The 56604-nt window shown below is 68.9% G+C and carries 57 protein-coding genes (1 of these 57 only partly in view); 34 read left to right on the top strand and 23 right to left on the bottom strand.

Going from position 1 to position 56604, the window contains the following annotated elements:
* Positions 1 to 347, bottom strand: partial view of a TetR/AcrR family transcriptional regulator gene (locus ACWEO7_RS03735; RefSeq protein WP_452420490.1) — the start only. It extends 499 nt beyond the left edge of the window; 347 of the gene's 846 nt are visible here — the first part of the coding sequence; the start codon lies at positions 345 to 347; its stop codon lies off the left edge, out of view.
* A 74-nt stretch (positions 348 to 421) separates the two neighbouring features.
* Here ACWEO7_RS03735 and ACWEO7_RS03730 point away from each other — a divergent pair, with 74 nt between their 5' ends.
* On the top strand, positions 422 to 1645 hold the full coding sequence (locus ACWEO7_RS03730) for an MFS transporter (RefSeq protein ID WP_452420489.1): 1224 nt from the start codon (positions 422 to 424) through the stop codon (positions 1643 to 1645).
* A 53-nt stretch (positions 1646 to 1698) separates the two neighbouring features.
* On the opposite strand, the gene ACWEO7_RS03725 is transcribed toward ACWEO7_RS03730, so the two are convergent.
* Both ACWEO7_RS03725 and ramB read right to left on the bottom strand, forming a co-directional pair.
* Entirely contained in the window at positions 1699 to 1983 is a 285-nt protein-coding gene (locus ACWEO7_RS03725; protein ID WP_452420487.1) for a hypothetical protein, read from the bottom strand.
* A gap of 26 nt (positions 1984 to 2009) precedes the next feature.
* The gene (gene ramB / locus ACWEO7_RS03720) at positions 2010 to 3416 is read right to left on the bottom strand and encodes an acetate metabolism transcriptional regulator RamB (protein WP_450024258.1); all 1407 of its coding nucleotides are present in this window, start codon (positions 3414 to 3416) and stop codon (positions 2010 to 2012) included.
* A 93-nt stretch (positions 3417 to 3509) separates the two neighbouring features.
* On the opposite strand from ramB, the gene ACWEO7_RS03715 reads away from it, so the two are divergent.
* The 6 genes from ACWEO7_RS03715 (at position 3510) to ACWEO7_RS03690 (ending at position 8721) form a co-directional block, all read left to right on the top strand.
* A complete protein-coding gene (locus ACWEO7_RS03715; protein WP_452420485.1) occupies positions 3510 to 5018 on the top strand; it encodes an ATP-dependent DNA ligase in 1509 nt (502 codons plus the stop codon).
* A 156-nt stretch (positions 5019 to 5174) separates the two neighbouring features.
* Positions 5175 to 6431, top strand: coding sequence for a lipase family protein (locus tag ACWEO7_RS03710; RefSeq protein WP_452420483.1), 1257 nt, complete (start codon positions 5175 to 5177; stop codon positions 6429 to 6431).
* A 90-nt stretch (positions 6432 to 6521) separates the two neighbouring features.
* Complete coding sequence (locus tag ACWEO7_RS03705) at positions 6522 to 7784, top strand: anion permease (RefSeq protein ID WP_452420482.1); 1263 nt, start codon at positions 6522 to 6524, stop codon at positions 7782 to 7784.
* An 11-nt stretch (positions 7785 to 7795) separates the two neighbouring features.
* Positions 7796 to 8074 carry a hypothetical protein gene (locus tag ACWEO7_RS03700; RefSeq protein ID WP_355071765.1) on the top strand — a complete coding sequence of 93 codons (279 nt, stop codon included), beginning with the start codon at positions 7796 to 7798 and terminating at the stop codon, positions 8072 to 8074.
* Positions 8075 to 8085: 11 nt separating this feature from the next.
* Positions 8086 to 8421, top strand: a complete 336-nt coding sequence (locus ACWEO7_RS03695) for a DUF3349 domain-containing protein (protein WP_397078811.1) — start codon at positions 8086 to 8088, stop codon at positions 8419 to 8421.
* A 15-nt stretch (positions 8422 to 8436) separates the two neighbouring features.
* Positions 8437 to 8721 (top strand): DUF3349 domain-containing protein, encoded by a 285-nt coding sequence (locus ACWEO7_RS03690; protein WP_452420479.1) that lies wholly within the window; start codon positions 8437 to 8439, stop codon positions 8719 to 8721.
* Here ACWEO7_RS03690 and ACWEO7_RS03685 read toward each other — a convergent pair whose 3' ends face one another.
* A complete protein-coding gene (locus tag ACWEO7_RS03685; protein WP_452420478.1) occupies positions 8722 to 9162 on the bottom strand; it encodes a DUF4254 domain-containing protein in 441 nt (146 codons plus the stop codon).
* 49 nt (positions 9163 to 9211) lie between these two features.
* Positions 9212 to 9514 (bottom strand): hypothetical protein, encoded by a 303-nt coding sequence (locus tag ACWEO7_RS03680; protein WP_450024245.1) that lies wholly within the window; start codon positions 9512 to 9514, stop codon positions 9212 to 9214.
* A 184-nt stretch (positions 9515 to 9698) separates the two neighbouring features.
* Between ACWEO7_RS03680 and ACWEO7_RS03675 the strand changes: the two genes are divergently transcribed.
* The gene (locus tag ACWEO7_RS03675; protein ID WP_452420476.1) at positions 9699 to 10559 is read left to right on the top strand and encodes a helix-turn-helix domain-containing protein; all 861 of its coding nucleotides are present in this window, start codon (positions 9699 to 9701) and stop codon (positions 10557 to 10559) included.
* Between the two features lie 10 nt (positions 10560 to 10569).
* On the top strand, positions 10570 to 10770 hold the full coding sequence (locus tag ACWEO7_RS03670) for a DUF397 domain-containing protein (protein WP_452420475.1): 201 nt from the start codon (positions 10570 to 10572) through the stop codon (positions 10768 to 10770).
* Between the two features lie 243 nt (positions 10771 to 11013).
* On the opposite strand, the gene ACWEO7_RS03665 is transcribed toward ACWEO7_RS03670, so the two are convergent.
* The 5 genes from ACWEO7_RS03665 to ACWEO7_RS03645 form a co-directional block, all read right to left on the bottom strand.
* Positions 11014 to 11841, bottom strand: coding sequence for a class II fructose-bisphosphate aldolase (locus ACWEO7_RS03665; RefSeq protein WP_452420473.1), 828 nt, complete (start codon positions 11839 to 11841; stop codon positions 11014 to 11016).
* 245 nt (positions 11842 to 12086) lie between these two features.
* Positions 12087 to 13049, bottom strand: a complete 963-nt coding sequence (locus tag ACWEO7_RS03660) for a hexose kinase (protein WP_452420471.1) — start codon at positions 13047 to 13049, stop codon at positions 12087 to 12089.
* Positions 13037 to 14194: an N-acetylglucosamine-6-phosphate deacetylase gene (locus ACWEO7_RS03655; RefSeq protein ID WP_452420469.1), complete on the bottom strand. Its 1158-nt coding sequence runs from the start codon at positions 14192 to 14194 to the stop codon at positions 13037 to 13039. The genes ACWEO7_RS03660 and ACWEO7_RS03655 overlap by 13 nt, the downstream gene beginning before the upstream one ends.
* A 103-nt stretch (positions 14195 to 14297) precedes the next feature.
* Positions 14298 to 15368, bottom strand: a complete 1071-nt coding sequence (locus ACWEO7_RS03650; protein ID WP_452420468.1) for an ROK family protein — start codon at positions 15366 to 15368, stop codon at positions 14298 to 14300.
* A gap of 160 nt (positions 15369 to 15528) precedes the next feature.
* On the bottom strand, positions 15529 to 16440 hold the full coding sequence (locus tag ACWEO7_RS03645) for an SIS domain-containing protein (RefSeq protein ID WP_452420466.1): 912 nt from the start codon (positions 16438 to 16440) through the stop codon (positions 15529 to 15531).
* A gap of 160 nt (positions 16441 to 16600) precedes the next feature.
* Here ACWEO7_RS03645 and ACWEO7_RS03640 point away from each other — a divergent pair, with 160 nt between their 5' ends.
* From ACWEO7_RS03640 to ACWEO7_RS03620, 5 genes are all read left to right on the top strand, one after another.
* A complete protein-coding gene (locus ACWEO7_RS03640; protein ID WP_452420464.1) occupies positions 16601 to 17851 on the top strand; it encodes an extracellular solute-binding protein in 1251 nt (416 codons plus the stop codon).
* Between the two features lies 1 nt (position 17852).
* Positions 17853 to 18734 carry a carbohydrate ABC transporter permease gene (locus ACWEO7_RS03635; RefSeq protein WP_452420462.1) on the top strand — a complete coding sequence of 294 codons (882 nt, stop codon included), beginning with the start codon at positions 17853 to 17855 and terminating at the stop codon, positions 18732 to 18734.
* Positions 18731 to 19624: a carbohydrate ABC transporter permease gene (locus ACWEO7_RS03630; protein ID WP_452420460.1), complete on the top strand. Its 894-nt coding sequence runs from the start codon at positions 18731 to 18733 to the stop codon at positions 19622 to 19624. Before ACWEO7_RS03635 ends, ACWEO7_RS03630 begins: the two co-directional genes overlap by 4 nt.
* Before the next feature lie 92 nt (positions 19625 to 19716).
* Positions 19717 to 20451, top strand: a complete 735-nt coding sequence (locus ACWEO7_RS03625; protein ID WP_452420459.1) for a TetR/AcrR family transcriptional regulator — start codon at positions 19717 to 19719, stop codon at positions 20449 to 20451.
* A gap of 111 nt (positions 20452 to 20562) precedes the next feature.
* Positions 20563 to 21354, top strand: a complete 792-nt coding sequence (locus ACWEO7_RS03620; protein ID WP_450024219.1) for a DeoR/GlpR family DNA-binding transcription regulator — start codon at positions 20563 to 20565, stop codon at positions 21352 to 21354.
* A 4-nt stretch (positions 21355 to 21358) separates the two neighbouring features.
* On the opposite strand, the gene ACWEO7_RS03615 is transcribed toward ACWEO7_RS03620, so the two are convergent.
* From ACWEO7_RS03615 to pnuC, 3 genes are all read right to left on the bottom strand, one after another.
* On the bottom strand, positions 21359 to 22045 hold the full coding sequence (locus ACWEO7_RS03615) for a hypothetical protein (protein ID WP_452420457.1): 687 nt from the start codon (positions 22043 to 22045) through the stop codon (positions 21359 to 21361).
* A 128-nt stretch (positions 22046 to 22173) separates the two neighbouring features.
* On the bottom strand, positions 22174 to 22650 hold the full coding sequence (locus tag ACWEO7_RS03610; protein WP_452420455.1) for a hypothetical protein: 477 nt from the start codon (positions 22648 to 22650) through the stop codon (positions 22174 to 22176).
* Between the two features lie 258 nt (positions 22651 to 22908).
* Positions 22909 to 23604 carry a nicotinamide riboside transporter PnuC gene (gene pnuC, locus ACWEO7_RS03605; protein WP_356962661.1) on the bottom strand — a complete coding sequence of 232 codons (696 nt, stop codon included), beginning with the start codon at positions 23602 to 23604 and terminating at the stop codon, positions 22909 to 22911.
* Between the two features lie 143 nt (positions 23605 to 23747).
* On the opposite strand from pnuC, the gene ACWEO7_RS03600 reads away from it, so the two are divergent.
* The 4 genes from ACWEO7_RS03600 (at position 23748) to ACWEO7_RS03585 (ending at position 27414) form a co-directional block, all read left to right on the top strand.
* Entirely contained in the window at positions 23748 to 24551 is an 804-nt protein-coding gene (locus ACWEO7_RS03600) for an ABC transporter ATP-binding protein (protein ID WP_452420453.1), read from the top strand.
* 88 nt (positions 24552 to 24639) lie between these two features.
* Positions 24640 to 25413, top strand: a complete 774-nt coding sequence (locus ACWEO7_RS03595) for an ABC transporter permease (protein WP_452420452.1) — start codon at positions 24640 to 24642, stop codon at positions 25411 to 25413.
* Between the two features lie 46 nt (positions 25414 to 25459).
* Positions 25460 to 26257 (top strand): ABC transporter permease, encoded by a 798-nt coding sequence (locus ACWEO7_RS03590; RefSeq protein WP_452420450.1) that lies wholly within the window; start codon positions 25460 to 25462, stop codon positions 26255 to 26257.
* A gap of 68 nt (positions 26258 to 26325) precedes the next feature.
* Positions 26326 to 27414, top strand: a complete 1089-nt coding sequence (locus ACWEO7_RS03585) for an ABC transporter substrate-binding protein (RefSeq protein WP_355071807.1) — start codon at positions 26326 to 26328, stop codon at positions 27412 to 27414.
* Here ACWEO7_RS03585 and ACWEO7_RS03580 read toward each other — a convergent pair whose 3' ends face one another.
* Complete coding sequence (locus tag ACWEO7_RS03580; RefSeq protein ID WP_452420448.1) at positions 27415 to 28434, bottom strand: XdhC family protein; 1020 nt, start codon at positions 28432 to 28434, stop codon at positions 27415 to 27417.
* Positions 28435 to 28447: 13 nt separating this feature from the next.
* On the bottom strand, positions 28448 to 29044 hold the full coding sequence (locus tag ACWEO7_RS03575) for a nucleotidyltransferase family protein (RefSeq protein WP_452420446.1): 597 nt from the start codon (positions 29042 to 29044) through the stop codon (positions 28448 to 28450).
* A 136-nt stretch (positions 29045 to 29180) separates the two neighbouring features.
* Between ACWEO7_RS03575 and uraD the strand changes: the two genes are divergently transcribed.
* The 9 genes from uraD to puuE all read left to right on the top strand — a co-directional run bounded on the left by uraD (position 29181) and on the right by puuE (position 39799).
* Positions 29181 to 29684 (top strand): 2-oxo-4-hydroxy-4-carboxy-5-ureidoimidazoline decarboxylase, encoded by a 504-nt coding sequence (gene uraD, locus ACWEO7_RS03570; RefSeq protein WP_452420444.1) that lies wholly within the window; start codon positions 29181 to 29183, stop codon positions 29682 to 29684.
* Positions 29681 to 29998 carry a hydroxyisourate hydrolase gene (uraH, locus tag ACWEO7_RS03565; RefSeq protein WP_452420442.1) on the top strand — a complete coding sequence of 106 codons (318 nt, stop codon included), beginning with the start codon at positions 29681 to 29683 and terminating at the stop codon, positions 29996 to 29998. The genes uraD and uraH overlap by 4 nt, the downstream gene beginning before the upstream one ends.
* Before the next feature lie 2 nt (positions 29999 to 30000).
* Positions 30001 to 30906, top strand: a complete 906-nt coding sequence (gene pucL / locus ACWEO7_RS03560; RefSeq protein WP_452420440.1) for a factor-independent urate hydroxylase — start codon at positions 30001 to 30003, stop codon at positions 30904 to 30906.
* Complete coding sequence (locus tag ACWEO7_RS03555; protein ID WP_452420438.1) at positions 30894 to 32255, top strand: 8-oxoguanine deaminase; 1362 nt, start codon at positions 30894 to 30896, stop codon at positions 32253 to 32255. Before pucL ends, ACWEO7_RS03555 begins: the two co-directional genes overlap by 13 nt.
* 643 nt (positions 32256 to 32898) lie before the next feature.
* The gene (locus ACWEO7_RS03550; RefSeq protein ID WP_452420436.1) at positions 32899 to 33741 is read left to right on the top strand and encodes an FAD binding domain-containing protein; all 843 of its coding nucleotides are present in this window, start codon (positions 32899 to 32901) and stop codon (positions 33739 to 33741) included.
* Positions 33741 to 36503 carry a molybdopterin-dependent oxidoreductase gene (locus ACWEO7_RS03545; RefSeq protein WP_452420434.1) on the top strand — a complete coding sequence of 921 codons (2763 nt, stop codon included), beginning with the start codon at positions 33741 to 33743 and terminating at the stop codon, positions 36501 to 36503. Before ACWEO7_RS03550 ends, ACWEO7_RS03545 begins: the two co-directional genes overlap by 1 nt.
* The gene (locus ACWEO7_RS03540) at positions 36500 to 37714 is read left to right on the top strand and encodes a DUF6986 family protein (protein ID WP_452420432.1); all 1215 of its coding nucleotides are present in this window, start codon (positions 36500 to 36502) and stop codon (positions 37712 to 37714) included. Before ACWEO7_RS03545 ends, ACWEO7_RS03540 begins: the two co-directional genes overlap by 4 nt.
* Positions 37715 to 37758: 44 nt before the next feature.
* Entirely contained in the window at positions 37759 to 38736 is a 978-nt protein-coding gene (gene alc, locus ACWEO7_RS03535) for an allantoicase (protein ID WP_452420431.1), read from the top strand.
* A 160-nt stretch (positions 38737 to 38896) separates the two neighbouring features.
* On the top strand, positions 38897 to 39799 hold the full coding sequence (gene puuE / locus ACWEO7_RS03530) for an allantoinase PuuE (protein ID WP_452420429.1): 903 nt from the start codon (positions 38897 to 38899) through the stop codon (positions 39797 to 39799).
* 142 nt (positions 39800 to 39941) lie between these two features.
* On the opposite strand, the gene ACWEO7_RS03525 is transcribed toward puuE, so the two are convergent.
* On the bottom strand, positions 39942 to 40382 hold the full coding sequence (locus ACWEO7_RS03525; protein ID WP_452420427.1) for a MarR family winged helix-turn-helix transcriptional regulator: 441 nt from the start codon (positions 40380 to 40382) through the stop codon (positions 39942 to 39944).
* Positions 40383 to 40454: 72 nt separating this feature from the next.
* Here ACWEO7_RS03525 and ACWEO7_RS03520 point away from each other — a divergent pair, with 72 nt between their 5' ends.
* Positions 40455 to 41303, top strand: a complete 849-nt coding sequence (locus ACWEO7_RS03520) for an alpha/beta hydrolase (protein ID WP_452420425.1) — start codon at positions 40455 to 40457, stop codon at positions 41301 to 41303.
* An 84-nt stretch (positions 41304 to 41387) separates the two neighbouring features.
* Here ACWEO7_RS03520 and ACWEO7_RS03515 read toward each other — a convergent pair whose 3' ends face one another.
* Complete coding sequence (locus tag ACWEO7_RS03515; RefSeq protein WP_452420424.1) at positions 41388 to 41636, bottom strand: hypothetical protein; 249 nt, start codon at positions 41634 to 41636, stop codon at positions 41388 to 41390.
* A 309-nt stretch (positions 41637 to 41945) separates the two neighbouring features.
* Between ACWEO7_RS03515 and ACWEO7_RS03510 the strand changes: the two genes are divergently transcribed.
* The 4 genes from ACWEO7_RS03510 (at position 41946) to metE (ending at position 47912) form a co-directional block, all read left to right on the top strand.
* Positions 41946 to 42245, top strand: coding sequence for a hypothetical protein (locus ACWEO7_RS03510; RefSeq protein ID WP_452420423.1), 300 nt, complete (start codon positions 41946 to 41948; stop codon positions 42243 to 42245).
* A gap of 516 nt (positions 42246 to 42761) precedes the next feature.
* The gene (aceA, locus tag ACWEO7_RS03505) at positions 42762 to 44051 is read left to right on the top strand and encodes an isocitrate lyase (protein WP_450025812.1); all 1290 of its coding nucleotides are present in this window, start codon (positions 42762 to 42764) and stop codon (positions 44049 to 44051) included.
* 296 nt (positions 44052 to 44347) lie between these two features.
* A complete protein-coding gene (locus ACWEO7_RS03500) occupies positions 44348 to 45217 on the top strand; it encodes a 3-hydroxybutyryl-CoA dehydrogenase (protein WP_450025810.1) in 870 nt (289 codons plus the stop codon).
* A gap of 388 nt (positions 45218 to 45605) precedes the next feature.
* Positions 45606 to 47912, top strand: a complete 2307-nt coding sequence (gene metE, locus ACWEO7_RS03495; protein WP_452420422.1) for a 5-methyltetrahydropteroyltriglutamate--homocysteine S-methyltransferase — start codon at positions 45606 to 45608, stop codon at positions 47910 to 47912.
* Between the two features lie 168 nt (positions 47913 to 48080).
* On the opposite strand, the gene ACWEO7_RS03490 is transcribed toward metE, so the two are convergent.
* Both ACWEO7_RS03490 and ACWEO7_RS03485 read right to left on the bottom strand, forming a co-directional pair.
* Positions 48081 to 49406, bottom strand: a complete 1326-nt coding sequence (locus ACWEO7_RS03490; RefSeq protein WP_452420420.1) for a tetratricopeptide repeat protein — start codon at positions 49404 to 49406, stop codon at positions 48081 to 48083.
* Positions 49407 to 49517: 111 nt separating this feature from the next.
* On the bottom strand, positions 49518 to 50084 hold the full coding sequence (locus ACWEO7_RS03485; protein ID WP_452420418.1) for a TetR/AcrR family transcriptional regulator: 567 nt from the start codon (positions 50082 to 50084) through the stop codon (positions 49518 to 49520).
* 115 nt (positions 50085 to 50199) lie between these two features.
* Here ACWEO7_RS03485 and ACWEO7_RS03480 point away from each other — a divergent pair, with 115 nt between their 5' ends.
* Complete coding sequence (locus tag ACWEO7_RS03480; protein WP_452420416.1) at positions 50200 to 51495, top strand: phthiocerol/phthiodiolone dimycocerosyl transferase family protein; 1296 nt, start codon at positions 50200 to 50202, stop codon at positions 51493 to 51495.
* Positions 51496 to 51513: 18 nt separating this feature from the next.
* Here the strand turns inward: ACWEO7_RS03480 and ACWEO7_RS03475 are convergent, their stop codons facing one another.
* Positions 51514 to 52710 (bottom strand): AI-2E family transporter, encoded by a 1197-nt coding sequence (locus ACWEO7_RS03475; protein ID WP_452420415.1) that lies wholly within the window; start codon positions 52708 to 52710, stop codon positions 51514 to 51516.
* Positions 52711 to 52780: 70 nt separating this feature from the next.
* A complete protein-coding gene (locus tag ACWEO7_RS03470) occupies positions 52781 to 53833 on the bottom strand; it encodes an NAD(P)-dependent alcohol dehydrogenase (protein ID WP_450017545.1) in 1053 nt (350 codons plus the stop codon).
* 158 nt (positions 53834 to 53991) lie between these two features.
* On the opposite strand from ACWEO7_RS03470, the gene ACWEO7_RS03465 reads away from it, so the two are divergent.
* On the top strand, positions 53992 to 55116 hold the full coding sequence (locus tag ACWEO7_RS03465) for a S1C family serine protease (protein ID WP_452420413.1): 1125 nt from the start codon (positions 53992 to 53994) through the stop codon (positions 55114 to 55116).
* A 6-nt stretch (positions 55117 to 55122) separates the two neighbouring features.
* Here the strand turns inward: ACWEO7_RS03465 and ACWEO7_RS03460 are convergent, their stop codons facing one another.
* Positions 55123 to 55689, bottom strand: a complete 567-nt coding sequence (locus tag ACWEO7_RS03460) for a vitamin K epoxide reductase family protein (RefSeq protein WP_452420411.1) — start codon at positions 55687 to 55689, stop codon at positions 55123 to 55125.
* Entirely contained in the window at positions 55686 to 56465 is a 780-nt protein-coding gene (locus ACWEO7_RS03455; RefSeq protein WP_452420409.1) for a DsbA family protein, read from the bottom strand. Before ACWEO7_RS03455 ends, ACWEO7_RS03460 begins: the two co-directional genes overlap by 4 nt.
* Between the last annotated feature and the right edge of the window lie 139 nt (positions 56466 to 56604).

Genomic DNA, 56604 nt, shown 5'->3' with positions numbered 1-56604 from the left:
ATGTCGTGCGCGTCGGCGCCGCGATGCAGTGCCTCCCAGAGCATCAGGCGCAGTAGCTGGGGGTTGTCCCGGTGGTAGTCGTACAGCTTGCCGACGTACGCGCCTGGTTCGGTGTCGGCCAGCGGCTTCACCACGTCGATGAACTCGCGCAGGGTGTCGATCAGGATGACGTCGAACAGCTTGTCCTTGCTGCCGAACAGTCCGTAGATGCGTTCCTTGTTGACGCCCGCCGCGTCCGCGATCCGGTCGACCCGCGCGCCGGCCAGCCCGTGCTGCGCGAACTCGTCGCGGGCGGCGCGCAACAGGGCCTGCCTGGTCGCGTCACTGCGTTTCATCGTGGCGGTCATGACGGACACTTTACCATTCCATTAAACCAACTATTTGGTTGACAACGTGGCTCGCCCGGGCCTACCTTCTACCCATGGCAATGCCCACTCTTCAGTCCGTGGCTCCGGTCCGGACGCGCACCCGAGTCATCTCGTCGCGTGCCCACACCGGGCGCACCCTGCCCTTCTTCGTCTTGTCCGCACTGCTGGCGACCGGCCAGATGTACATTCCGATCCCGCTTTTCACCGCCATGCGGGCCGACTGGAGCGTCGGTCCGGCCGTGATGACCTGGATCATCAGCGCGTTCGCGTTCGGTTACGCCGGCGGCTTCGTCCTGTTCGGGCCGCTGTCGGATCGCTATGGTCACCGCCGGGTGCTCGTCACCGGGATGCTGGTGGCCGCAGCGGTCACGCTGTTGACCGGCTTGGCTTTCAGCGCTCCACTGGCCGTCGGCCTGCGGGTGGCGCAGGGGCTGGTGGTCGGCTCGATCCCACCCGCGATCATGGCCTACGTGGCGACCCGCATCGCTCCCGCCCACCGTGCCGTGGCCACCATGTCCGTGGCCACGTCGTTCCTCGCGGCGACGGTGGTCGCGCAGATCGTGTCGCAGTGGATGGTCGCCGCGTTCCCGTGGCGCACGGTGTTCGTCGCCTCCGCGATCGCATTCGCCGTGCTCGCGCTGGTGTTGCGGTCCACGCTGCTGGCCGACGCGCCCACCGGCCGGGACAAGCCGCTGCGGCACAGCTACGCCGCCATTCCGGCGGTGCTGCGCATCCGGGCGCTGGTGCCGATGCTGATCGCGGGCGCGATGAGCATGGCGGTGATGGTCGGGGTGTATACCGGCCTCGAACTGACCGGAGTGGTTCGAGGCGCGGGCGAACTGCTCGCGCTGCGCGCGGGCGCGCTGCCGGTGATGGTCGCGCTTCCCTTGCTCGCGGTGCCGCTGGCCCGGCTGTCCAAGCACGGTCAGATCGCGCTGGGTGTGCTGATCGCCGCCGCGGCGATGGTAGTGGCGACCTTCGAGGGAACCCACCCGGCCGTGCTGGCCGTGCTGCTCGCCGTTCTGGTCGGCGGACTGGGCATCATCGCTCCGGCCGTGCTGCAGAGCGCGGGGGAACTGGGCGGCGAATCCCGCGCCGCCGCAATGTCGGTCGCGATGTTCTCGTTCTACGTGGGCGCGACCATCGGCCCGCTGGTCGCCGCCGCCGCGGCGCCCCACGGCTTCGCGACCCTCGCCTGGACGCTGGCCCTGTTGCTCGTCGCCGCGCTGGGTATGACGGCGATCGGTCTCCGCATGCAGAGGTCGACGGCCGCCTGAACGAACAGAATGTCCGGCCGGTATCGGTGCTCCGATACCGGCCGGACATTCGTTCAGGGACGGTGCCGCAACGAAATCACCTGAGCTGTCAGCATTTCTTCGGGCTCCGGACCATTCCAGACCACTTCGATTTCGGTGTCGTGATATTCCCGGGCCACGTCGCGCAGCATCGCGACCGCCGCGGCGCGCGCCTGCTCCGGTGAGGCATCAGCGGCGATCCGCGCCAGCCGACCGCAGAGCATCCCGCCCCGCGTGTCCAGGACGCTGTGCCGCCAACCTTCCGGCGTCGCGATCAGCACGATCGACGCGGACATGGGGTACCGCGAATCACCGGCCATAGCGACAACCTACGGAACCGGCGGGACTACTTCAGCACGTACGGCGATACGGAGCTGCGGTGTTCGCTGATGTCGAGCACTTTGCCCAGGGGCGGGAAGGCGCGCTGCGGGCAGTTGGCGCGTTCGCAGACTCGGCAGCCCGCACCGATCGGCGTCGGCTGCACTTCGTCGAGATCGATGCCGTCGGCGTAGATCACGCGGGCCGCGTGCCGCAATTCGCAGCCGAGACCGATGGCGAAGGTTTTGCTCGGCTGGCCGAAGCGGGTGGCGCGGCGTTCCACCGTGCGCGCCACCCAGAGGTATTTGCGGCCGTCGGGCATCTGCGCGATCTGGGTCATGATCTTGCCCGGGTAGGCGAAGGTCTCGTAGACGTTCCACAGCGGGCACGTGCCGCCGCTGGCGGAGAAGTGGAAACCGGTGGCGGACTGGCGCTTGGACATGTTGCCCGCCCGGTCCACCCGCACGAACGAGAACGGCACGCCGCGCAGCGACGGCCGTTGCAGCGTGGAAAGCCGGTGGCAGATGGTCTCGTAGCTCTGCGTGAAGAACGCCGACAGCCGCTCGATGTCGTAGCGGAAGTCCTCGGCGACCTCGTGGAAATGCGTGTACGGCAGAACCGTCGCCGCGGCGAAGTAGTTGGCCAGCCCGAGCATGGCCAGCTTGCGGGCGTCCTCGGAGGCGAAATTGCCTTCCTCGACCAGCTTCTCCAGCAGCTCGCCGCATTCGAAGTAGGCCAGCTCGGCGGCCAGTTTGAAGGTTCGCTGCCCGCCGGACAGGTGCGGCGCGATCTCCAGGGTGCGGGTCTGCGGGTCGTAGCGGTGCAGCACGCCTTCGCCGAGGTCGATGCGCTCGACGATCCGTACGTCGTGGGCGCGCAGGATCCTGGCGATCTCGCTGTTCACGTCGCCGCCGTGGAAACGGATGCGCGCGGTGAGATCCTCGGCGGCGGTGTCCAGCTCGTGGATGTAGTTCTGGCGTTGGTAGAAGTAGTCGCGCACTTCCTCGTGCGGCTTGCTGATCGCGCCGCTGCCCGCGCCGTCGGCGAACCGGTCCTCGGTGGCGGCGGCCAGCTGGGCGGAAGTGTTGCGGTAGCGGTTGTGCATGTTGACCAGCGCGCGGGCCATGCTCGGGTGCGCCGAGACGATGTCCGCGATCTCCTGGGCGTCGGCCTCGATGCCCAGCTCCTCGTCCATCACGACCTCTTGCAGTTCCGCGATGAGCCGGGTGTCGTCCTGAGCGGAGAAGAAGGTCGTGTCGACGCCGAACACGTCACTGATCTTCAGCAGCACCGGCACGGTGAGCGGGCGCACGTCGTGCTCGATCTGGTTCAGGTAACTCGCCGAGATCTCCAGCTGCTGGGCCAGCGAGACCTGGCTCAGTCCGCGTTCGGTCCGCAGTTGACGCAGCCGAGCGCCGACATAAGTCTTGGCCATGCGTCCAGTTTATGGCTGCTTTCGCATCCGTGCCAATTTTCGATTAACACTCCTCGCAGACAGGTGTCGTACCCGGCGGCTACCGTCGGCAGGGTGTTGTTCTCGGATGTCGTGCTGGCCTCGGAGACCGTACGGGCGACCAGGTCACGCAAGACGAAGATCGCGACGCTCGCCGCGCTGCTGACCGCGGCCGCGCCGGAGGAGCTCGTGCCCGTGGTCGCCTGGGCGTCCGGCGAACTGGCACAGGGGCGGATCGGTACGGGGTGGCGCACGCTCACCACGCTCGACCACGCGCCCGCGCCGGTGCCCACGCTGACCGTGTCGGCGGTGCACGCGGCGCTCAGCGAGCTGGCCGTTGTCTCCGGCGCCGGTTCCGCGGCCAGGCGCAAGGAGCTGCTCGCGGCGCTGTGGTCCGCGGCGACGGCGAACGAGCAGGGCTTCCTGGTGCGCCTGCTCACCGGGGAACTGCGCCAGGGAGCGCTCACCGCCCTGGTCGCCGAAGCCGTGGCGGTCGCCGCGGACGTGCCGCCCGATGCGGTGCGCCGGGCATACATGTTGTCGGGCCGCCTGCCGGTCACCGCCGTCGCGGCGCTCACCGGCGGCGCCGCGGCGCTCGCGGAGTTCCGGCTCGAAGTCGGCCGTCCGATCCAGCCCATGCTCGCCTCGCCCGGTGCGACGCTGGACGAGGCGCTGCTCGAGTTCCAGGGCGAGGTGAGCGTCGAGCACAAACTGGACGGCGCGCGCATTCAGGTGCACCGGGACGGCGACCGGGTCCGGATCTTCACCAGGACGCTGCGCGAGATCACCGCGGGCGTTCCGGAACTCGTCGAGCTGGTCGCGGGCCTGGACTGCACGAGCGTCGTGCTGGACGGGGAGACACTGGCGCTCACCGACGCCGGACGGCCCCGTCCGTTCCAGGAGACCATGAGCCGGTTCGCCGAGGTGAGCTCCACCAGGGAGCTGCTGCTGCATCCGTACTTCTTCGACTGTCTGCACCTGGACGGGCAGGACCTGCTCGACGCTCCGCTGTCCGAGCGGCGCGCCGCGCTGACGAAGGTGGCCGCCGAGCACACCATTCCCGCGCTGCTGCGGCCGGATGCCGATGCGGCCGCGGAATACTTCGACGCCGCGCTGGCCGCGGGGCACGAGGGCGTCATGGTCAAGTCGTTGACCGCGCCGTACGCGGCGGGCAGGCGGGGCCGTGCCTGGCAGAAGATCAAGCCGACGCACACCCTCGACCTGGTCGTGCTCGGCGCGGAATGGGGCTACGGCCGCCGCACGGGCTATCTGTCGAACCTGCATCTCGGCGCGCGCGACCCGGAGGGCGGCGAGCCGGTCATGGTGGGCAAGACGTTCAAAGGACTCACCGACGCGCTGTTGCGGTGGCAGACCGACGAATTCCCCCGCCACGAGCGCTCGCGTGATCAGCACACCGTGTATCTGTGGCCGAAACCTGTCGAGATCGCGCTGGACGGCGTGCAGGTCAGTCCCCGCTATCCCGGTGGTGTCGCTCTGCGTTTCGCTCGTGTGGTTCGGTATCGCCCCGACAAAGAACCCGCCGACGCGGACACCATCGATACCATTCGGGCGCTACTGCCGTGATGTGAAGCGCGGTCGCTCCCGCGCCGGGCGCGTGTCGGGCGTGCCGAGCGCGTCGAGCCACTGTAAGTATGGGCAGCGCAAGGTTCCGGATGGCCCCCACGACGCAGTGGTCCGGCCGGTTCGTGCTTCCGGACAAGGAATCGGCGGGCGGGTGGGATGATGCGGAAATCGCTGTGCGGACGGTATGTCCTGCTGTTGGCGGCACTGCTGGGCGCCTTGGCGGTGAGTGCGGTCGGTACGCCCGTGCGGGCGAATCCGATCGAGCAGTTCCTCACGCCGTCGCGCGAGTATCCGGGAATCCTGCCCACGCCGCTGGACGATCCCTTCTACACGCCGCCGCCGGGCTTCGAGAGCCTCCCTCCGGGAGCGATTCTCGCGTCCCGTGCGGGCGGAACGGGCCTGACCGCGTTCCCGTTGCGGTCGACCGAACTGTTGGTCCGGTCCACCGATTCGAAGGACCAGCCGGTGCCCGTGGTCGCGACATTGCTCGTGCCGCAGGCCCCGTGGACCGGATCGGGGCCGCGTCCGGTGCTGTCGTTCAATGCCGCGATCGACTCGCTCGGGCATCGGTGCGCACCGTCCTACAAACTCAGGAACGAGCCGACAGCCGAGTTCTGGGCCGCCCAGATTCCGCTGTCCAAGGGCTACGCCGTGCTCGTGCCCGACCATCAGGGCCCGCGGCAGGCGTACGCGGCGGGACTGATGGCCGGGCACGCCGTGCTCGACTCGATCCGGGCGGTGGTGAATACGCCGGAGTTCGGGCTGCGACCGGAAGCGCCGACGGTGGTCACCGGATATTCCGGCGGCGCCATCGCGAGCGGATGGGCCGCGCAACTGGCCCCGCGATACGCGCCCGAGCTGAATCTGGTGGGTGCGGCGTTCGGCGGTGTCCCCGCCGACTTCGACATGCTGCTGTCCACCATGAACGGACGCAACGCCGCGTCCGGAGTCTTCCTGGCCGCCACCCTCGGACTGGCGCGGGAGTACCCCGAGCTGCTCGGCCTGATGAACGACGACGGCTGGCGGCTGGCTCAGGTCGGCAAGGACCTGTGCATGACCGCGGAGGAGTTCGGCGGTGCCGTGGTGCCGATTCCGGTGCAGGCGCTCACCCATGCCGCCGCGCCCACCGAGCTGCCGATGGTCAGGGAGATCCTGGCCGCCAATCGGCTGGGTGCGAGCGCGCCGACGGTGCCGGTGTTCCTGTATCACGCCACGCACGATCCGTGGGTGCCGCTGGCGGGCGCGGAGAAGCTCTACGCGGACTGGTGTGGCGCCGGAACGCAGGTGGATTTCCAGGTCCATTTCGGCGAGCACTTCCTCGTCGGACTCAGCGGCATCCCCGGCGCCAACTCGTGGATCGATGACCGGTTCGCCGGTCGGCCCCTCGCCCCCCACTGCACCCGGGCCGGCTGACCAGGACGGATCAGACTAGTGCACGCAGGCCGGACGAAGTTCCGGTAACCGGCATGACTGTGCCGTCCGGGAGTGCAGCACACTGGAGGCGTGACCGTCGAATTACTGGTTCTCCTGATCGTCATCGGCACGGCGCTCGCATTCGATTTCACCAACGGCTTCCACGACACCGCCAACGCGATGGCGACCTCGATCGCCACCGGCGCGCTCCGGCCGCGGGTGGCGGTCGCGCTCTCGGCGGCGCTGAACCTGGTCGGCGCGTTCCTGTCGGTGGCCGTCGCCGCCACCGTGGCGAAGGGCATCGTGCGACTCGACGCCGTCGGAGGCCAGGACCTGATCGTCATCGTGTTCGCAGGCCTCGTCGGCGGAATCCTGTGGAATCTGCTCACCTGGCTGTTCGGCCTGCCGTCGAGTTCGTCGCACGCGCTGTTCGGCGGTCTGATCGGGGCGACGCTGGCCGCGCTCGGCTGGAGCGGGGTGATCTGGGCGTCGGGGTCGGACGGCGTGGTCACCAAGATCATCCTGCCCGCGGTGCTCGCGCCCATCGTCGCCGCGCTGATCTCGGCGATCGGCACGTGGCTGGTGTACCGGATCACGCGTGACGCCGAGGAGGACAAGGTCACCGAGGGATTCCGCTGGGGCCAGATCGGCTCCGCCTCGCTGGTCTCGCTGGCGCACGGCACGAACGACGCGCAGAAGACGATGGGCGTGATCTTCCTCGCGCTCGTGGCGCACGGGACGCTCACCAAGGACGACGACCTGCCGTTGTGGGTGATGGCCGCGTGCGCCCTCGCCATCGCGGCGGGCACCTACCTCGGCGGCTGGCGGATCATCCGGACGCTGGGCAAGGGCTTGGTCGAGATCGACTCGCCGCAGGGCCTCGCGGCGGAATCCGCCTCGGCCGCGATCATCCTGACCTCGGCCCACTTCGGGTTGCCGCTGTCCACCACGCAGACCGCGACCGGCTCCATCCTCGGCACCGGCCTGGGCAAGGGCGCCGAGGTGCGCTGGGCCGTGATGGGGCGCATGGTGGTCGCATGGCTGCTCACGTTGCCGCTGGCGGCGGTAGCCGGGGCGATCTGCTGGGGCATCGCCCACGTCATCGGCGGACTGGCCGGGGTGCTGGTCGTCTTCGCCCTGCTGGTCGGGTTGTCGACGCTGATGTACCTGTGGTCGCGGCGCGATCCGGTGCACACCGGCAACGTCAACGAGTGGCCGGGCGAGGGGGCCGACCCGTCCGCGGTCACGCCGGTCACGGACGATCAGGCCGCACCGCCCACAAGCGATCGGACCGTGCCGCCCGCGGGCGGCCGGACCACGTCGGCGGACTCGAACCGCTCCGCCCAGGTGTAGGAGGACCAGGCGTGCACACTCTCGTCACCAATCTGAACGCCCTGTGGAAAGTCATCGTGGCCGGGCTGGTGCTTGGCGCCGGGCTGCCGATGATCTTCGCGATCGGGGTGCGGTTCTGGTCGATGACCGCGACCACCGACGCGGGCACGGTGCGGCGTAACTATCCGGCCCTCGCGGTCGCGCTTGCGTGCTTCGTGCTGGTCGTCGTGGCGATCGTCACCGGCATCCTGTACACGGCGAAGGCGTTCCTGGCGGCCAAATTCGGCATCCATCTGTTCGGGCAGGCGTAAGGAGTGCCAGCGTGACCGATCCAGTGAAACCAGTCCCGGTTCGGCCGAAACTGCTCGGCAAAGTCGTGGGCTGGCTGCGCGCGGGCTACCCGCAGGGCGTGCCGCAGTCGGACTACGTGGCCTTGTTCGCCGTGCTGCACCGGCACCTCACCGACTACGAGGTGGTCGCGATCGCCGAGGAACTGGTCGCTTCGAACTCGGGCAGCGAGATCACGCACACCGAGATCGAGGAGGCCATCGCGCGGCTCGCCAAGGAGCAGCCGGACGAGCATGACGTGGCTCGCGTCGCGTCCCATCTGGCCGCCGGCGGCTGGCCGCTGGCCGATCCGCCCGCCGATTCCGACTGACCCGAGCCGCCGCCGATGCCTCCCTTCCTGCACGCGATCATCAGCTGGCTGCGGGCGGGATACCCGGACGGGGTCCCGGAAGCCGACTACATCCCGCTGCTCGCCCTGCTGCGCCGCCGTCTGTCCGACGCGGAGGTGGCCCGGATCGCCGCCGAGCTGGCCGGCTCCGGCGGCGCGGACATCGACCAGACCGACATCCAGGTGATGATCACCAAGATCACCAACGACATGCCGTCCGAAGCCGACGTGGCGCGGGTGCGCGCACGGGTCGAGGCCAATGCGTGGCCGGGCGAGGACTGATCACGGGTGTTCGCGCGGGCCGCTGAGATAAGGGAGGCGGCGCACGCCCGCCGCGACCTCGTAGGCGAGATCTTCATAGCCCAGCGCCAGTTCGGCGAGGCGCTCCCAGGCGTTGTGCACGGCCCATTCCGGCGCGCCGGAGAGGACGTCGTACGCGCTGGCGGAGAACTGCGCGAGCCGATCGACCACCATGCCCACGGTTTCGGTGTGCATGTGTGCGCCGCCATGCGGCGGTGACGTCTCGGTGGCGACCCAGCGGTCGATGACGAGCACGAGGCGGGCGCGGTGCCGGTCGATATCGTTCGTCCCGCCCGGTGCGCAGCGCAGGCGGCGCTGGTGTAATCCCGCGAGTAGGTGGGCCGACTCCAGGACTGGGTGGGCGCGATGCGGCGCTTTGCGGCAAGCCTTCAGGACGAGCTCTTTGGTGGGCAGCGGTTCCACTGCGTCAACCCCCTGGATCGAATTTTCGCGCCGGGCGTCACGTGAAGGATCATCGACGATGCCGCCCGCCCGGACGCGGCAATCGGAACCGAGTGCGCAACGGCGCGGTGTCCCATGGCGATTCGAGGACGACGAGGCCGACCGCTTCCAGCGCGGTGAGCCCGACGGGGCGTACCAGCTCCTCCGTCAGCGAAACCATCTCCGCCGCTTGGATAGCCGCCGTCGCCTGCTCGGTGTTCACCATCCGGCCACGCAGATAGGACACCACCCACGCGTCGTCGCTGACCCGCCGCGCCTGATGCGGCGTCCGATCACTCACGATCCACGTGCGGTCGACGACATGCACGGACATCAGAACCCCTCCCCGCCGAAGCGGGTGCTGTCGAAAGCCCCCGCTGTGATGCGCAACACAACAAGCGTAGGCGCCGCGGTGGCGAGAGGTCAAGTTGACCAGTCCATTTGACAAACTCGACCACCTGTGGATCCGGGTACGGTCATCTGCACGAACAGCCGGAGCCGGAAGGACGCATCGGACGATGGCACCACTCTCGCCCACGGTGGCGCGCTGGGAGCTCATGCTCCGGATCAAGCGCCGCCGCACCGAGTTCGACGTCTCCGCGTCCGTCATCGCCAAGGAACTCGGGTTCACGTTGTCGTATTGGTCGAAGGTGGAGAAAGAACGCGTCCTGGCCGAGGACAAGCTGCGAAAGTTGATGAGCTTGCTCGAATTCGACCAGGACGAACGTGAGGAGATGTTGCGGCTCCGCGACATCGCGAAGCGACGCGGCTGGTGGTCGGAGTACGCGGAGTTGTTGTCGGACGAGGTGATCCGCCTCTATGGGTTGGAGCACGGGGCGCAGAGCATTCGGACTTACACGAGCATCTTGATCCCAGGTCTGCTGCAAACCGAGGACTACGCGCGGGCGGTGATCGCCAACGACCGCGCGCGGATTCGGCAAGTGGAAATCGATCGCTGGGTAGAGGTCCGCCTGCGGCGCCAGAAACGACTTACCGAATCGGAGCCGCTGCAGGTCACCGCGATCGTCAACGAGGCCGCGCTGACTCAGCGCACCGGAGGCGAGACTGTCTTGGAAGGCCAGTTGCGCCACTTGCTATCGGTTACCGAGACGCATGCGGACACGATCGACATTCGGGTCATACCCTTCGACGCGCCGGGCGGTGTGCTGCTCAGCGGTGCGTCGTTCCACCTCCTCGGGTTCGAGAACGCACTCCTACCCGACGTGGCGTGGACCGAAACGCTGATCCATCTCGGGGTGATCGAGGAGAGCGAACCGGTGCGCCACCTCGCGACCATGTTCGCTACCACTCTCGCCGAGCACGCGCTCTCGCAGAACGAGTCCATAACGTTGATCGAACGCAGACTCGCCGCGTTGTAGCGTGATCGGTATGGGGAGCGCGGGCTGCTGGTTCAAGTCATCACATTCGAACGACAGCACCGCCTGTGTCGAAGTGTGTTTCGACGGCGCCTTGGTGCTGGTTCGGGACAGTAAGTTCCGAGGAGCGCCGGACGCATCGCCCACGTTGGCGTTCACGCCGACCCAGTGGGCGAGGTTCACCTCCGCGATCCGCACCGCCGACCTCACCTGACACGTCTCCCAGCAGACTCTCAGCTTCACGACACCCATAACACAGCTCCATCCGGAAGAGTGTTCCCGTCGATGCGAAGCGATCCATCGACAGCTTCACCGGTGGGCAACTGCCCTGCCCACCACTGGAACCGGCCGGCGGCGCAGCCCCCTCGCATGCGTCGCCGGCCGCTCATGTCCACGAGTGGCACATGGCTGCGGCAAAACGCGAGAAGGCCTCTCGATGGTGTGCCACTCGTGGCGATCAACCGGCGAGGAGGTGGAGGAAGTGTTCGACTTCGGACTGGATGGCGGTGCGGGCGGGGGTGAGGTATTCGCGTGGGTCGGAGAGGTCGGGGGTTGCGGCTAGGCGGGCGCGGATGGCGGCGGTCATCCGGATGTTGAGGCGGGTGGCGATGTTGATCTTCGTCATGCCGTGTTCGACGGCGGCGCGCAGGCCGTGATCAGGGACGCCGGATGAGCCGTGCAGCACCAGGGGAACCGGGAGCTTCGCGGCCAAGTGGGCGATGAGGTCGTTGTCGAGTTCGGCGGTGCGGGTGTGCATGGCGTGCGAGGAGCCGACGGCGACCGCGAGTGCGTCGACGCCGGTAGCGCTCACGAATTCGACCGCCTCGTCGGGATCGGTGCGTGCGCCGGGCGCGTGGGCGCCGTCCTTGCCGCCCACCTCGCCGAGCTCGGCTTCGATGTGCACGCCGCGCTCATGGCACCAAGCGGTGATCGCGGCGGTGGCGGCGCGGTTGTCGGCGTAGTCGAGAGCCGAGCCGTCGTACATCACCGAGCGGATGCCGAGATCGAGGGCGGCATGGATCAATTCGGTGCTGGAGGCGTGGTCGAGATGCACCGCGATCGCGGCCTCGCTGTCGGCGGCGATGCGCAGGCAGGCCAGTGCCAGCGGGGCGATGCCGCGGTGATGGCGCGCGGTGTTCTCCGATAGTTGCAGCACCACCGGCTTTTTCGCCGATTCCGCGGCGGCCGCGATCGCCTCGGCATGCTCGAGGGTTATCACGTTGAAGGCACCGAGTCCGCCGGGGCGGGCCGCGGCGATCAGATCCGGTATCGAGGTCAGCGGCATGGTTGCGTGCTTTCGGAAGGGCGAGCGGTGTACAGGATTCGCGGCGGAGGCGCGACCGGATGCGTTGTGGACCGGCTTGTGCGTCCGTGACCGGCTCGTCGCGTGCCGAGGTCGTCGGCGGGTGAACGCGGCATGTGGTTCGCCATGCGAGCCGCGTAAGCGACCAGGGTCGCGGGATCGCCCGGCTCGCCCGCATCGCGGGAGCATTCCGCACGTTCGCGGGCAGCGGCGAACCGGTTCCGCGGTCATGGAGAAGTCTTCTGCGGTGTGGAGATGTCCAGTTCCCGAACCTGGACGGTCGGGGTGAGGCGGGTGCGCAGGGAGCGGTCGATCTCACCGGCCACCGGAACCACCACGGCGGCCGCGGAGGTCGCGACCACGTCGGCGAGCAGGGCGGCCCAGTCCGGGCGCGATTCGGTGGAAAGGGCGGCGATCACCGCCGCCACCGCGGCATCGCCCGCGCCGGTGGGGTTTCCGGCGAGCGGTTCGGCGAGCGCCCCGGTCCACGCGCCGTCGGCGGTCACCGCGACGATCCCCTCGGGACCGCGGGTCGCGATCAGGGCGCGCACTCCGTTGTCGATCAGCGGCTTCGCGGCGATGACGATGTCGTCGGCGGTCGTCGGCCGGGTGCCGATGAGGCGCTGTAATTCGGTCTCGTCCGGAGTGAGCACGATGCCGGGCACCTGGGCGGCCAAGCGCAGCGCTTCGCCGTCGACGTCGCAGATGGTGGGCACGTCGGCCGCGATGGCGGTGCGGGCGATCTCGGCGGGCAGGGAGGGTTCGATGCCGCCGGGCAGCGACCCGGAGATCACCAATCCGGCGATTTCCGGAAGCAGTCCCGCCACCCGGACCGACAACTGTTCGGCGGCATGCGGATTGGAGACGCGCGCACCCGGCTCCCAGAGCGCGGTGGCCGTGCCGTCCTCGGATTCGCTGATCACCACTGTGCGGCGCACCCAGGGCAGCGCGTGCACGAAGTCGACCGGCATCTCCAGTTCGGCGGCGGCCGCGAAGGCGTGGTCGGAGAATCCGGTGGCCCTGGCGTACTTGCCGAGCTGATTCAGCACCCGGGTCACGTTGATGCCCTTGCCGCCGATGCGCTGCTCCACCGACCGGACCCGGTGGGCCTGCCCGCGTTCGAAGCGTTCGACGCGATAGGTCATGTCGTACGCGGGATTCATTGTCACGGTGAGGATCACTTCAACCACTGTCCACGTCTGAGCACCCCACGCAAGTGGAGATTGTCACGGACTGTCAATATGTCGGCGAAATAGCCGGGCCGCAGGTCACCGACGTCGGCGAGCCCGAGCGCGGCGGCCGGAACCGAGGTGGCCGCCAGCACCGCCGCGCGCAGCGGGACGCCGGAGTCGCGCACGGCCCACGCGACGCATTCCAGCAGGGTGCTGACGCCGCCCGCGATCGACCCGTCGGCGATGCGCGCCACGCCGGCACGGACCGTCACCGGCTGCGGACCGAGCTGGTACTCGCCGTCGCCGAGCCCCGCGGCCTGCATGGCATCGGTGACCAGCGCGACTCGCCCCGGCGCCGTCGCGAACACCAGCGCGGCGAAGCCCGGATCCACGTGCACGCCGTCGCCGATCAGCTCCACGGTCACGGCCCCGCCCGCGGCGGCCGCCAGCGCCGCGGCGACCGGGCCCGGGTTCCGGTGATGCAGCGGTGGCATGCCGTTCGCCAAGTGCGTCACGAGGCTTCCCGATCCCCTGGGAGCCAGCGCATTCCGGAACGACGCGTAGTCGGTGTCGGTGTGGCCGAGCGCGACCACCACGCCGTTGTCGGTCAGCCGCCGCGCGACGGCCGCGTAGCCGGGACGTTCCGGCGCGAGCGTCATCGCGCGCAGGTGCGCGCCACCCGCCTCCAGCAGCCGGTCGGTCAGCCCGGGATCGGGGTCGCACAGATATCGCGGGTCCTGCGCACCGCGGCGCGCCTCGGACAGGAACGGCCCCTCGACGTGGATACCGCCGAGCACGCCTTCGTCGGCGAGTTCGCGCAAGGTGGCGGTCTGAGCCACCATTTCCGCGGCGGGGCCGGTGACCACGCTCGCCACCACGGTGGTCGAGCCGCGCGCATGGTGCGATTGCGCCGCCGCGCGGGCCTGCTCACCGCGCACGGTATCGAACCGGTACCCGAATCCGCCGTGATTGTGAATGTCCACAAGCCCCGGCAGCACGGTTCCCGAAAATGGCGGCTCAGGTAAATCGCGATGCGTCGCGCGCCACTGTGCGAACGACCGCACCGCGTCGATCCGATCCCCGGACACCATCACTACGCCGTCGTCCACCGTGACGCTCGCCGAGACGATGCGCCCCCGGATGAGCTGGGTGTGTGCTGTCATTCGAGTGCCCCTCGGCTCGCGCGGACCGGCTGACGGATAGGGATGTCCACTGTGCTGGCTGAAGCTTGTGGTGCGCCTCGGTTCGCCGGCTGCGCGGGTGGCGTCATGTCAACGCTCCGTGGCGGGCGAAGAGAGCGGCGCCTGCCAGCCCCGCGCGTGCGCCGAACCGGCCGAGGACGACTCGGGGAGCGGGGACCAGGCGGAGCCGGTCGGACAGGGCGCGGTGCAGCGGGTCGGTGAGCGCCGCGCCCGCTCCGGCGAGCCCGCCGCCGAGCACGACGAGTTCGGGGCAGGCCGCGTGGACGATGCCGACCAGACCGTCGGCGAGCGCGTCGACCGCGTCCGCCACGACGGCGGCGGCGTCGGGGTCGGTGGACATGAGTGCGAAAACTTCCGCCGCGCCGCCGGTCTCGCGTCCGGTGCGCCGGGTGTAGGCCCGCGCGATGGCCGCGCCCGAGGCGACCGTCTCGACGCATCCGGTATTGCCGCAGGGGCAGGGCAATCCGCCCGCGCGCCGCACCGGCACGTGCCCGTACTCGCCGACCTGGCCGTAGCTGCTGCGCACCAGCCTCCCGCCGACCGACAACGTGCCCGAGATCCCGGTGCCGAGAATGACGACGCACACATTCTCGTGTCCCTGCCCCGCGCCGTACCGCCATTCCGCCCAACCGGCCACGGCGACATCGTGTTCCATCAGCGTCGGTACACCCCAGCGCGCGGGGAAGCGGTCGCCCACGTGCACGTCCCGCCAGCCGACGTTGCTGCTGAACACGGCGACCGACCGGGCGGTGTCGACGATGCCGGGCAGCACGACGGCGGCGCGACGTACCCGGCGGCGGTCGGATTCCGGGAGTCCCCCGAGCAACCGATCGCCCAGCTCGCCCATGGCATCGAACGCGGCCGGACCATGCGGTGTAGCCACGGTGCCCACGGCCAGCGCAGTGCCCCCCGCGTCGGTGATCTCGCCTTTGATGGTGGTGCCGCCGACATCCATGCCGAGCACGAGCGCGTCGTCCGGCAGCGCCCGCGCCGCTGCGCCGAGTATGTCCGTGGGCTGCCCGGCCGAACCTCGCCGCGCGGTAGGCCGGTCGCCGGGGCATGCGCAGTCCGTCCCCGCGCCGCGCGATCCGGACACGGACGCACCCGACGGCGCACACGGCTGCTCGGTTCCCATCCTCGGCACAGTAGTTCGTGGTGGCTCCCGCGACGGTGCGCATGCGGCCTGTGGTGATGTCACGAGTTCGAGTCGACTCGAGGCCGACGGTGTGGCTGCGGGCGCGGCGATGCCGTCCGTACCCGGCGCGGTACGGCGAATGCTCACCGCTGGCCCTCGGTCACGACTTCAAAACCACCGAGCGACTCAGGCCGCGCGGGTGGTCGGGGTCCAATCCCAGGTCGGCGGAACGCAGGAGGCAGAGCCGATGCACTCGGACCAGGTCCGCCATCGGGTCGATGTCGCGATGCTCCAGGTGGGCGCCGGTGGCGGCGACGTCGTCGGCGAAGCCCGGCTCGAGTGGGCCGAACGCCCAGACCGCCCGGCCGGGCGCCGAGATGGCGATCGGGCCGTGGCGATACTCCGTCGCCGGATACGCCTCCGTCCAGGACTGGCAGGATTCGCGCAGCTTGAGCGCCGCCTCCTCGGCGATGGCCGCCGCGAATCCCATACCGACGAAACTGATCTGCTCGGCGTGGCGCACCGCGGCCAGCGACTCGGCGGGATCCTCGGCGAGCACCGCGCGCGCTCGGGCGATCACCGAGGTGAGGTCTTCGCCGAGGTGGTTGCGCAGGATGGCGAGGGTGGTCGTCGCGAAGCGGGTCTGCACCACCGACCGCTCATCGACCTGGTCGATGAGGATCGGGTCGCCCAGTTCGAGGACGGGCGTGCCGGGACTGGAGCAGATCACCGTCCGCGGGACGTGCGCCGGGATGTCCCGCATCGCGCGCACCACTTCGGTGGTGGTGCCGGAGCGGCAGATCACCAGGTAGCGGTCGTACTCGCGAGCACGGACCGCGCTGGCGGGCCAGGCGTCGGTAAGGCCATGACCCGCGCCCTCGCGCAGTGCCGCGATGGCGCGCGCCATGAAATACGACGTGCCGCAACCGATCACCGCGACCCGCTCGCCCGGTTTCGGCAGCACGGCGCGATGCTCCGCTGCGACGGCGGCGGCATGCGTCCAATCGTCCGGCTGGGTCGCCACTTCGGTGACCAGATGCGGCTGCGGCGTGGGGTCGGCAGGCGTAGGCACGCCACCAGCTTCACTCCGGATGATCGTTTATGTCAAATTCCCATCCAAAACGGTCACATCTGATCACAATTCGGGCTAGATTGAGGTGCACCGACGGTGTGTCCTCCCATCATCGGCGGCTCCGCTGGCGCCGGGTGGGTAAATCTGAAAGGTTCTGCTCGTGAAAAGACCATTCCACCGCGTGCTTGCCGGAGTCGCGATGGTCACCGGCGTCGCGCTGGCCCTGTCGTCCTGTGGGTTCGGTTCGAAAAGTGGTGCGGACTCGGCTACCACCATCAATTTCCTCGCTCCCGCCTACAGCGACGGCGCCACGGGCACCAAGGCGCTGTGGAACGGCATCATCGCCGAATTCCAGAAGCAGAACCCGGGCATCACCGTCGATCTGCAGATGGAGTCGTGGAACTCGATCAACGACGTGGTGCGCACGAAACTCCAGTCGCAGTCGACCACCCCGGACATCCTCAACATCGACGCCTACGCCAGCTTCGCGGGCGACGGCCTGCTCTACCCGGCGACCGACATCGTCTCCGCGCCGGTGCTGGCCGACATCCAGCCCGCTTTCGCGCAGAACGCAGCGCTGAACGGCACGCAATACGCGCTGCCGCTGTTCGCCTCCACCCGAACCCTGTTCTACAACACCGAACTGTTCGAGAAAGCGGGCATCGTCCGGCCGCCGAAGACCTGGGCCGAGCTGACCGACGCGGCGAAGAAGATCCAGGCGCTCGGCGGCGGCGTCTCCGGGTACGGGCTCCCGCTGGGCAGCGAGGAGGCGCAAGGCGAAACCTCCCTCTGGACCTTCGGCGCGGGCGGCTCGTGGGCCGACGGCGACCGGGTCACCGTGGACACCCCGGCGAACCTGGAAGGGGTGCGGGCCATGCGTGAGCTGATCGACGCCGGTGCGACGCAGCCGAATCCGGGCGCGACCGATCGTAAAGACGTGATCAACGCCTTCATCCAGGGCAAGATCGGCATGATCGAAGCCCTGCCGCCCACCATCGGTCAGATCGCCGCGAAGAATCCGGGTCTGCGGTACGCGACCGCGCCTTCGCCGACCAAGACCGGGAACCCGGTCACGCTCGGGGTGGCCGATCATCTGATGGCGTTCAAGAAGGACGGCGCGAAGGCCGAGTCGATCAAGAAGTTCCTCGACTACTTCTATTCGGCGGCGGTATACGCGGACTTCGTCAAGCACGAGGGCTTCATCCCGATCACCCACAGCGCCGCCACCGCCCTCGCCGAGGATCCGGTGACGAAGGCGTTCGCCGCCACGCTTCCGGTCGCGAGGTTCTATCCGAGCAACAACCCGAAATGGGCGGTGGCGCAAGGGGTGATCCGCCAGCAGATGGGCACCATCGCGCAGGGCGCCGACCCCGCTCAGGTGTTGCAACGGATCCAGGAAGCCACGAAATAGCGTGCGGCGCAGAGGAGTACTGGCGGCACTGCCGTGGATCGGGCCGTCACTGGTCCTGATCGCGGCCGTTGTCGCCTTCCCGGCCTGCTACATGCTGTGGACCAGCACCAGGGACCTCAGCGCCTACGGCCAGGACCGCGGCGCCGCCGGACTGGCCAATTACCGGGCGCTGTTCGACATCTCGGAGCTCGGCTCGGTGCTGGTCCACACGGTGGTCTGGGTGGTCGGCGTCGTGCTGGTCACGCTGGCGTTGTCCGCGGCGCTGGCCCAATTCCTGAACAAGGAGTTCCCCGGCCGCGCCGCGGTGCGGATGGCGATCCTGGTGCCGTGGGCGGCGTCGGTCGTGATGACGACCACGATCTTCTACTACATGCTCGATCCGGACGTGGGCATCGCCAATCGGTTCCTGGTGGACATCGGCCTGCTCGACCGCGGATACGGGTTCACCAAGCAGCCGACGCAAGCGTTCCTCGTGGCGATGGGCGTCGCGGTGTTCGTCTCGGTGCCGTTCACCACCTACACGATTCTGGCCGGACTGCAAGCGATTCCGGCGGAGATCGAGGAGGCGGGGCGGGTCGACGGCGCGAGCGCCTGGCAGCGCTACCGCCATCTCACGCTGCCGCAGCTGCGTCCGGCGATCGCGGTGGCGACCATCATCAACATCATCAACGTGTTCAACTCGCTGCCGATCCTGCAAGTGATCACCGGCAGCATCGCCGGCTTCTCGGCGGACACCACGACGACGCTGACCTTCAAGCTGATCCGGCAGAACCAGCAGGTCGACACCGCCGCGGCGATGAGCGTGCTGAACTTCGCGCTGATCGTCGTCGTCATCGCGATCTACGTGAAGCTGGTCCGTCCGACCGCGGAGATCGACCGATGACGACGCGGGTGGAGGTACGCGAGCAGGCCACGGCGACGCCGCTCGCCCCGGCGGCGCCCGCGCGGCGCGCCCGACGCCGCTGGGAGCTCACCGCCGTCGGCGTGGTGCTCGCCGCGGTGTTCCTGCTGCCGTTCGTCGTCATGGTGCTCGGTTCGCTGAAGAGCAGAGCCGAGATCCTGCGCATCCCGCCGACGTATCTGCCGCGGTCCTGGCATCCGGACAACTACGCGACGATGTGGGACACCCCCGAGACGCCGCTGCCGTTCAACCTGGCCAGCACGATCATCATCGCGGTCTGCGCCACCGCTGTGGTGCTGGCCGTGGCGATTCCGGCCGGGTATTACACGGCGCGACACCGTTTTCCGGGGCGCCTGGTGTTTCTCGGCGTGGTGCTGGTGACCCAGATGTTGCAGCCGACGGTGCTGGTCACCGGGTTGATCCGGGAGTTCTTCGCGCTCGGCATCAACGACACCTGGCTGGCGATGATCTTGGTGAACGCCGCGTTCAACCTGTCGTTCGCGGTGTGGATCCTGCACAGTTTCTTCGCCGCGATCCCGGTGGAGATCGAGGAAGCCGCGATGCTCGACGGGCTCGGGCGCGGGCAGATCCTGGTCCGGGTGAGCCTGCCGCTGGTGTGGCCCGGCATCGTGACGGCGACGATCTTCGTCGTGGTGGCGTGCTGGAACGAATTCGCCGCCAGCCTGGTCGTGCTCACCACGCCGGAGAACCAACCGCTGTCGGTGGCGCTGACCAAGTTCGTCGGCCAGTACGACACCGCGTGGCAATACGTGTTCGCGATCTCCACCGTCGGCATCGTCCCGGTGGTGCTGCTGTTCGCTCTCATCGAGAAGCGTCTGGTGGCGGGGTTGACCGCGGGAAGCGTGAAATAGCCTGCGAGAACTGGCGCACCGGGATGACGGAATCGCCGCGCCGCCACCGTTCGGCGCGCTGATGGAAGGTAACCGCGCGGTAGCATCGAAAGGTGACACGGCGGGATCACGGACCCAAGGACGGTCGCAGCTACGGCGGGCTGTCCAAGGAACAGCGGGTTGCCCAGCGGCAGACCCGCCTGATCGATGCCGCTCTCGAACTATTCGGCACCCAGGGATATGCGGCAACCTCGATCGAGCGCCTCTGCGCCGTGGCGAACGTCTCCACGCGCAGCTTCTACGAGGACATGGGCAGCCGCGAAGCACTGCTCATCGCCCTGGCGAATCGCATCACCTCCCGTGCGCTGGAATGCGCGCTGGCCGCGCTGGCGGCCACCGAGAACGAGCCCTTGCCCACCCGCGTGGTAGCGAGTTTTCGCGCGTATCTGAGCGTCACGTGCGCCGACGCCCGGTCCGCGCGGGTTTGCTATGTCGAGGTGGTCGGCGTGAGCACGGCGGTGGAGGAGTGGCGCAGGCAGCAGCGTGGCCTGCTGTCGGCGCTGCTGATCAGCGAGGCCGAACGCGCTGTCGGCCGTGGCGAGACCGGTCCGCGGCGTTTCGATCTCTTCGCGCTGGCCGTGATCGGCGCGGTCACGTCACTCGCCCAGGAATTGGTGCAGGGTACGGCGCCGGATTCGGCGGTGAGTCTGGACGAGATCTGCGAAGAGATCGCCTACTTCGTGAATTCCGGTCTTTCCCAGGCGCGCGATCCGGGTGCGGAAGACGGGCGTCTTCCCGCTACCGCGGCGCTTCCGGCCCGGCCCACCGTCGAGGCCGATGTGTTCTGAGCGGGGCCGGCGTCGGCCGTGCGGATTTCCGCGGTCGGTGGGTGCGTGTGTTCATATTGTTCGCGTGTTCGCCGAAACAGCAGGTTGCCCGCGCGAGCGGGGCGGTGTGAGATGACCGGGCCGACGGATCGCCCGCAACGGTGGAACCGGTTGCTGGAATTGCTCGCCGAATCCGGGCGGCTTTCGGTGGAGGAGGCCGCCGAGCGGCTCGGTGTGTCCGCCGCTACGGTGCGTCGCGATTTCACCGCGCTCGCCGAACAACAACTGGCCACCAGGACGCACGGCGGTGTGGTGGCGACCTCGGTGGCCTACGACCTGCCCGCGCGTTACCGGCAGAGTGCGGGCGAGGCCAAGCAGCGCATCGCCGAACACGCCGCGTCGCTGGTCGATCCGTGCGCGGTGGTCGGGATGAACGGCGGCACCACCACCACGGCGGTGGCCAGGGCGCTGGCCGTGCGCACGGATCTCGGATCGGCCGGTGACGAGCAGCTCACTCTCGTCACCAACGCGCTGAACATCGCGGGGGAGATGGTGCTGCGGCCACACGTGCGCACGATCGTTCTCGGCGGTGTGGCCCGGCGCGAGTCCTACGAGCTGCACGGGCCGCTGGCCGAACGGGCCCTGGCCGAACTGCGGCTCGACGATCTCGTGCTCGGCGTGAACGCGATCTCCGTCGAGGGCGGCGCACAGTGCAGGCACATCGACGAGGCCGGGGTGACCACCGAGATGGTGCGGCGTTCCGGCCGGGTGCTGGTGGTGGCCACCGCGGACAAGCTCGAGCGCACCGCACTGGCCCGCATCTGCGGCATCGAGCAGGTGCAGGTGCTGGTCACCGATACCGGTGCGGATCCGGCCGCGGTCCAGGCGATCCGGGCGGCGGGCGTGCGGGTCGACGTGGTGTAGGCGCTCACGCCGTCTGCGCGATCCATTTGTCCCAATACTCTTCGTACCACTGACGGAAGTTCTGGCCGTACGACATCTTGCTGTGGCTTCCTGTCTCGAAGCGATAGTGATCAGCTATTCGTTGTACCGCCTCGTCGTGGGAGAACTCTCCACCGCGATATCTCTCATAAATCCTGCGGTACTTCCCCGAGACGGTGTGATTGATGTCCGGCCCGCCATTTTCGAGTATCTGACGGCGTATGTTGAGCTGTGACATGACGGCATGGCCCTCGTTCCGCAGCGACCGGTCCACATGATCGGCCACCCATTGCTCCCGCGTTCGGCCCATCGGCGGCGAGGGGGCGTCGTTGTGCGGATTACCGGGGTGGGCATGGTCGATCTCATGTGCGAGCGCATCGGTGGAGGCTCCGGCGTTGCCTTCCATCTTGCGATCGAGAACAACAGCCTTGTCGTCGTAGTCGGCGTAGGTTCCGTCCCCTCTCTTTCCGTAGCGAATGGTCCATCCGAACTGCTGTACGTCCTGGATCTGACGAATGAGGTCCTCGGACAACCCGGCGATTTCGTCGACTTCTCGGCCCAGTCCGGTCTCTACGGACGTCGAATAGCCGAGCCGCTGTAGGCTTTTCTGGTATTCCGGGATTTCCAGGGTTTCCCTTCGGATGGCATCCCGTCCGGCGAGATCGGCATCCATTGTCTTGGCGACGGTCAGGTTGACTTCTCCGCTGAGACTATGGACATTGTGCGATGCGGCATTCGCGTATCTCGATAGATCGCGGCGTAGGCCGGTCGTCAGGTTCAGGAATAGTTCGCGGAGACGTCTCATTCCGGGCTACCGCTGCCGAGGCTCCGAACTCGTCCACGGTTCTCGTGTACGGATATGTCTCTGAGGAGTTGCGAGCGGGCATGGAATCTGATGTTCAGCTTTCTCGCCCCATGCTCAGAGGTGAACGAAACCGCTCCTTCGGGCGGAATCCTAGGGTCGACCCGTGCGTTTTCCATCGGGAGCTCGAAGCTCCCGGCCATATCGGCACGGGTGATGCGGACGTCCATCGCGACGTGCATGATCACCAGGGCATGTGAACCGACTGCCTCCGTGCGCGGGCCGCGGAACACGATTGATGAGAACGGCCCGCCGTCCGGGTATGCCACGAATTCGCGTGCCTGCGGATTCGCGCAGGATACTGCACTGAGCTCCGTCGCGCACGCCGAGGAGACATAGTGTGGCGTGAAGCATTCGGGAATCGCCAGTACATGATCGGCAATCAGTCGGATCTCGCGGATGTATGGCGATGTCATGCTGGCTGTTCCTCCGCGGGCCGAAGTGCTCAGGCCCGCGGATCATGGCGCTCACATGCCGGAAAGTCGTTCCTACCAGCGGTGGTGCGGCGCGGTCATCGGGATGTCGAGCAACTCGGGCTCTGTGCGGTTTTGGGCTTCTTCGCAAGTGTGGCAAACATGTGGCACCGAAGATGTTCTCACCACTGGGAATGACTTGAAGGCTGGATCAGGCTGGTAGCGACTGAGTTACTGATAGATGGACCGGCTGTCGGCCGGTTACCGATCGGCGGTGCTGAACCGATTCAGCGGCGCATCGGCGCCGGTGGGTCGACGCATGGCTCTCGCCCAAACGAGGAATCCCCAGGCTACGAATCCCGCGTAGACCAGATACAGCGTCGCCGACGGGTAGTAGCCCGCACGCACCAGCAGTGGAATGCCGACCAGGTCGACCGCGATCCAGATCAACCAGAACTCGGCCAGCCCCCTGGCCATGCCGTAGGTGGCCAGCACCGAGCCGGTGAAGATCCACGCCTCGGCCCACGGGCCGTAGGAACCGAGCCATTCGAAGAGCTGGGCGAAAACGGCCGTGCCCGCGAGCATCGCCACCACCAGGACGACGCGTTCGCGCGTGCTCGCCCAGCGCGGGTCGACGCCACGGTGCTCGAGCGCGGTCCCGCGTGCCGCGTGCCGGTACCAGCTCCACCAGCCGTACACGCTGACCGCGATGAACATCAGCTGGCGTCCGGCCTGTCCGGCCATGTTCAGCTGCTGCGGAGTGTGGAACACCCCACCGACGAATACGGTGAACAGCAGCGCGTTCCCGGCGATGCCGACGGGCCAGGCCCAGACCCGCCGCCGCATGCCGCCGATCGCGGAAGCCAAGCCGAAGCCGTTGCCGACCACCTCGCGCCAGAGGATCTCCGAGCCCGCGATGTGCAGCTTGGCGTCGAGCAGCGTGAGGATCGGGTTCACCTGTCGTGTAACCCGCGGCGGGGCGTATCTCATCCGTTCGGATCGCCGCGATCGGAAATGCGCGGTGCGGACCGTAACGATTGCGCAATCTGGCGACGCCATTCGCAATGTCCGTGCAACGGGGTGCTCCTATGGTGGCCGTCATGAGCACGGAGAGCGATACCGCCGGGGGGACCGGAATTCATCTCAGCGGATTGACCAAGACCTTCCGGGTCGGGCGGAAAACCGTGCAGGCTTTGGCGAGCGTCGATCTGCACACCGAGCAGGGCGCGTTCCTGTCGCTGCTCGGTCCGTCCGGCTGCGGCAAGTCGACGGTGCTGCGCATTCTCGCGGGCCTGGAGACGCCGACCGCGGGCAAGGCGCTGATCGACGGCGCGACCCCCGCCGAACTGCGCGGCAAGCACGCGTTCGGCATCGCCTTCCAGGATTCGGCGCTGCTGCCGTGGCGATCGGTGGCGTCGAATATCGCGCTGCCGCTCGAGGTCGCGGGCATCACGCCGGAGCCGGGGCAGATCGATGACCTGATCCGCCTGGTCGGGCTGGACGGCTTCGAGAAGGCCAAGCCCGCGCAACTGTCCGGCGGTATGCGCCAGCGCGTCTCGATCGCGCGCGCACTGGTGGTGAAGCCCACCGTGCTGCTGCTGGACGAACCGTTCGGAGCGCTGGACGACATGACCAGGCAGCGGCTCAATCTGGAGTTGCTGCGGATCTGGACCGAGAAGCCCGCGACGACGCTGATGGTGACCCACGGCATCGCGGAGGCGGTGTTCCTGTCCGACGTGGTGGCCGTGATGAGCCCGCGGCCGGGGCGGGTGCTGGAACTGGTCGAGATCGATCTGCCGCGTCCACGGCTGCCCGAGATGATGCGGACACCGGAATTCCACAAGCTGCACGACTATCTGTCCGAGCTGCTGTTCGGGACCGCGGGAAAAGGAGGCGTCGCATGAACGAGCACCAACCGGAACGCTGCCTGCGGCACCGTAAGCCGGGCTGGCAGCGGGCGAGCGTGCGCACTCGGCCGCTGCTGCGGCATCCATGCGTCCGGAGGACAGGGGATACGGCGTGAAGCGCTTCGGCGGCGTGCTCGGCGTGCTGGGGCTGGTCGCGGTGTGGTGGGCGCTCGCGGCGTTCGAGGTAGCGGGCGGCACCATACCGAGTCCCTGGCAGGTGCTGCACACCATGTACTCCGACGGATGGGGCCTGTACGGTCCTAATTTCCGGATCACCGCGCTCGGCGCGCTACAGGGATTCGTCTGGGGCAACGCCCTGGCCGTCGCCCTGGCCGTTCTGATCGTGCTGGTCCCGCCGATCGAGTCGCTGGCGACCCAGTTGGCGATCCTGAGCTATTGCACTCCGCTGCTCGCGCTGGGCCCGATCATCCTTGTGGTGTTCGGCGGACGCACCCCGACGGTCTTCCTGGCCGCGATGTACTGCTTCTTCACCACTATGGTCGGCACCGTCGCCGGGTTGCGCTCGGCCGACCGGACCAGCCTGGAACTGGTGCGCGCCTACGGCGGCGGACGCCGGCAGCAGTTGTACCGGGTGCAGGCGATCTCAGCGCTGCCGAGCACGTTCGCGGCGTTGAAGATCGCCGCGCCGTCGGCCGTGCTCGGCGCGATCATCGGCGAGTACCTCGGTGGCGTGGACAGCGGCATCGGGGTGGCGCTGACCGCCGCCCAGACCTCCTACAACGTGCCACGCACCTGGGGCATGGCGCTGGCCGCCGCCGCGCTGGCCGGACTCGGCTACGCGCTGGTGGCGCTGGCCGCCCGCCTGGCCGCGCCCTGGACCGTCCGGGAGGCGCGATGAAGATCGCCACGTGCGTTGGGCTGCACCAGGTGACGGGGGAGGCCCGATGAATCTGCTGCGACGGATCGGGATCTTCCTTTTCCCGCTGTGCACATCGCTGCTGCTGATGCTGGTGATCTGGTACGTCTTCCTGAAAGCGTTTCCGCAGGTCGGCCCGCGGGTCGGCAAGACGCCCGGCGATATCTGGACCTACTTGGTGACGGCGCCCAACGCCGCGACCGCGCGGCAGGCGATCCTGGACGATCTGCAGATAACGCTGCGTGACGCGGCGATCGGGTTCGGCGCGGGCATGCTCGCCGCGCTGGTGGTCGCCGCGCTGTTCGTGTCGTTCGCCGCGATCGAGCAGACCTTCCTGCCGGTGGCGATGCTGCTGCGCTCGGTGCCGCTGGTGGCGCTCACGCCGATCATCGTGCTGGTGTTCGGCCGCGGCCTGGCCGGGGTCGCGGTGCTCGCCGCGATCGTGGTGTTCTTCCCCGCGCTGGTCATGATCATGGCGGGATTGCGCAACGCGCCGCGGCAGGCGCTGGAACTGGTGGCCGCGTACGGCGGATCGCGCTGGACCGGGTTGCGCATGGTGGCCGTGCCCGCGGCGCTGCCCTCGGTGTTCGCCGCCGCGCGGATCTCGGTACCGGGCGCGCTGATCGGCGCGTTGCTCGGCGAGTGGCTCGGCAGCGGTACCGGCCTGGGCGCCAGCTTGATCCGGGCGATCCCCACGTTCCAGTACAGCAAGTTGTGGGCATCGATCGTCATCGTCACGCTGGTCTCGGTGGCGCTCTACGCGATCGTCGGTGTCGTGGAGAACCTGGTGCTGGCCCGGTTCGGACCGGAAGCGGGACGACTCTGACCGAACCGAATTCTCGCTCGGAACGCCAAAGTAAAGAAAATGAAACGCGCTGCACTTAGATTCGGCCCATGACACCCGCGCACCGCTCCACGTTCGGGCACCTGAACCGACGCTCATTCCTCCGTTACTCCGCGTTCGCCGGCGCCGCGCTCGGCGGTGCCGGAGCACTGGCCGCCTGCGGAGGAAGCTCCGGTGATTCGCCGGGCGGCACCACCGCGGACGGATCGAAATACGGCGGCGTCGCGGTGCAGCTTTCCTGGCTGAAGAACATCGAATTCGCGGGCGAATACTTCGCCGACTCGAAAGGCTATTTCAAGGAGGCGGGTTTCGGCTCGGTCGACTTGATCGCGGGCGGCGCGGCCAGCACGTCGGTGGAGGCCGGATTGGACACCGGGAAGGTGTGGCTGGGCCTGTCCGCGCCGCAGACCACCGCACCCGCGATCCTGGAGGGCCTGCCCGCCAAGATCGTCGCCACCACGTATCAGAAGAACCCGTTCGCGATCGTGTCCTCCGCGGCGAAACCGATCAAGACGCCCGAGGACATGAAGGGACGCAAGATCGGTGTGCAGGACACCAACCAGTTGATCTTCAACGCCTTGCTCACCGCCAACGGGTTGAAGCCGGGCGATGTCACTGTCGTGCCCGCGCAATTCGATCCGACCCCGCTGGCCAACGGAGAGGTCGACGGATGGGTCAGTTACGTGACGAACGAACCGATCACGCTGGCGGCAAAGGGCTTTCAGAACACCCACTTCTTGTTCGCCGACTTCAACCTGCCGCTGGTCGCGGAGACGCTCACGGTCGCGCAGTCCACCATCGACAAAGAGCGTGACAAGCTGAAAGCGTTCCTGGCCGCCGAGATCAAGGGCTGGAAGGACGCGGTGGCTGATCCGGCCGAAGCGGCCCGGCTCGCGGTCGAGGTGTACGGCAAGGATCAGAAGCTCGATCTCGCCGAGCAGACGAAAGAGGCTGTCGCGCAGAACGATCTAGTGGTTTCGGCGGATACCGCCACGGGCGGACTGCTCTCGATGACCGACGCCCTGATCGAGCAGAACATCGCCGCGCTGCGTGCCGCGAAAATAGACATCAAGGCCGCGCAACTGTTCGACCTGTCCGTATTGCGCGAGGTGTATGCCGAGCACCCCGGCCTGAAATGATCAGAGACCCACGGCGGTTTTCGGCGTGATCGGGATTTCGCCACTGTACGGATCGACCGCTCGCACCGGCTGCGCGGCGCGGGCGGCCAGCAGTTCGGCCGCGATCGCGACGGCCATCTCGGGCGCGGTGCGTGCGCCGATGTCGAATCCCGCGGGCGAGTGCAGCCGCGACAGCGTCTCCTCGCCGAAACCGCCTGCGCGCAGGTCCTCCATGCGCCGGATGTGCACCTGGCGTGACCCCATGGCGCCGAGATAGCCGACCTCGGGTAGTCGCAGCGCCACGGTGAGTAGCGGAATCTCGAATGTGGGATCGTGCGACAGCACGACTATGGCCGTGCTGCTGTCGATTTCACCGGCCGAGGAGAGGATGTTGAGGTAGCGGTGCGGCCAGTCGACCACGACCTCGGCGCCGGGAAACGATTCCGGCGTAGCGAAATTGGGGCGGGAGTCGCAGATGGTCACTCGGTATCCGAGCAACCTGGCCTGCACGGTGAGTGCGGCGGCGAAGGAATTGGCGCCGAAGATGATCAGGCGCGGCGGCGGAGCGAACGAGGCGACGAAGACATCGGAATCGGGTAGCGCGACCAATTCGGTGGCGTGCCGCTTGTCGGTGATCAGGTGCTGGCCGATCAGGTCGGCATCGGAGTTCCACACCACCGTGAAGACGGTGACCCTGCGGTGCGCCGCGATCTCGGCGGCGACATCCGGGAACTCCGGGAAGTGTCTTCGAGAGAACGGTTCGGTGAAGACGTCCATCATCCCCTCGCCGTGCGCGCCCCCGTCCACGCCGAAACGGTGCATCGCGCGGCGGCCGGTCCGCGCGGCCTGGAGCACGGACTCGTACGCGATGTCCTCCAGCCCGCCCGCGGCGACCGATCCGTAGACGCCCCCGTCCGGGTCGACCAGCATCGCCGAGCCCACCGGTAAGGGCGCGGCGCCCACGGTGCGCACGATGGTGCCGAGTCCGCCGGTCCGGCCCGAGTGCCACACCCGCAACAGGTCGTCGACGATGTCCCGCATCAGTTAGCTCCGATCACCGTGCGGTCGTGGCCGGGAAGTCACGATCGACGCCCGTCGCCAAATCGTCGCACGTGACGCACACCATATCGTTTCTGCCGGTCAAATAGGTGCGGGCACCGGAATCTCCTGCAGCCGATCCACAAACCGCATTCCAGTGCTTGTGGGCTATAACAACGGGGTGTCCGGGTGTGTCGTGGAACACAGCGCGCGCCAGACCGCTGGGGGCCGCGAGCGCGGCGGCCAGCACTCGGGCGACCGCGTCGGCGCCGACATCGGGGGTGTCCACCGGCATGATCACGGCGTAACGCGCGGGGGTGCTCGCCGCGGCGATCAGGCCCGCGCGCAGCGATGCGCTCAGCCCCGTCGCCCAGTCCGCCGCCCATACGTGCCGCACACCCGGCGGCAGATCGACGATCCCCGGCGTCGGGCCGGTCGCGCCGAGGACCACGATGACCGGGTCGCAACCTCCGCCGCGCAGCGCGGCGACCGCGGCCCGCAGCCAGGCGCCGTCCTCGGCGAGCACTTTGGGTTTTCCGTAGCGGGTTCCGGCGCCCGCGGCGAGCACGACGCCGGCGCAGGGTGCGACGGCGGGGCGATCAGGGTCGGCCATGCCTCAAAGGTAATACCGGCCGGTCTGCGCCGCATGATGGGAAACCGGTGCTCAGGCGCGGTTCCGGAGCGACACGCCGAAGGCGATCCCTCCGCTTCCGGTGGCGGCTCGTCCGGTCGTATTCGATGCTGGTCCGATGACGGATCAGCGACGCGGTATCGCGGCGTTCGACGCGCTGTCCGCCGACGCGGCCTACCGGGCGGTGCTCGGCTGCTGCTGGTCGCCGGAGTTCGCGCGGTCGCTGGTCGCGGGCCGTCCCTACCGGAGCGTCGAGGCGCTGCTCGAGGCGGCGGACGAGGCGTTGGCACGGCTACCGGAGTCCGAGTTCGACCTGGCGCTGGCGGGTCACCCCAGGATCGGCGAGCGACCGTATTCCGCCGCTTCGGCACGGGAGCAGGCCGGAGTGACGGGTGCGGCCGACGCGGTACGCGCGGCGCTCGCCGCGGGAAACCGCGCCTACGAGGAACGGTTCGGGCACATCTACCTGGTGTGTGCGAGCGGAAAGTCGGGTGCGGAGCTGCTCGCGCTGCTCACTGCCCGGTTAGGCAATGATCCCGAGACCGAAAGGCAGGTCATGCGAACAGAATTGGGCAAGATCAATCGGATCCGGCTGCGCGCGCTACTGGCGGAGCGGTCGTGAGCACGCTGAGCACGCATGTGCTGGACGCAGTGCGCGGCGTGCCCGCCGCGGGCGTCACGGTGACGTTGTACCAGCAGGAGCGGCAGCTCGATTCGGGTGAAACGGGCGCGGACGGGCGAATCCGGGCGTTGGGCGAAGCGCTCGAAACCGGAACCTATCGGCTGGTGTTCGACACCGGCGCCTACTTCGCGGGTCAGGGGGTGGAGACGTTCTATCCCGAGGTGAGCATCGCGTTCGCCGTGACGGAGGAACGGCGCTATCACGTCCCGCTGCTGTTGTCGCCCTTCGCCTTTTCGACCTATCGAGGGAGCTGAGCATGGAACTGACCGGGCCCATCGTGCTGACCGACCACCGATACGGCAAGGCGGAGAACCGGATCGTCCGGATCCACCGGCACAGCGCACGGCACGAGATCCGCGACGTGAACGTGTCCACGGTGCTGCGCGGCGATTTCGCCGACGCGTACGTCGCGGGCGACCAAGCGAAGGTCTTGCCCACCGACTCGCAGAAGCAGACGGCCTATGCCTTCGCGAAGCGGCCCGGGCTGCGGGTCATCGAGGACTACGCGCTCGCGCTGGCCGATCATTTCGTGGCCGAGATCGAACCGGTGCGCAGCGCGCGTATCGAGGTCGACGAATACGCCTGGCGGCGCGTGACGGTCGGCGGTGTGGAACATGATCACACCTGGGTGCGGCAGGGACCGGAAGTGCGCACCGCGGCGGTCACCGTGGCGGGGAAGGGCACCGAGCGGCGGGCCTGGGTCGTCGGCGGGGTGAAGGACCTGACCATCCTCAAGTCGACCGGCTCGGAGTTCGCCGACTTCCTGAGCGACGAGTTCACCGTGCTCGCGCCGACCCGTGATCGGATGCTGGCCACGTCACTGATCGCCGAATGGCGTTTCGCGAGCAGCGCTGGCATCGACTGGGACGAGGTCTACACCGGCGTGCGGGCGCGGCTGGTGGAGACCTTCGCGACGCTGCATTCGAAGGCGTTGCAGCAGACGCTGTTCGAGATGGGCAAGGCCGCGCTGACCGCGTACCCGGTGCTGGCCGAGATCCGGCTCGCGGCGCCGAACAAGCATCACTTCGACTACGACTTGGGCCGCTTCGGCATCGAGAACCACGGGGAGGTCTACCACGCCGACGACCGCCCCTACGGGCTGATCCACGCCACCGTTGCGCGGGCCGACGCGCCGGAAGCGGGTCCCGCGTGGAGCAGGTGACCGTCATCGCGGACTGCGCCGTCGCGACCGTCGACGCCCAGGGGACCGAGTACGCCCGCGGGTACGTCGTCGTGCGGGGCAACCGGATCGACGCGGTCGGCGCGGGGGATCCGCCGGACCTCGGCGCGGACGCGCGGCGCGTCGACGGGCGCGGCTGCCTGCTGACGCCCGGGTTGGTGAACACCCATCAGCACCTCTACCAATGGATCACCCGCGGCCTGGCCACCGACCACACGCTGTTCGAATGGCTCACCACGCTCTACCCGGTCTGGGCGGGCATCGACGAGGACGGGGTGCGCGTGGCCGCCACCGGTGCGCTCGCCACTCTCGCGCGCACCGGGTGCACCACCACCACCGATCACCACTACGTGTTCCCGCGCGACGGCGGTGACCCGCTCGCCGCCGAGATCACCGCGGCGGCGCAGGTGGGCCTGCGGTTCCATCCCTGTCGCGGCTCGATGGATCTGGGCGCGAGCGCCGGCGGCCTGCCGCCCGATCACCTGGTGGAACGCCTGGACGACATCCTCGCCGGGAGCGCGGAGGCCGTCGCGCGGTGGCACGACCCGTCGTCCGACGCCATGCTGCGGATCGCGCTCGCGCCGTGTTCGCCCTTCTCGGTCACGCCCGACCTGCTGCGCGAGTCGGCGGCGCTGGCCCGCGAGCTCGGGGTCCGGCTGCACACCCACCTCGCCGAGACCATCGACGAGCAGGACTATTGCCTGGCGACTTTCGGCTGTACGCCCGCGCAGTACCTGCAGCGGCTGGACTGGTTCGGTCCGGACGTCTGGTACGCGCACGCCGTCCACCTGGACGACGACGCGCTCGCCGCCCTCGCGGAGACCGGTACCGGCGTGGCGCACTGCCCTACGTCGAACGCGCGGCTCGGCGCGGGCATCGCCCGCGTCGCCGACCTGGTCCGCGCGGGCGTTGCGGTGGGGCTCGGGGTCGACGGCGCGGCGAGCAACGAGGCCGGTTCGATGATCGAGGAGCCGCGCCACGCCTTGCTGTGGGCGCGAAACCGGGGCGGCCCGCACGCGATGACCGTGCGCACCGCGCTGGAACTGGCCACCATGGGCGGCGCGCGGGTGCTGGGCCGCGCCGCCGACATCGGTTCGATCGAGGTCGGCAAACTGGCGGACCTGGCGCTGTGGCGGCTGGACACTGCCGCGCACGCCGGGATCGCGGATCCGGTGACCGCACTGGTGCTCGGCTCGCCTCCGCCGCTGGCGGCGCTGCTGGTGAACGGACGCGAGGTGGTGCGCGACGGCGAGGTGCGGACGGTCGACACCGATGTGGTCGCCGCCGAGGTGGCGCGGGCGCAGGCGAAACTGCTCGCGAAAGCGGGGTGAGCGACTCGCGCGCAGCAGCCGTCGGCGGCCCTGCCGGAGTGCGGGATCGGCCTACCGGCAGCGGGTCTGTCGCCGTACGGCCTGTGCCGGTCGAGGCGGGGGGAGGTGGCCCGGCCGGTACAGGTCGCCCACCTGCTCGACTGCGCAGGCGAGCAGCACCGGGAACCAGGCGGCGCGGTCGGTGCGGCGAGGCCGGGAGGATGCTGTCGGCTCCTTGGGTGCACGGAGTGCGGATCTCCGTCGCCAAGGCGCTCGAAGTCGATCGCGCACCGGAACACCGGATGCGGCCGTGCGGCACTCTCGCCATAGCCGCGCGGTGGTCGGGAATGCCGGGTGCGGTGACGGTGGTGTCGCGTCACCTTCGCTCGAGTGAGAATCGCCGCGTTGATCTGGGCGGGGTGTCGTGCCTGGTCAGGCTGGACGAGCAATACTGAAGCAGTGTCGGCTCGAACGGCCGGTAGGCGGGCGCGAGCCGTGGTGTCGTGGACGGTACGCCCGCGTAAGCGCTCGGCCGGGACGGTTTCCCGGTCGCGGGGGCCGTCGTGCGGCGAGGTAACGGCCGCGCAATCTGACGTGGGTCGCGCGCAATACGGCGGCAACCGACTGGCTCTACGGTGACGGAGAGGCAGGAACGAGGTGAGACGTGGATCTGGACACGATTCGCGAGGTGGTGATCGCTCGCGAGCGCGAAGACCTGGCCGTGCTCGGTGCGTCCACCGCGGTGCTCGCCGGAGGAACCTTCCTGTTCTCCGAGCCGCAGGATCAGCTGCTGCGCCTGGTCGACATCACCGGCCTGGGGTGGCCCGCGTTCGAGATCGTGGACGGCGGACTGGACATCGCCGCGACTTGCACCCTGGCCGAGTTCGCCGGAGCCGCACCGGGCCGTGAGCTGGGGACGGGGGTGTTGCGCGACCCGTGGCCGGGGACCGCGCTGTTCGCTCGGTCCTGCCGGGCGCTGCTGGCCTCGCACAAGATCTGGCGCACCGCGACCGTCGGGGGCAACGTCTGCCTGGCGTTGCCCGCGGGAGCGGTGCTCGGCGCGCTGGTGGCCCTCGACGGAACCGCGCTGGTGTGGGCCGCGGACGGTGCCGATCGGGAGATTCCGATGCGGGAGTTCGTCCTCGGTCCGGGTCGTACGGCGCTGCGCCCCGGCGACGTGCTGCGCTCGATTCGTCTGCCGCGCTCGAGTCTGTTGGCCCGCACCAGCTTTCGAAAGATCGCGCTCGCCCCGCTCGGCCGCTCCGGCGCCGTCGTGATGGGGCGGAGGGAAGGCGGTGGCCGTAGCGCGGTCACGATCACGGCCGCCACGATCAGGCCCGTCGTGCTGGACTTCGCCGCACCGCCCACCGAGGGCGAGATGCGCGATGCCGTGCACACGATCGATCCGGCGCTGTGGTTCGACGATCCGCACGGGTCGCCGGAGTGGCGCAGGCATGTCTCGGGAGTGCTCGCCGACGAGGTCGCCGCGGAACTGCGGGGAAACTGATGCGATTCGAAGTGGACGGCAGGACCGTCGACATCGCGGCGCGGCCGGGGCAGTGCCTGCGGACGGCGCTGCGCGACAGCGGCAACCTGGCGGTGAAGAAGGGCTGTGACACGGGCGATTGCGGGGCCTGCTCGGTGCTGGTCGACGGAATGACAGTGCACTCCTGCGTCTTTCCCGCCTTTCGCGCCGCCGGACGCGCTGTCACCACCGCCGCCGGACTCGGAACGCCCGAGCATCCGCACCCGGTGCAGCGCCGGTTCGTCGCCGACGCCGCGTTCCAATGCGGGTTCTGCACCGCGGGCATGGTGGTGACGGCCGCGGGGCTCGGGTGTGCCGCCGACGAGCAGGTCGGCGTGTCGGGCGACGAACTCGCCGAGCTGATGAAGGGCAACCTCTGCCGCTGCACGGGTTACCGCGCCATCCGCGCCGCGCTGGGCGAGCAGCTCACTCCGGACGATCCTGCCGCCGTCGCACCGGATCCGGCCGCGGCGATCGTAGGAGCGGGCGCCCCGGCCGGGCCCCGCATCGTCTCCGGACGCGAGCCGTACACCTTCGACTTGCCGCGACCGGGCGACGCCGACACCGCGCCACCGTCCGCGCCGCTGCACATCGCGGTGCTGCGAAGCCCGCACCCGCATGCGCGAATCCGCTCGATCGGCACCACCGCCGCCGAGGCACTACCCGGCGTGCACGCGGTGCTCACCCATGCCGATGCGCCGGACGTGCCGTTCTCCACCGCGCGGCACGAGCTGCGTACCGACGACCCCGATGACACCTACGTGCTCGACCGCACGGTTCGCTTCGTGGGGCAGCGGGTGGCCGCGGTGGTGGCCGACAGCGTCGCGATCGCCCGCGAGGGATGCCGTCTGCTGGAGGTCGACTACGAGGTCCTGCCCGCGGTGTTCGAACCGCAGGACGCGCTGCGCCCCGACGCGCCGAAACTGCACGGCGACAAGCCCCCGTCGGCCCGGATCGTCGATCCCGGCCGCAACCTGGTCGCCGAACTGCACGGCGAGGTGGGTGACGTCGCCGCGGGTCTGGCGGCCGCGGCGCACGTCGTACGCGGCGTCTGGGATTCGCCGCGGGGCCAGCATGTGCACTTGGAGACACACGGCGGCGTCGGCTGGCTGGACGACGCCGGACGCCTGGTCATCCGGTGCAGCACCCAGGTCCCGTTCCTGGTCCGCGACGAACTGTGCCGCCTGTTCGGCCGGTCGTCCGCGCAGGTGCGGGTGTTCGCGGCCAGGGTCGGCGGCGGGTTCGGCGCGAAACAGGAGATGCTGGCCGAGGACCTGATCGCGCTGGCCGTGCTGCGCACCGGCAGACCGGTGCAATACGAGTTCACGCGCTCCGACGAATTCACCGCCGCGACTTGCCGCCATCCCATGCGGGTCGCGGTGACGGCGGGGGCCGACGCGCGCGGTGTGCTGACCGCGTTGGCGGTCGACGTGCTCGCCGACACCGGCGCGTACGGCAATCACAGCGGCGGGGTGATGTATCACGGCGTCGGCGAGTCGGTGGAGCTGTACAGCTGTGCCAACAAGCGGGTCGACGCGCAGGCGGTGTACACCAACAACGTTCCCTCCGGCGCGTTCCGCGGCTACGGCCTCGGGCAGGTGATCTTCGCGGTGGAGTCGGCTCTCGACGAGCTCGCGCACGCGCTCGGCATGGACCCGTTCGAACTGCGCCGCCGCAACGCGGTGGTGCCGGGCGACCGGTTCGTCGGCGCCGCGGTGAACGAGAGCGACCTCATGTTCGGCAGCTACGGCCTGGACCAGTGCCTCGACCTCGCCGAACGAGCGCTGCTGCGCGGCAACGACGTGCACGCGCCCGGCCCGGAGTGGCGGGTGGGCACAGGCATGGCCGCCGCGATGATCGCGACCGTCCCGCCGCGCGGTCACCGGTCGACCGCGACGGCCGCGCTGCTGCCCGACGGCCGCTACGAGATCCGGGTCGGCACGGCGGAATTCGGCAACGGAACGACGACGGTGCAGGCGCAGCTCGCCGCTACCGCGCTGGACACCGAGGTGGACCGCATCGTGGTCCGGCACGGCGACACCGACCTGGTGGACCACGACACCGGCGCGTTCGGCTCCACCGGCATCGTGGTCGCGGGCAAGGCCGTGTACGCGGCGGCGTGCGCGTTGCGCGGGCGCCTGCTGGCGAGGGCGGCGGAACTGACCGGCGTCGCGGAGCGGGACTGCGCGCTGAACTCCGGCGGCGTGCACTGCGGCGACCGGCTGCTCACCGCCGCCGAACTGCTGACCGGTGGCGACCTCACCGCGCGCGCCGAGCACGACGGCAGTCCCAGGTCGGTGAGCTTCAATGTGCACGCTTTCCGCGTCGCCGTGCACCCGGACACCGGAGCGGTGCGCATCCTCCAATCGATCCAGGCCGCCGACGCGGGGACGGTGCTCAACCCGGTGCAGTGCCGCGGGCAGATCGAGGGCGGCGCGGCTCAGGCCATCGGCACGGCGCTGTACGAGGACATGCGCAGCGCGCACGGTGTGGTGGGTGCGCAGACCCTGCGGCACTACCACATACCGCAATTCGCCGACGTGCCGCGCACGGAGGTCTACTTCGCCGAGACGTCCGACGCGCTCGGTCCGCTGGGGGCCAAGTCGATGAGCGAATCGCCGTACAACCCGGTCGCGCCCGCGCTGGCCAACGCGGTCCGCGACGCGGTCGGCGTGCGGATGTACGGGCTGCCGATGACCGCGGACCGGGTCTGGGCCGCTCTGCGGGAGAAGGGAACACGATGACGAAGGTGCCGGAGAACGTCCGTGCCCGGATCGAGGCGATGCTCGACGGGGTCGATACCGAGCTGCGCCGCCGATACCCCGGCTCGAACGGTCGCTCGCAACCGATCCACACCGTGTACGTCCCGGCCGACCGGGTCACCGAGGAGACTCCCGGGGAGTGGGGCGCGACCGCGGTCGAACTACTCGAACGCCACCACGATCTGCTGACCACTCTCGACGGCACCGATTCGCTTCCCGACGTGCGCAAACGGCTGGAAGCCGATCCGGTCCAGGATCTGCGCATCGACTTCGAGGACGGCTACGGCCTGCGCGCCGACGCCGAGGAGGACCGCGCGGCCACGGCGGCGGGCGCGGTGCTGGCTGCCTGGGCACGGCGCCCCGGAGGCCCGGCGAGCAGCGGCATCCGGATGAAGGGTTTGGGCGGCGGCGAGCGTCGCCGGGCGCTGCGCACGCTCGACCTCGTGTTGGAGGGCGCGGGCGGCGTGCCCGAGGGGTTCGTCTTCACGGTGCCGAAGATCCGTGCCGCGCAGCAGGTTCCCGCCCTGGTGCAGCTGTGCGTAGGGCTGGAACGCGGGTACGGCATCGCCGAGGGCAGCCTGCGCTTCGAACTACAGATCGAGAGCCCGCAGGCGATCCTGGCCGCGGATGGCACCGCGCCGGTGGCCGCCATGCTCACCCTCTCCGAGGGGCGATGCAGCGCATTGCATTTCGGTACATACGACTACACCGCCGCCTGTGGCGTCGCCGCACCGGATCAGGCGCTCGACCACCCGGCCGCCGATTACGCCAAGGCGGTCATGCAAGTCGCGGCCGCGCAGACCGGGGTGTGGGTATGCGATGGTTCCACCCAGATCGTGCCCGACGCCGACCCGGAGGCCGCGCTGCGCAACCACCACCGATTGGTTGCCCGGGCGTTGCGGCGCGGGTACTACCAGGGCTGGGACATGCATCCGGGTCACTTGGTCACCCGCTGGCTCGCCACCTACGACTTCTTCCGCCGGGCGATCGACGTCGCGGTGCCGCGCCTGCGGGACTACCTCGCTCGACGCGGCGGCGACATCGTCGACGAGCCCGCCACCGCGGAAGCCCTGGCCGCCACGGTGCTGCGTGGCATCGCTTGCGGCGCCCGCCCGGACGCGGGGACGCCGGAACTCACCGAGACGGTTCTGCGAGCCCTGGCGGCGCGCGCGCAGATACCGGAGGCGCCGTGATCGGCCATCCGAACGGGACGATCCCGCACGACACAGGAGACGCGATGCGTGACCGGGGCGACGACGAAGAATTCACGCTGCTGCCGGACCTGGCGGTCCGGCCGCTGGGCGGTTCGGTGATCTGGGCGAACGACGAATTCTTCGCGGAGAAAGAGAATCTGATCAACCCGGGGCCCGCCCGGTACCGGCCGTCCGACTTCGGGCACAAAGGACAGATCTACGACGGCTGGGAGACCCGCCGACACCGCGGGCAACCTGGCGACGACGCCGCGATCGTGCGGCTCGGCGTGCCTGGCGTGATCCGCGGCATCGTGGTGGACACGGCGTGGTTCAAGGGCAATTACCCGCCCGCCGTCTCGGTGTCCGCGTTGGAGGTCGAGGACTATCCGCCCGCGGAAACCATCGCCGCGCGGGACGATTGGGTGATGCTGGTCGATCGCTCGCCGGTTGCGGGCGACAGCCGCAACTCTTTCGCCGTCGAGAACGAGAAGCGCTGGACGCATGTGAAACTCACCATGCACCCCGACGGCGGCGTGGCCAGGCTGCGGGTGCACGGCGAAGGACGGCCCGACCCGCGCCTGCTCGGCCTCGGTCCGCTGGACCTGGCCGCGCTGGAGAACGGCGCGCTGGTGCTGGACTGCTCCAATCGCTTCTACAGCTCGCCGAACCAGTTGCTGTATCCCGGCCGCGCCCGGTCCATGGGTGAGGGCTGGGAGACCGCTCGCCGCAGGGATGACGGCAACGACTGGGTGCGCATCCGCCTGGCCGGGCCGGGACTGATCCGGCTCGCCGAGCTGGACACGTCCTACTTCCTGGGCAACAGTCCGGGCGCCGCCCGGCTGACCGGTCGCACCAACGACGGCACCGAGCTGGAGTTGTTGCCGCGCACCCCGCTCCAACCCGACACCAGGCACCGGTTCCCGATCGCGCCGATGGCGGCGTCGGTGGAGGAGGTGCGTCTGGACATCTACCCGGACGGCGGGCTGGCGCGGCTGCGCCTGTACGGAGAGCTCGGCGCATGAGCGGACGGACGTCGGCAGTGTGTTGGTGGGCTGCGCCTGCTCGGCGTATGTACGCGTGGGCGTTCGCACGGTGTGGAGCTGCGCATGCAGGGCGAGCTCGGCGTATGAACGCGCGGGCATCGGCGGCGCGTACCGAGCCGTGTTTTCGTGAGGCGCGCTGATGAGGGATTTCGTCGGCTACGGCCCGCGTCCGCCGGACCCGAAGTGGCCGGGACAGGCGCGGATCGCGGTCCAGTTCGTGCTCAACTACGAAGAGGGCGGCGAGAACAACGTCCTCGACGGTGACGAGTTCTCCGAGACGTTCCTGTCGGAAATGACTCCCGCCGAAGCCTTTCCGAACCGCCACATGAGCATGGAGTCGCTCTACGAGTACGGTTCACGCGCCGGGTTGTGGCGAGTGCTGCGCGTCTTCGAACGGCGCGGGTTGCCGCTGACGATCTTCGCGGTCGCCCGAGCTCTGCAACGCAACCCGGAGGCGGTGGCCGCGTTCGGCGAACTGGGCCATGAGATCGCCTGTCACGGTCTGCGCTGGAAGTCCTACCAGCTCACCGACCGCGACACCGAGCGTGCGCACATGGCCGAGGCGGTGCGCGTCCTCACCGAACTGACCGGCTCCCCGCCGCTGGGCTGGTACACCGGCCGCGATTCGCCGAACACGAGGGAGCTGGTGGTCGAGCACGGCGGCTTCGCCTACGACGCCGATTCCTACGCCGACGACCTGCCCTATTGGGTGCGCGTGCTCGACCGCGACCACTTGGTGGTGCCCTACACCTTGGACACCAACGACATGCGATTCGCCTCGCCCGCGGGTTTCCCCACCGGCGAACAATTCTTCGCACACGTCCGCGACGCCTTCGACGTCCTCTACCGGGAAGGGGCGGAGGGCAATCCGAAAATGCTGTCCATCGGCCTGCACTGCCGCCTCATCGGCCGCCCCGCCCGCACCGCCGCCTTGGAACGCCTACTCGACCACATCCAGTCCTACGACCAGGTCTGGATCACCCGCCGCATCGACATAGCGCGACATTGGCGCACGGTGCACCCACCGGTTGCATCCTTTTGAGTTCGCCCGGACCGCAACCCCAGCGTTGGCCTTCAGAGCCGTAGGTGCGACGCGTCGGCGAGTGGCACATGGCTGTGGCGAAACGCGAACAGACCTCTCGCTGAAGTGCCGCTCGCGGTCGTGGGGCGGCTCGTGGCGGGCGTCAGAGGTCGGGGCGGGGTCCGCGTGGTCGGAGGTGGCGGGTCAGCGTCGTGAGCGCGTCGAGCACCTCGCGTAGGGCGGCTGGGTCGTTGTCGGCCAGTGCCGCTGCCACCGCGTCGTCCACTGATGTTGCTCGGACTTCGGCTACTCGGGGTGAGGCTTGGTCGGCCGCGCGGACGAGGGTGCGGCGGCGGTCGCGTGGGTCGACCGTCGAGGTGACCGCACCGGCCTCCTTGAGTCTGGCGACGGCGGTGGATACCGCGCTTTGTGGCAATCCGGTTCGGGTGGCGATCTCGCCCACGGTGCTGTCCGGGTGCTCGAGGATGTCGCTCGACACGACGAGCACCGGCCGGTGTCCGCCGCCGAGTCCCGCTGTCGGCAACGCCTCCTCGCCGATCTTCATCAACGCCCGGCCCAACAGGAACAGTTCGACTCCGTCCACGACGGACAACTTTACATCAGTTCAGATGTATCAAGCTTGATGTATCTGAATTGATGGATTAGCCTGGTCTGCATGAGCACGATTGCCACCGGCACTCTCGAAGTCCCCGGAGCCGACCTGTACTACGAAGTCCGCGGCAGCGGCCCGATGCTTCTGATCTCGCAGAGCGGCGAGGGGGACGCGCGGCGCAGCGAAGATCTGGTCCGCCATCTGGAGCGGCGCTTCACCGTCGTCACTTACGACCGGCGCGGACTGTCCCGCAGCGTCCTTCGCGATCCGGGCGCTCCCGCCTCGGTCGCGACGCACGCCGACGACGTCTATCGCCTGCTGTCCACATTGACCGACGAGCCCGTGGCAATGCTCGGGTGCAGCATGGGCGCGGCCATCGGATTGCATCTGGCGGTCGAGCACCCGGACCGGCTGCACACTCTCGTCGCGCACGAGCCCGTCACGCCGTGGCTGCTCGCCGCAGCCGACCGCGCCGCCCAAATGGGCGAACTCGAACACTGCGAGCAGGTGTTCGCCGAGCTCGGCTGGCATGCGGCACTCGCTCCGATGGTGCGGACGCTGGGGATCGATCCGAAGAGCCAGGATCGCGAACCCGGCGTCACCGCGCCCCCGCTCGGCCCCGAGCGCGCCGCGAATTTCGAATATTTCCTCGGGCACGACTTCGCCGCGATCCGCGCCGACCACCTCGACGTCGCGGCCTTGCGGCACTCGCCGGTGCGCATCGTCCCGGCCTGCGGGCACACCACCCCACAGCACGTCTTCGACTACAAGGCCGCCCACGAGTTGGCGGCACTGCGCGACGTGCCGGTGGTGGAATTTCCCGGCGGGCACAACGGGAATCTGACGCATCCGGCCGGATGGGCCGCGCGGGTCGGCGAAATCTTGTCGAACCACACGTTATTGGCGGGATAGAGCCTAGTCCGGCTCGCTACATCATGGCCGCAGACGGACTGATCCTGCGCCCAGGTTGGGGACAATGCCCATGCGCATGCCCGCTCAGCGGCCCAGCCTGCCGTACGGCACGAGATACCCGGGATCCGTTCGGCTTCGCCAACCGCGCTCGGTCGGTTCCAGCGCCCGGCCGCTGGCAGCGGGGTCCTTCGGCCACGGCTCGCGTGTGTGAATCTGAATGTCGTCCTGAAGGATTCGCACCAACTCCATCGCGAAGCCCTCGGCCGTGCCGCTGCCCGACTTGGTGGGGTCGAGCGCCGCGGAGGTGCCGGCATCCGGCACTCCAATGCTCACCCAAGCTTTCGGTACCGGGCGACCGGACTGCTCGCCGAATCTCCGCCAGTCCTCGGTGTACTCGGTGCTGATCTGTGTCGAGAACCCCAGGGATTGCTCGATATCAGCGGCCAGCAGCCCGGCCGCCTCGAACTGCTTCGTCTATACCCATGCCCATCCTGCCATTCCCCCACACGGCCGACTGCTCGAGACGGCCCCCTTCGGATCGGCCATCTTCCGCCACGAGTGGCACAAGGCTGCGGCAAAACGCGAGAAGGGCTCTCGCTCATGTGCCACTCGTGAGCCGGAATAGTCGGAGACGGGCACATAGTGCAGAGCGTTCTCGCCGTGGTCGCGGGTGGCGCGTTCGCCGTGGTCGGGGTCGCGTGTGTCTGGCCGATCGCCCGGCCGCGCCGCCCCGGCCCCCCGCGCAGGCCCGCGTGGGCGAGTTGTTCGTTGCGGCCGGTGACCTGGCCTGAGGAGTGGACGTGCAACCGTCCGGGGAAATCGTTCACGCTCGGCGACGCTCACCGAGCGATGCAGTTGCATCACGACCACGACTGCCCCCGCAAGCGCGCCGCCTTCGCGGCATTGGTCGCGGCCGGGCGCATCACGCCGGACTCCGCGTGACGACATCGGCCGTGGGGGTGGTCCGAGGAATCCAACTGACGGGATTGTCGGTAGCGGGCAATGGAGGGTGGTAGACGGAGGGAGCCACCCCTTTCCGGGCTCGGAACTTCCCCTGTCCGGCCTGAGGCCGGGCGGAATCGAGCCCGAGATCGAGCGGTGGCGTGGGCCACAGTGGTCGTGTGAAGGTCCTCACAGTTGGGAATGGCGGAGCGGGGATGAGGGGGCCGCTCGCCGATCGCTAACAGTACGAGCGTTACGCTAAAATCCCACGTCAGAGCTACCGGCCGGTAGATTGCACCACTGCAATTCGAGGGCAAATTTTGCAGACTTAGCAAAGAGGGCTGAAAACCTAGCTCAGATTCACACTAACAACAGGTAGACGCCTATTTCTTCATGTGCCATCGTGTGGAAGTACACCCCAAGGGCCTAGCAAGCCTGCAAATTGCCGCTCCAGCAGTACGAGCTGTTTCGTAGCTCGACCGGGCGGCAGCACCGAACGAGGAAGTGGAGTCACAGATGTCGACCACCGGCACCCCGAGGACCACCGCGGAAATCCAGAAGGATTGGGACACCAACCCGCGCTGGAAGGGCGTCACCCGTAACTACACCGCGGAGCAGGTGTCGAAGCTCCAGGGCACGGTCGTCGAGGAGGCCACCCTCGCCCGCCGCGGCTCGGAGATCCTGTGGGATCTCGTGAACAACGAGGACTACATCAACTCCCTCGGCGCTCTCACCGGCAACCAGGCGGTCCAGCAGGTCCGCGCCGGCCTGAAGGCCATCTACCTGTCGGGTTGGCAGGTCGCCGGTGACGCGAACCTGTCCGGCCACACCTACCCCGACCAGTCGCTGTACCCGGCCAACTCGGTTCCGTCCGTGGTCCGCCGCATCAACAACGCGCTGCTGCGCGCCGACGAGATCGCCAAGGTCGAGGGCGACACCTCGGTCCAGAACTGGCTGGCCCCGATCGTCGCCGACGCCGAGGCCGGCTTCGGTGGCGCGCTGAACGCCTACGAGCTGCAGAAGGCCATGATCGCCGCCGGCGCCGCCGGTGTGCACTGGGAGGACCAGCTGGCCTCCGAGAAGAAGTGCGGCCACCTGGGCGGCAAGGTGCTGATCCCCACCCAGCAGCACATCCGCACCCTGACCTCCGCGCGTCTGGCCGCCGACGTCGCCGACGTGCCGTCGGTGATCATCGCCCGCACCGACGCCGAGGCCGCCACCCTGATCACCTCGGACGTGGACGAGCGCGACCGTGAGTTCCTGGACGGCACCCGCACCGCCGAGGGCTTCTTCGGTGTGAAGAACGGCATCGAGCCCTGCATCGCGCGTGCCAAGGCCTACGCCCCCTACGCCGACCTCATCTGGATGGAGACCGGCGTGCCGGACCTCGAGGTCGCGCGCAAGTTCGCCGAGGCCGTCCGTGGCGAGTTCCCGGACCAGCTGCTGGCCTACAACTGCTCGCCGTCCTTCAACTGGAAGGCGCACCTGGACGACGCGACCATCGCGAAGTTCCAGCGTGAGCTCGGCGCGATGGGCTTCAAGTTCCAGTTCATCACCCTGGCCGGCTTCCACTCGCTCAACTACGGCATGTTCGACCTGGCCTACGGCTACGCCCGCGAGGGCATGACCGCCTTCGTCGACCTGCAGGAGCGCGAGTTCAAGGCCGCCGCCGAGCGTGGCTTCACGGCCATCAAGCACCAGCGTGAGGTCGGCGCGGGCTACTTCGACACCATCGCCACCACCGTGGACCCGAACACCTCCACCGCGGCGCTCAAGGGCTCCACCGAAGAGGGCCAGTTCCACTGAGCTGTGCCGCCGCGCTTCGGTCGCGGCTGGTCGAATGGCCCGCGCGTCGCATGCCGCTTTCGGAGCGACGCGCGAGCCGTTCGAAAAACACAACTGGTGCTCGCAAGGGAAGTGAGGTTCCCGACGTGAAAACCGACAATCCTCTACTCCGGTAGGGGTGTACTGCCCTCCCCGCTGAACAGCCCCGGCGGGGAGGGCATCCCTATACCTTGGACCATCGAAGGGCGCGCTCACACCGGAGCGACACCTTCGCAGACCAGCCACCCCAGAGCCAGACAACCCAGCAGGAGCGGGACGTGAGCAGCGAAAAGATCCAACGCGTCGGTGTCATCGGCGCCGGCCAGATGGGCGCCGGAATCGCGGAGGTGTGTGCCAGGGCGCACGTCGACGTACTGGTGTACGAGCAGACCCGGGAACTGGCCGCGGCGGGCCGCGCGCGCATCCTGCGGTCCCTCGATCGCGGCGTGAGCAGCGGCAAGATCACCGAGCGCGAACGCGAGCAGGCCGCCTGGCGACTGCGGTTCACCTCCGACCTCGGCGACTTCGCCGACCGTCAGCTGGCGGTCGAGGCGGTGCTCGAGGACGAGAAGGTGAAGACGAGCATCTTCGCCGAGCTCGACAAGGTCGTCACCGACCCTTCGGCCGTACTGGCCTCCAACACTTCCTCCATCCCGATCATGAAGATCGCGGTCGCTACGGCGAACCCTGAGCGCGTGGTCGGCATGCACTTCTTCAACCCCGTCCCGGTGCTGCCGCTGGTCGAGCTGGTCACCACGCTCAAGACCAGTGAGTCGGTCTCCGCGCGGGCCGAGGCGTTCGCGGGCGACGTGCTCGGCAAGCAGGTCGTGCGCTCGGCCGACCGCTCCGGTTTCGTGGTCAACGCGCTGCTGGTGCCGTACCTGCTGTCGGCGATCCGGATGGTCGAGTCCGGCTTCGCCACCAAGGAGGACGTCGACAAGGCGATGGTGCTCGGCTGCGCCCACCCGATGGGCCCGCTGGCGCTGACCGACCTGGTCGGCCTGGACACCGTGAAGTCCATCGCCGACTCGATGTACGGCGAGTTCAAGGAGCCGCTGTACTCGGCCCCGCCGCTGCTGATGCGCATGGTCGAGGCGGGCCTGCTCGGCAAGAAGACCGGCGCGGGCTTCTACCAATACCGTGCTTGATTCGCAGCGCCCGCGGCGCTGCGTGTTCGCGGCCCCTGGAAGTCTCGCGTCCGAGCGTCCGCTGCTCGCGCCTTCGGTGCATGCACAACGGACACTCGGACGCGAGAGGGGCCGCGAACGGTGCTCGTAAGGCTCGCACCCAGGGGGAGCGAGCACCGAACGATCGGCGGCAGGCGCGCCGCGGCGGTGGCCCCAGTCGGGGCGCGTAACGACCCCGACGTGAAGTCGACCGGAACGGTGTCGCCGGGCCGTCGACGGCAATCGGCATAAGCTGCACAACAGCCGGGCCATGGTGACGGGCTCGGCTGGGTATCCGGAGCGCAGCGCCGGGTCGATACGTCGATCCCGGCAAGGGCCGCGCAGGTGATCGAAAGAAGGTATCCCGCTCATGGTGAACGTGACCGAAGGCTACGGGTCGAGCATCCTCGGCTATCCCAGGATCGGGCCGCACCGCGAACTCAAGCGGGCGCTGGAGGCCTACTGGCACGGTTCGCTCGACCGCGAGAAGCTGCTCGCGGTCGGCCGTGAGATCCAGGAGACCCAGTTCAACGAGCTGGCCGCCACCGGACTGACCCAGGTGCCGGGCAATACCTTCTCGTTCTACGACCACGTGCTCGACAACGCGCTGTTGTTCGGCGCGGTGCCCAAGCGGTTCGAGCCGTATCGCGAGGGCCTGCATCCGCTGGACTTCTACTTTCTGATGGCGCGCGGCCGTCCGGACCTGCCGCCGCTCGAGCTGGTCCGGTTCCTCGGTACGAACTACCACTACCGCCAGCCGGAAATGGACGCCGACACCGAGTTCTCGCTGCACCCCGAGGCGCTGCTCGACGAATTCGACCGCGCGAAGGCGGTCGACATCGAACTGCGGCCGGTGGTCCTCGGCCCGGTGTCGCTGCTGCTGCTGTCCAAGGCCGGGCACATCCCCGGCGAGTCGGGCGGGTTCGACACGCTGAGCCTGCTGGACAAGCTGCTACCGGTCTACGAGGAACTGTTCGAGATCCTCGCCAAGCGCGGCGCCACCTGCGTGCAGCTGGACGAGCCCGCGTTCACCAGCGAGCGCACGCCCGCGGAACTGGCCGCGTTCGAGTCGGCCTATCACCGGTTGGGCAAGGCCCCGCTGCGTCCGCGCATCCTGGTCACCGGACAGTACGGCGATTTCGGCGAGGCGCTGGCCATTCTCGCGAGCACGAACATCGAGGCGATCGGCCTCGACCTCGCCAGTCACCGGATGCGCCCGGAGGATCTGGCCGAGGTGCCCGGCATCCGCCGCAAGCGCTTGTACGCGGGCGTGATCAGCGGCCGCAACGTGTGGCGCGCCGACCGCTACGTCACGCTGGAATACCTGAACGAACTGGCGCAGGTGTGCCCGGACCTGGTGGTCTCGACGGGGACCACGCTGCTGCACGTGCCATACGACCTGCTGGTCGAATACGACATCGAGGGGCATGTCGCCGATCGGCTCGCGTTCGCGAAACAGAAGGTGGGCGAGGTGGTCTCGCTCGCGAAGGCGCTCACCGAAGGCCCGTCGGACAAGTGGCGCAAGCGGCCGACCGAGGTGCACTTCAAGCAGAAGCACGCGGTGCGGCAGCGGGTCTACGCGGTCACCTCGGACATGCGCTCGCGGGAGCCATACGAGGTGCGGCGGGAAGCCCAGCAGCGCAAGTTGAACCTGCCTCCGGTGCCCGCGACCACGCTCGGCTCCTTTCCGCAGACCGTCCGGATTCGCCAGGCGCGCTACGAGCTCGGCGAGGGCAGGTTGTCCTACGAGGAGTACCGCAAGCGGATCGAAGCCGAGATCGAGGCGACGATCCGGTTGCAGGAGGACATCGGCCTGGACGTGCTGGTGCACGGCGAGCACGAGCGCAACGACATGATCCAGTACTTCGCCGAGCTGCTCGACGGTTTCGCGACCACCCGCTTCGGCTGGGTGCAGGTGTACGGATCACGCTGTGTGCGGCCGCCGATCATCTACGGCGACGTGTCGCGCCCGGCGCCGATGTCGGTGGAGTGGATCACCTACGCGCAGTCGCTCACCGACCGGCCGGTCAAGGGCATGGTGACCGGGCCGGTCACCATGATCGCCCGCTCGTTCGTCCGGCAGGACCAGCCGCTGCACGAGACCGCCGACCAGGTGGCGCTGGCCATCCGCGACGAAGTGGTGGACCTGGAGAAGGCGGGCATCGCGATCATCCAGGTCGACGAGCCCGCGATCCGGGAGATGCTGCCGTTGCGCCCGGAGGGGCGCGCCGAGTACCTGCGCTGGGCGATCGGCGCGTTTCGTCTGGCCACCTCGGGGGTGCGGGCGGAAACGCAGATCCACACGCACATCGGGTATTCCGGCCGCGCCGAGGTGGTCGAGGCGATCGAAGAACTCGACGCCGACGTCACCGCCATCGTCGCGACGCGCTCGATCGAATGGGTGCTGCGTGCGTTGAAGGAGGACTGCGCCTCCGGGCACGGGCTCAGCCACGGCGTCGGCCCCGGCGTGTACGAGAGCCGGTCCGCGCGTATCCCGGACATCGACGAGCTGGACGAATTGCTCACGGCGGCAGCCGAAGCGGTGACGCCGCAGCGGTTGTGGGCGAATCCGGACGGCGGCCTGAAGACCAGGCACTACTGGCAGCTCGAGCCGTCGCTGCGCAACTTGGTCGCGGCGGCGCGGCGCATCCGCAGACGGGTGGAGTCCGCCGAGTGAGCTGAGGCAGAACGCGCCGAGGGCCGTCTTCGTTCGATCGAACGGGGGCGGCCCTCGGTGTTTTCCGGGACGCGGTCGCCGCGCCGATCTATTACCGGGCGTTGTTCGGACACCTACCGCTGACCGATGAACTCGCCGAGCAGTCGGTCACGGCGGTGCTGCGCGCGATCACTCGCTGACGGCAGGCAGCGTGCTGAGCGTCGCGAGCACCTCGGTCGCTGCATTGGCCACCGCTTCGACCTCGGCCATCGCCAGCGCGGCCGCCGTGGCGGCCCGCACGCGCGGCAGCAGCGCCAAGCAGGCCGCGGCGGCGGTACGGTCGGCCGGGGCGAGTTCGGCGTCGTCCTCGGCGGCGGATTGCCATGCCGCGGTGGCGATCACCTCGTGCAACCAGTTGAGCAGCTCCAAGCGCAGTGGTTGCGGATCGCGCAGCCAGGCGCGGACATAGATCACGTCGGTGCGCTCGTGCAGCAGAGCGCCGAGCACGACTTCGGCGGCGGGCGCGGTGACCGAGTAGATCGAACCCTGGTGCAGCACCGCGGAGTACAGGAAGACGATGCCGCGCGCCTGGTCCTCGGCAGCCGCGCTGATCAGGTCGGCGAGCATGGCGGGCGCATCGCTCGCGGATCCGTGGGCGTGCGCCAGCCCGGCCCAGTCCGTCTCGCGCAGTACGGTCGCCGCGCGTTCGTGGTAGATCGGCGCTAGCGCGGCCGCCGCCCGGACGCGAGCTTCCGCGTCCGTCGAATCGAGTGCGCGCTGGAAGGCCGCCAGCGCCACGTCCGGCTCGCCGAGCTGTTCGCTGAACACCCCGATATCCAAACTGGCCCGCGCGGCCACCGCGGGATCGTCCGAACCGGCCAAGGACCGGCTCACCTCCCTGGCCCCCGGTAGATCGCCCGCCTCGCTCAGATGCTGGACGAGATCGCCCGCGACGATGAGCGACTGATCCTCCGGCCAGCCGTCGATGACGGCGCGGTAGGCGGCCTTCACGCCGTCCAGGTCGTCTTCGGAGCGCAGCAGGTAGGCCAGGTTGGACAGGGCGAGCCGGGCGATGTCGCCGGGGCCCGCGTCGATCGCGTGCTGGTAGGCCGTGCGCGCCGAATCCGAGTCCCCGCGCTTGGCGCGCGAGTAGCCGAGATTGATCCAGGCCCGCGGCGCCGCGTCGGGATGGCCGGATTCGGCGGCGCGCTCGTACATCGCCTCGGCTGCCGCTGTGTCGCCGCGCTCGGCCAGCAGCAGGCCCAGGTTGTAGGCCGCGCGCGGCCCGGCGTCCTCGTGGCCGGAATCGACCGCGACGTGGTAGGCGCCTTCCGCGGCCGGTTTGTCACCCGCCGCGCTCAGCAGTCCGCCCAGCTCCGCGGCGGCCAGCGGCGCCCAGTTCGGATGGCCGGAGGCGATGGCGATCTGAAACGCCTCGCGCGCGGCCGCCACGTCGTTGCGCCTGCGGTGCATCCTGCCGAGGTCGAAGGCCAGGTCTGGCGGCCGCTTCAGCATTGTTCCCATTCCAGCCTCGGCACCGAGTGGTGCGGATCCTTTTCCGAGAGTTCTACATCGGCGCGCGGTTCATGGCTACCCGTGGCGTGGGATATGCCGGTGCGAGACGGTTCAGTCGGGGCCGATCTCGGTGGCCAACGTGCGCAATCCGGCGATCAGCTCGTCGGGCGACGGCGCGTGTTCGGGATCCACCAGCCACTGGGCCATGAGACCGCCGATCAACGCGTGCAGCACCGCGCCCACGGCGCGGTCGGCCTCCGCGCCGCGGGGCGGGCCGAACAACTGCCAGAGCTGCTGGCGCGCGTGTTCCTCTGCCGTCGCCAGCTCCGCGCGTACCTCGGGGGAGTGCAGCGCCTGTGCGAGGCCTTCGATATTCGCCGACCAGAGCGGCCGGTCCTCGGTGAACGATGCGATGAGCTTGCGCCAGAAGACTTCCAGGCGCGCCGCGGGCGTAACGAGGTCGTCCTGCGGCAATGCGCCGGCGATTCGCTGCACCGCCTCCGCGCTCGACTCGATCATCGCCTGGTTGAGCAGCTTGTCCCGGGTACCGAAGTGGTAGTTGATCGCGGCCAGGTTGCTGCCGGAGGCGGCGACTATCTCGCGCACGGTCGTGCGTGCGTAGCCGCGCTCGGCCAAGCACTGCTTAGCTGCGGCGAGCAGGTCTTCGCGGGTTCCCACTCCAGCACCTTAGCAAGGGCCATACGTGCGTTTATAACGTACGTTTCAAACGTTTGTATGTGACAAGCGTTTTAAACATACGTATGGTGGGGTCTTCCGCACGAGAAGGAACGAGATGATGACCGATCACCGCCCCCTGTCCCCCTTCGAAAGCAGCTACTTCGGCTCCGGCACCAGAATCGGCAGCATCCCGGTGGGTGGCATGCCGCTGTTCATCGGTTCGACCGTGCGAGGCGTCCTCGACGTGTCCGCGCTGACCCGCGTGCTCGCGGAACTGGCGGCCGCGCATCCTCTCCTGCGCAGCCAAGTGATCGACGCCGAGGGAACGAAATGCTTCCGGTCCGACGAGTCCTATCGGCCGCGCTTGACGATCACCGAGGGCGGCGAGCCGGAGTACCTGGAATTGGTCAACACCGCACAGGACTGGACCGACGGGTTGTTCCACGCGCATCTCCTGCGCGACGGCGACCGCGCTCGGATCGTGCTGGTCATCCACCACGGAATCGCCGACGGCAGGTCAGCTTTCGCGCTGCTCGGCGAGCTGTGGGAGCGCTACACCGCACAGGTGACGGGCGCGCCCGCGCCACAGGCGAATCCGGACCAGCGCCTGCCCGAGGCGATGGACACCGAGCTGGCGGGGATCGTCTCCGACGAGGAGGTCGCGGGCCTGCTCGACCTGATGCGCGCGGGCGCGGCCATGATGAGCCCGGATCTCGCGCCGCGGCACCTGCCCGAGCCCGGCGACGGCGCGCGCCGGCCGAACCGACTGACCCTGGACCGGATCGAACTCGACGACACCGAAACCGCCGCGGTGGTCGCCGCCGCCCGCCTCCACGGCGTCTCGGTGAACAGCCTGATCGCCGGAGCGGCGCTCGCCGCCTTCCGCGCACAGCTGGAGCCGTCCGCGGGAGCGCTGCCGATGATCTGCGGCCACGCGGTCGACGTCCGCGCGGACCTCGTCCCGCCGCTGGCCGTGAGCACCGTGCTCAACTGCGTATCGGGGGTGGGGACGTACGCGCTCGTCGAACCGGAAGCCGATCCGATCGCGCTGGCGCACGCGGTGGCGTCGGGCATGCACTCCTCGGTCGAGCGCAGAGAAGCACTGCTGGTGATGCTCGCCGCCCAGCGGGTCACCGACCCGGCGACCGCCGCGCTGTTCTCCTCGCCGAACACCTTCGCCATCTCCAATATCGGTCGCCTGCCCGCGCTTCCGACCCCACCGGGACTGCGGATCGTCCGCAACGACGTCTTCGCCATGACGGTGGGCATGCCGCCGAAGCTGACGGTGTTCACCATCGGCGACCGGATGACCATTCAGGTGGAGTACGACACCGCACGGCACACCCGGGCGCAGCTGGGCGAGGTGAGCAAGGCGCTGGTCCGGACGTTGGCCGCCGTTCGCGCCGCCTAGCCACCCGCCGTCGCCGGTTCACTCGGCGGGCGGCTCGTGACGGCCGGCCAGGCGAAGGGTCAACTTCCTGGCGAACTTCCGGCGGCGCTTGGGTGAGCCGGTCGTGCGATCGATGTCGGCCTCTACGTCGGCCGGGACGTCATAGCGGCGGATGTAGGCGCCGGAGAACGCCTGCACCGTCGCGGTGACCGGAATGGCGAGCAACGCGCCCGTGGCACCGAGCAGCGCCGCGCCCGCCAGCACCGCGCCGAAGGCCACGGCGGGGTGCATGTCCAGGGTGGTCGCGGTGACGCGCGGTTGCAGCACGTAGTTCTCGAACTGCTGGTAGAGCACGATGAAGCCGAGGATCCACAGCGCCGTGCTCGGCCCGTGCACCAGACCCACGATCACCGGTAGCGCACCGGCGAGATACGTGCCGACCGTCGGGATGAACTGCGAGACCACACCGACCCACAGCGCGAGGGCGAACGCCGACGGCACGTCCAGCAGCCGCAGCATGACGTAGTGCGCGAGTGTCGAGGCGAGCGCGAGCAGTGCGCGGGAGTAGATGTAGCCGCCGGTCTTGTCCACCGCGATGTCCCAGGCGCGCAACACATGCCGCTGGCGGCGCGGCGGCAGGAGCGAGCAGACGGCGGTGCGGATCCGGGGGCCGTCGGCGGCGAAGTAGTAGGTGAACAGCAGGATGCCGAGGATCTGGAAGAGCGCGCCGATCGCGGCCGTGCCGATGCCCCAGACGTTGCCCGCCAATCCGGTGAGGTAGCCCTCCAGGGTCGAGCTCCAGTCGGTGGCGTACTTCTGGATGTCCGTACTGGACAGATCCTTGTGGAAGGTGTGGTTGATCCAGTCCACGCCGCGGTCGGCGTATTCGGGGGCGTGCTGCACCAACGTGGTGACCTGCTCGACCAGCAGCGCTCCGAGCGTCCAGAAGAAGCCGACGACGAGGGCCGTCAGGACGAGGAACACCAATCCGGTCGCCGGACCACGCCGCATGCCGCGCCGCGCCAGCCAGTTCACCGCCGGTTCGATCGCGAAGGCGAGAAACAGCGAGACCAGCAGAATCGTCAGCAGGCTCCGCAGCCGCCCGAGCACCCAGAAGGCCGCCAGCAACCCGGTGACCGTCGCCGCGGCGAGCAGGAACGCGCGCGGCAGCCACGGCGGCATGTCGCGTGCGGCGATGGCCGGTCGTGGCGTCTCGTCTTCGTCCTCCGCAGGCACAAGGCCAAGGTACCCACGCCACGACCGGTTCGCGCACGACACCACGCGGCCGTACCGGTGGAGAGCGGGCTCACATGGTGGAGACGTCGATGACGAACCGGTAGCGCACGTCGCTGGCCACCACCCGGTCGTAGGCGCCGTCGATCTCGTCGGCGGCGATCAGCTCGATCTCGGCGCCGATGCCGTGCTCGGCGCAGAAGTTCAGCATCTCCTGGGTCTGCGCGATGCCACCGATCATCGAGCCCGCCAGCGAGCGGCGGTAACCGGCGAGGTTGAGCGGCTTGACGCTCAGGGGCTTCTCGGGCAGACCGAGGACCACCAGGGTGCCGTCCAGGTTCAGCAGGCGCAGATAGTCGTCCATGGGCAGGTTCGCCGAGACCGTGTTCAGGATCAGGTCGAACCGGCCGCGCAGCTCGCGGAAGGTTTGTTTGTCGCTGGTCGCGTAGTAGTTGGTGGCGCCGAAGAGCTTGCCGTCGTCCTGTTTGCTCAGCGAGTGGCTCAGCACCGTGACCTCGGCGCCCATCGCGGCCGCGAGTTTGACCCCGACATGGCCGAGTCCGCCCATGCCGATGATCGCGACCTTCTTGCCCGGGCCAGCGCCCCAGTGCCGCAGCGGCGAGTACAGCGTGACGCCCGCGCACAGCAGCGGCGCCGCGACGTCCAGGCCGATCCCTTCGGGGATGGCGACCACGAAGTTCTCGGTCACCACGATCTGCGTGGAGTACCCGCCGAGCGTGTGTCCGCCGGGCTCCACCGCCGGATCGACCGGGGTGTTGTAGGTCATGGTGGCGCCCGCGGTGCAGTACTGCTCCTCGTCGGCGAGACAGGGCGCGCAGACCCCACAGGAATCGACCATGCAGCCGACGCCGACGCGGTCGCCGACCCGGTGCTTGGTGACCGCGGAGCCGACCGCGGCGACCACGCCCGCGATCTCGTGGCCCGGCACGCAGGGGTAGCGGGTTCTGCCCCACTCGTTGCGGGCGGTGTGGATGTCGGAGTGGCAGATGCCCGCGAACTTGATGTCGATCAGCACGTCGCGCGGACCCAGGTCCCTGCGGTGGATCGTGACCTTCTCGAACGAGCCATCGGCGGTGGACAGGGCATAGGCGGCGGCAGTACTCATGAGGACATGCCTACCGTCGCATGGGTGCGGTTGCCAACTGTGACACGGAAAAGGCACGCTCACGAGCTATTTTTCCGGCGGGCTGCACGGTTCGATGATCTTCGGCGGCGCGCACCGGCGACAATGGATTCGGGAGGTTCGGCCGAGGCGGGAGAGCCATGGACGAAAAACGGCAGCAGTGGATCGGGGCGCGTCGCGCGCCCGGTGGTGGCCGGGTGTTCGTGCTGGTCGTCACCCTCATGCTCGTGGTCGCCGCGTTCCTCGGGTATCGCGGCGATCTCCCGGACCGCGACCGGCCCGGCCCCGCCGGGACGGCGGCCTCGGTCGCGTTCGTACCGCCCGAGCCGCTCGACGCGGGACTCGTCACCGCGGCGGTGCGCCCCGCGCTGGTCAACATCAACGCCTCGGCCGAGCGATCCGGGCCCGGCGCCGCGGGCTCCGGCATCGTCCTCACCGCCGACGGCGAGGTGCTCACCAGCCACCACGTGGTCAAGGGCGCGGACACCGTGACCGTCACCGACGTGGGCAACGGCAAGGTCTACGACGCGGCGGTGCTCGGCTACGACGCCGACGCCGACATCGCCCTGCTGGACTTGGCCGCGGCCAACGCGCTGCCGACCGCGACCATCGGCAGTTCGGCCGGATTGCGGCTGCGTGAGGAGCTCCTCGCGATCGGCAACGCGGGCGGGACCGGCGGCACGCCCACCGCGGTGCACGGCCCGCTCACCGACCTCGACAGCGCGATCGTGGCGATCAACGCCGCCGATCTGTCGCGCAAGGCGCTCAACGGGATGCTCGAGGTCGCCGCGGCGGTCACGCCGGGACAGTCCGGCGGAGCCCTGGTCGATCACAAGGCGTCCGTCGTCGGCGTCATCGCGGCGGCGTCGGGCGACGGGGCGCGCACGGCCGACCACCCGGCCAACGGCTACGCGGTGCCGATCGATGCCGCGATGCGAGTGGTCCAGCAGATTCGCTCCGGCACCCCCACCGACACCGTGCACATCGGCCCCACGGCCACGCTCGGCGTGCTCGTCTCCAACGCGCTTCCGGCCGGTACCGGAGCGCGCGTGGACATGGCGATCTACGGCATGCCCGCCTATACCGCCGGTCTGGCCGCCGGGGACGTGATCACCTCGCTCGACGACCACACCGTCAGCAACACGCAGTCGCTGCGCATCGCGCTGAACAGGCGCAAGCCCAACGAGACCGTCCGATTGGGCGTCACTGGCGCGAGCGGCGCGCGCACGGTGCCGGTGGCGCTGGTCGCGGGCCCGCCGAACTGATCCGGATCAGACCAGCGACAGCCAGTAGTCCTGGAAGCGCAGGAACACCAGCAGCAGCACGACCGCGTAGAACAGCGCGACGATCGTCCAGCGCCACTCGGCGAGTACCCCCAGCGGACCGCGCGAGCGCCCCCACAGCTGATCGGTGCACACCGCGAGCAGCGGCGTGATGATCGCCCACACCACCATGCAGTACGGGCACAGCGCGTTGATCCGGTACAGGCTCTGGAAGATCAGCCAGCAGATGAAGCCGACCCCGAGCAGGGTGCCCAGCCACAGCCCGCCCCAGACCCAGCGCGGGAAGCCGACCCCGGCCACCGACAGCACGCCGAGCGTGACGACGACCGAGAACCCGACGATGCCGATCAGCGGGTTCGGGAACCCGAAAACCGCGGCCTGTTGGGTCACCATCACCGACCCGCAGGACAGGATCGGGTTGATGCTGCACGACGGCGTGTAGCCGGGATCGGTGAACAGCTTGAACCGTTCCACGGTCAGCGCCACGGCGGCCAGCCAGCCGGCCAGCCCGTCGATCAACAGGACCCACGCGGCCCGGGGCCCCGCGGTGATCACTGGCCCGCGGCGGCGCTGATCACGGGTGCGAGACCGCCTGCGCCGAAGACCTGCTGGCTGGACTCGACCTTCTTGCCGTTGACGAACACCGACGGGGTCGACTGGATGCCGCTGTCCAGCACTTCCTTGGTGCGGGCCTGGACGTACTTGTCGTACTTGTGGTCGGTGATGCACTGGGCGGTCGCGTCGTCGGTGTAACCGGCGCTCTTGGCGATCTGGACCAGCTGATCGTCGGTCAGGCCCGCGCCGCCCTCCGGGGGCTGCTGGGCGAACATCGTCTTCAGCCAGGCCTGGTACTTCGATGGGTCGGCCTCCGCGACGCAGTAGGCGGCGTTGGCCGCGCGCGAGGAGTAGCGCGTGGTGGACGCCTTGTCCAGGAAGGCGATGATGTTGTACTCGACCACCGCGGTGCCGTTGGCTACGGCGTCCTCGAGCACCTGTCCATTGGCCGCCTCGAAGGCCTTGCACGCGGGGCACTGGAGGTCGGCGACGACCCGCACGGTGACCTTCGCGTCCGGCTTGCCGACGCGGACGGCGCCGTTGTCGGTGATCGAGGCGGGCACGGGGCCCGCGTTGGCGGTGCCGGTCGCGGCGATGGACGGAGCGGGGCCGGGATCGTCCTTGTGGGCCTTCTTCACCGCGATGCCGATGCCGATCGCCGCGATCAGCGCGACGAGCACGGCGGCGACGGCCACCTGGATCAAGATCTTGCGGTTGCGGTCGGCGCGTTCCGCCGCCAGCAGCGGGTTCGATTTCCCACCCTGGTTTTTGCTCACCGTGCGCTCACCACGCCTTTCGCTCGCCGGACGGTTTCTGCCGCCACGATCGTAGATCCGCCGACCATCTGCCCGCGTGATCGGCCCACAGCCGCCATCATCGTCGGCCTACCTGAGAGATTCCGAAAAGTCCCGACCG

The sequence above is a fragment of the Nocardia sp. NPDC004260 genome, assembly GCF_053603155.1.
This window is presented reverse-complemented; position numbering and strand designations above follow the sequence as displayed.

Bases quoted from the DNA above. Each gene is read 5' to 3' on its own strand.
- ACWEO7_RS03650 (WP_452420468.1), bottom strand. From the start codon at position 15,368: ATGGGAACCGAGCAGCCGTGTGCGCCGTCGGGTGCGTCCGTGTCCGGA.
- ACWEO7_RS03540 (WP_452420432.1), top strand. From the start codon at position 36,500: ATGACGAAGGTGCCGGAGAACGTCCGTGCCCGGATCGAGGCGATGCTC.
- ACWEO7_RS03725 (WP_452420487.1), bottom strand. From the start codon at position 1,983: ATGGCCGGTGATTCGCGGTACCCCATGTCCGCGTCGATCGTGCTGATC.
- ACWEO7_RS03480 (WP_452420416.1), top strand. From the start codon at position 50,200: ATGATGACCGATCACCGCCCCCTGTCCCCCTTCGAAAGCAGCTACTTC.
- ACWEO7_RS03620 (WP_450024219.1), top strand. From the start codon at position 20,563: ATGACCGGGCCGACGGATCGCCCGCAACGGTGGAACCGGTTGCTGGAA.
- ACWEO7_RS03670 (WP_452420475.1), top strand. From the start codon at position 10,570: ATGGGGAGCGCGGGCTGCTGGTTCAAGTCATCACATTCGAACGACAGC.
- ACWEO7_RS03465 (WP_452420413.1), top strand. From the start codon at position 53,992: ATGGACGAAAAACGGCAGCAGTGGATCGGGGCGCGTCGCGCGCCCGGT.
- ACWEO7_RS03675 (WP_452420476.1), top strand. From the start codon at position 9,699: ATGGCACCACTCTCGCCCACGGTGGCGCGCTGGGAGCTCATGCTCCGG.
- ACWEO7_RS03710 (WP_452420483.1), top strand. From the start codon at position 5,175: ATGATGCGGAAATCGCTGTGCGGACGGTATGTCCTGCTGTTGGCGGCA.
- ACWEO7_RS03690 (WP_452420479.1), top strand. From the start codon at position 8,437: ATGCCTCCCTTCCTGCACGCGATCATCAGCTGGCTGCGGGCGGGATAC.
- ACWEO7_RS03730 (WP_452420489.1), top strand. From the start codon at position 422: ATGGCAATGCCCACTCTTCAGTCCGTGGCTCCGGTCCGGACGCGCACC.
- metE (WP_452420422.1), top strand. From the start codon at position 45,606: ATGGTGAACGTGACCGAAGGCTACGGGTCGAGCATCCTCGGCTATCCC.
- ACWEO7_RS03600 (WP_452420453.1), top strand. From the start codon at position 23,748: ATGAGCACGGAGAGCGATACCGCCGGGGGGACCGGAATTCATCTCAGC.
- alc (WP_452420431.1), top strand. From the start codon at position 37,759: ATGCGTGACCGGGGCGACGACGAAGAATTCACGCTGCTGCCGGACCTG.
- puuE (WP_452420429.1), top strand. From the start codon at position 38,897: ATGAGGGATTTCGTCGGCTACGGCCCGCGTCCGCCGGACCCGAAGTGG.
- ACWEO7_RS03655 (WP_452420469.1), bottom strand. From the start codon at position 14,194: ATGACAGCACACACCCAGCTCATCCGGGGGCGCATCGTCTCGGCGAGC.
- ACWEO7_RS03610 (WP_452420455.1), bottom strand. From the start codon at position 22,650: ATGACATCGCCATACATCCGCGAGATCCGACTGATTGCCGATCATGTA.
- ACWEO7_RS03615 (WP_452420457.1), bottom strand. From the start codon at position 22,045: ATGGATGCCGATCTCGCCGGACGGGATGCCATCCGAAGGGAAACCCTG.
- ACWEO7_RS03680 (WP_450024245.1), bottom strand. From the start codon at position 9,514: ATGTCCGTGCATGTCGTCGACCGCACGTGGATCGTGAGTGATCGGACG.
- uraD (WP_452420444.1), top strand. From the start codon at position 29,181: ATGACGGATCAGCGACGCGGTATCGCGGCGTTCGACGCGCTGTCCGCC.
- ACWEO7_RS03490 (WP_452420420.1), bottom strand. From the start codon at position 49,406: ATGCTGAAGCGGCCGCCAGACCTGGCCTTCGACCTCGGCAGGATGCAC.
- pucL (WP_452420440.1), top strand. From the start codon at position 30,001: ATGGAACTGACCGGGCCCATCGTGCTGACCGACCACCGATACGGCAAG.
- ACWEO7_RS03630 (WP_452420460.1), top strand. From the start codon at position 18,731: ATGACGACGCGGGTGGAGGTACGCGAGCAGGCCACGGCGACGCCGCTC.
- ACWEO7_RS03580 (WP_452420448.1), bottom strand. From the start codon at position 28,434: ATGCGGGACATCGTCGACGACCTGTTGCGGGTGTGGCACTCGGGCCGG.
- ACWEO7_RS03665 (WP_452420473.1), bottom strand. From the start codon at position 11,841: ATGCCGCTGACCTCGATACCGGATCTGATCGCCGCGGCCCGCCCCGGC.
- ACWEO7_RS03520 (WP_452420425.1), top strand. From the start codon at position 40,455: ATGAGCACGATTGCCACCGGCACTCTCGAAGTCCCCGGAGCCGACCTG.
- ACWEO7_RS03595 (WP_452420452.1), top strand. From the start codon at position 24,640: ATGCGTCCGGAGGACAGGGGATACGGCGTGAAGCGCTTCGGCGGCGTG.
- ACWEO7_RS03575 (WP_452420446.1), bottom strand. From the start codon at position 29,044: ATGGCCGACCCTGATCGCCCCGCCGTCGCACCCTGCGCCGGCGTCGTG.
- ACWEO7_RS03545 (WP_452420434.1), top strand. From the start codon at position 33,741: ATGCGATTCGAAGTGGACGGCAGGACCGTCGACATCGCGGCGCGGCCG.
- ACWEO7_RS03585 (WP_355071807.1), top strand. From the start codon at position 26,326: ATGACACCCGCGCACCGCTCCACGTTCGGGCACCTGAACCGACGCTCA.
- ramB (WP_450024258.1), bottom strand. From the start codon at position 3,416: ATGGCCAAGACTTATGTCGGCGCTCGGCTGCGTCAACTGCGGACCGAA.
- ACWEO7_RS03470 (WP_450017545.1), bottom strand. From the start codon at position 53,833: ATGAGTACTGCCGCCGCCTATGCCCTGTCCACCGCCGATGGCTCGTTC.
- aceA (WP_450025812.1), top strand. From the start codon at position 42,762: ATGTCGACCACCGGCACCCCGAGGACCACCGCGGAAATCCAGAAGGAT.
- ACWEO7_RS03590 (WP_452420450.1), top strand. From the start codon at position 25,460: ATGAATCTGCTGCGACGGATCGGGATCTTCCTTTTCCCGCTGTGCACA.